The sequence below is a fragment of the Synergistaceae bacterium genome, assembly GCA_012521675.1.
In the GTDB taxonomy this organism is placed as follows: domain Bacteria; phylum Synergistota; class Synergistia; order Synergistales; family Aminobacteriaceae; genus JAAYLU01.
In genome coordinates, this window is the sequence record JAAYLU010000015.1 from 1 (window position 1) to 57,671 (window position 57,671).

At 57.7% G+C, this 57,671-nt stretch carries 56 protein-coding genes and 1 other RNA gene (1 of these 57 running past the window's edge); 22 read left to right on the forward strand and 35 right to left on the reverse strand.

Translation table 11 applies throughout. The features are described from left to right. From GX181_01365 to GX181_01400, 8 genes are all read left to right on the forward strand, one after another. The coding region (locus GX181_01365) for an S-adenosylmethionine:tRNA ribosyltransferase-isomerase (protein NLM70595.1) at positions 1–323 on the forward strand (323 nt) is incomplete at its 5' end. 22 nt (positions 324–345) lie between these two features. Continuing rightward, entirely contained in the window at positions 346–1,662 is a 1,317-nt protein-coding gene (amrA, locus tag GX181_01370; GenBank protein ID NLM70596.1) for an AmmeMemoRadiSam system protein A, read from the forward strand. Further along, positions 1,653–2,672: an AmmeMemoRadiSam system radical SAM enzyme gene (gene amrS / locus GX181_01375; protein NLM70597.1), complete on the forward strand. Its 1,020-nt coding sequence runs from the start codon at positions 1,653–1,655 to the stop codon at positions 2,670–2,672. The genes amrA and amrS overlap by 10 nt, the downstream gene beginning before the upstream one ends. Positions 2,673–2,694: 22 nt before the next feature. Further along, the gene (gene mltG, locus GX181_01380; GenBank protein ID NLM70598.1) at positions 2,695–3,717 is read left to right on the forward strand and encodes an endolytic transglycosylase MltG; all 1,023 of its coding nucleotides are present in this window, start codon (positions 2,695–2,697) and stop codon (positions 3,715–3,717) included. After that, a complete protein-coding gene (locus GX181_01385; GenBank protein ID NLM70599.1) occupies positions 3,714–4,064 on the forward strand; it encodes a DUF4911 domain-containing protein in 351 nt (116 codons plus the stop codon). The genes mltG and GX181_01385 overlap by 4 nt, the downstream gene beginning before the upstream one ends. After that, positions 4,061–5,422, forward strand: coding sequence for a TldD/PmbA family protein (locus tag GX181_01390; protein NLM70600.1), 1,362 nt, complete (start codon positions 4,061–4,063; stop codon positions 5,420–5,422). Before GX181_01385 ends, GX181_01390 begins: the two co-directional genes overlap by 4 nt. A 370-nt stretch (positions 5,423–5,792) precedes the next feature. Beyond that, complete coding sequence (locus GX181_01395; protein ID NLM70601.1) at positions 5,793–7,976, forward strand: DNA translocase FtsK; 2,184 nt, start codon at positions 5,793–5,795, stop codon at positions 7,974–7,976. A 2-nt stretch (positions 7,977–7,978) separates the two neighbouring features. Further along, positions 7,979–8,689 (forward strand): thiamine diphosphokinase, encoded by a 711-nt coding sequence (locus tag GX181_01400; GenBank protein ID NLM70602.1) that lies wholly within the window; start codon positions 7,979–7,981, stop codon positions 8,687–8,689. 14 nt (positions 8,690–8,703) lie between these two features. Here GX181_01400 and GX181_01405 read toward each other — a convergent pair whose 3' ends face one another. Further along, complete coding sequence (locus GX181_01405; GenBank protein ID NLM70603.1) at positions 8,704–8,898, reverse strand: 50S ribosomal protein L28; 195 nt, start codon at positions 8,896–8,898, stop codon at positions 8,704–8,706. Between the two features lie 105 nt (positions 8,899–9,003). On the opposite strand from GX181_01405, the gene xseB reads away from it, so the two are divergent. The 13 genes from xseB to rsfS all read left to right on the forward strand — a co-directional run bounded on the left by xseB (position 9,004) and on the right by rsfS (position 20,323). After that, positions 9,004–9,234 carry an exodeoxyribonuclease VII small subunit gene (xseB, locus tag GX181_01410; GenBank protein NLM70604.1) on the forward strand — a complete coding sequence of 77 codons (231 nt, stop codon included), beginning with the start codon at positions 9,004–9,006 and terminating at the stop codon, positions 9,232–9,234. Then, the gene (locus GX181_01415) at positions 9,231–10,145 is read left to right on the forward strand and encodes a polyprenyl synthetase family protein (protein NLM70605.1); all 915 of its coding nucleotides are present in this window, start codon (positions 9,231–9,233) and stop codon (positions 10,143–10,145) included. Before xseB ends, GX181_01415 begins: the two co-directional genes overlap by 4 nt. 2 nt (positions 10,146–10,147) lie before the next feature. Then, complete coding sequence (locus tag GX181_01420; GenBank protein ID NLM70606.1) at positions 10,148–12,058, forward strand: 1-deoxy-D-xylulose-5-phosphate synthase; 1,911 nt, start codon at positions 10,148–10,150, stop codon at positions 12,056–12,058. Next, on the forward strand, positions 12,000–12,839 hold the full coding sequence (locus GX181_01425; GenBank protein NLM70607.1) for a TlyA family RNA methyltransferase: 840 nt from the start codon (positions 12,000–12,002) through the stop codon (positions 12,837–12,839). Before GX181_01420 ends, GX181_01425 begins: the two co-directional genes overlap by 59 nt. After that, the gene (locus tag GX181_01430; GenBank protein NLM70608.1) at positions 12,836–13,717 is read left to right on the forward strand and encodes an NAD(+)/NADH kinase; all 882 of its coding nucleotides are present in this window, start codon (positions 12,836–12,838) and stop codon (positions 13,715–13,717) included. Before GX181_01425 ends, GX181_01430 begins: the two co-directional genes overlap by 4 nt. A 5-nt stretch (positions 13,718–13,722) precedes the next feature. Then, positions 13,723–15,366 (forward strand): AAA family ATPase, encoded by a 1,644-nt coding sequence (locus tag GX181_01435; GenBank protein ID NLM70609.1) that lies wholly within the window; start codon positions 13,723–13,725, stop codon positions 15,364–15,366. Positions 15,367–15,534: 168 nt separating this feature from the next. Next, a complete protein-coding gene (gene rplU / locus GX181_01440; GenBank protein ID NLM70610.1) occupies positions 15,535–15,852 on the forward strand; it encodes a 50S ribosomal protein L21 in 318 nt (105 codons plus the stop codon). 2 nt (positions 15,853–15,854) lie between these two features. Continuing rightward, positions 15,855–16,196, forward strand: a complete 342-nt coding sequence (locus tag GX181_01445) for a ribosomal-processing cysteine protease Prp (protein NLM70611.1) — start codon at positions 15,855–15,857, stop codon at positions 16,194–16,196. After that, positions 16,180–16,467 carry a 50S ribosomal protein L27 gene (gene rpmA / locus GX181_01450; protein ID NLM70612.1) on the forward strand — a complete coding sequence of 96 codons (288 nt, stop codon included), beginning with the start codon at positions 16,180–16,182 and terminating at the stop codon, positions 16,465–16,467. The genes GX181_01445 and rpmA overlap by 17 nt, the downstream gene beginning before the upstream one ends. 148 nt (positions 16,468–16,615) lie before the next feature. After that, on the forward strand, positions 16,616–17,986 hold the full coding sequence (gene obgE, locus GX181_01455; protein ID NLM70613.1) for a GTPase ObgE: 1,371 nt from the start codon (positions 16,616–16,618) through the stop codon (positions 17,984–17,986). Positions 17,987–18,062: 76 nt separating this feature from the next. Further along, positions 18,063–18,665, forward strand: a complete 603-nt coding sequence (locus GX181_01460; GenBank protein NLM70614.1) for a nicotinate-nucleotide adenylyltransferase — start codon at positions 18,063–18,065, stop codon at positions 18,663–18,665. Next, on the forward strand, positions 18,662–19,933 hold the full coding sequence (locus GX181_01465) for an LCP family protein (GenBank protein NLM70615.1): 1,272 nt from the start codon (positions 18,662–18,664) through the stop codon (positions 19,931–19,933). Before GX181_01460 ends, GX181_01465 begins: the two co-directional genes overlap by 4 nt. Before the next feature lie 30 nt (positions 19,934–19,963). Continuing rightward, on the forward strand, positions 19,964–20,323 hold the full coding sequence (gene rsfS, locus GX181_01470; protein NLM70616.1) for a ribosome silencing factor: 360 nt from the start codon (positions 19,964–19,966) through the stop codon (positions 20,321–20,323). Between the two features lie 402 nt (positions 20,324–20,725). On the opposite strand, the gene GX181_01475 is transcribed toward rsfS, so the two are convergent. The 26 genes from GX181_01475 to rnpB form a co-directional block, all read right to left on the reverse strand. Continuing rightward, positions 20,726–21,532 carry a triose-phosphate isomerase gene (locus GX181_01475; GenBank protein NLM70617.1) on the reverse strand — a complete coding sequence of 269 codons (807 nt, stop codon included), beginning with the start codon at positions 21,530–21,532 and terminating at the stop codon, positions 20,726–20,728. A gap of 20 nt (positions 21,533–21,552) precedes the next feature. After that, positions 21,553–22,743: a phosphoglycerate kinase gene (locus tag GX181_01480; GenBank protein ID NLM70618.1), complete on the reverse strand. Its 1,191-nt coding sequence runs from the start codon at positions 22,741–22,743 to the stop codon at positions 21,553–21,555. Between the two features lie 29 nt (positions 22,744–22,772). Then, entirely contained in the window at positions 22,773–23,504 is a 732-nt protein-coding gene (gene whiA, locus GX181_01485) for a DNA-binding protein WhiA (GenBank protein ID NLM70619.1), read from the reverse strand. Between the two features lie 222 nt (positions 23,505–23,726). After that, positions 23,727–24,842 (reverse strand): uridine diphosphate-N-acetylglucosamine-binding protein YvcK, encoded by a 1,116-nt coding sequence (yvcK, locus tag GX181_01490; protein ID NLM70620.1) that lies wholly within the window; start codon positions 24,840–24,842, stop codon positions 23,727–23,729. 11 nt (positions 24,843–24,853) lie between these two features. Continuing rightward, positions 24,854–25,741: an RNase adapter RapZ gene (gene rapZ / locus GX181_01495; GenBank protein ID NLM70621.1), complete on the reverse strand. Its 888-nt coding sequence runs from the start codon at positions 25,739–25,741 to the stop codon at positions 24,854–24,856. Positions 25,742–25,781: 40 nt separating this feature from the next. After that, positions 25,782–26,408, reverse strand: a complete 627-nt coding sequence (locus GX181_01500; GenBank protein NLM70622.1) for a MogA/MoaB family molybdenum cofactor biosynthesis protein — start codon at positions 26,406–26,408, stop codon at positions 25,782–25,784. 188 nt (positions 26,409–26,596) lie between these two features. Next, complete coding sequence (moaC, locus tag GX181_01505) at positions 26,597–27,067, reverse strand: cyclic pyranopterin monophosphate synthase MoaC (protein ID NLM70623.1); 471 nt, start codon at positions 27,065–27,067, stop codon at positions 26,597–26,599. Positions 27,068–27,137: 70 nt separating this feature from the next. Next, positions 27,138–28,220 carry a GTP 3',8-cyclase MoaA gene (gene moaA / locus GX181_01510; GenBank protein NLM70624.1) on the reverse strand — a complete coding sequence of 361 codons (1,083 nt, stop codon included), beginning with the start codon at positions 28,218–28,220 and terminating at the stop codon, positions 27,138–27,140. Then, positions 28,211–30,106 (reverse strand): molybdopterin biosynthesis protein MoeA, encoded by a 1,896-nt coding sequence (locus tag GX181_01515; protein ID NLM70625.1) that lies wholly within the window; start codon positions 30,104–30,106, stop codon positions 28,211–28,213. Before GX181_01515 ends, moaA begins: the two co-directional genes overlap by 10 nt. A gap of 8 nt (positions 30,107–30,114) precedes the next feature. After that, positions 30,115–31,347, reverse strand: coding sequence for a molybdopterin molybdotransferase MoeA (locus GX181_01520; protein ID NLM70626.1), 1,233 nt, complete (start codon positions 31,345–31,347; stop codon positions 30,115–30,117). Between the two features lie 57 nt (positions 31,348–31,404). Next, the gene (locus GX181_01525; protein NLM70627.1) at positions 31,405–32,076 is read right to left on the reverse strand and encodes an SPOR domain-containing protein; all 672 of its coding nucleotides are present in this window, start codon (positions 32,074–32,076) and stop codon (positions 31,405–31,407) included. A gap of 289 nt (positions 32,077–32,365) precedes the next feature. Further along, the gene (gene ftsZ, locus GX181_01530) at positions 32,366–33,520 is read right to left on the reverse strand and encodes a cell division protein FtsZ (GenBank protein NLM70628.1); all 1,155 of its coding nucleotides are present in this window, start codon (positions 33,518–33,520) and stop codon (positions 32,366–32,368) included. A 34-nt stretch (positions 33,521–33,554) separates the two neighbouring features. After that, positions 33,555–34,868: a cell division protein FtsA gene (ftsA, locus tag GX181_01535; GenBank protein ID NLM70629.1), complete on the reverse strand. Its 1,314-nt coding sequence runs from the start codon at positions 34,866–34,868 to the stop codon at positions 33,555–33,557. Then, the gene (locus GX181_01540; protein NLM70630.1) at positions 34,869–35,573 is read right to left on the reverse strand and encodes a hypothetical protein; all 705 of its coding nucleotides are present in this window, start codon (positions 35,571–35,573) and stop codon (positions 34,869–34,871) included. 162 nt (positions 35,574–35,735) lie between these two features. Continuing rightward, positions 35,736–37,145 carry a UDP-N-acetylmuramate--L-alanine ligase gene (gene murC, locus GX181_01545; protein ID NLM70631.1) on the reverse strand — a complete coding sequence of 470 codons (1,410 nt, stop codon included), beginning with the start codon at positions 37,143–37,145 and terminating at the stop codon, positions 35,736–35,738. Between the two features lie 48 nt (positions 37,146–37,193). Next, positions 37,194–38,279 carry a UDP-N-acetylglucosamine--N-acetylmuramyl-(pentapeptide) pyrophosphoryl-undecaprenol N-acetylglucosamine transferase gene (locus GX181_01550; GenBank protein NLM70632.1) on the reverse strand — a complete coding sequence of 362 codons (1,086 nt, stop codon included), beginning with the start codon at positions 38,277–38,279 and terminating at the stop codon, positions 37,194–37,196. Beyond that, positions 38,276–39,412, reverse strand: a complete 1,137-nt coding sequence (locus GX181_01555) for an FtsW/RodA/SpoVE family cell cycle protein (GenBank protein NLM70633.1) — start codon at positions 39,410–39,412, stop codon at positions 38,276–38,278. The genes GX181_01550 and GX181_01555 overlap by 4 nt, the downstream gene beginning before the upstream one ends. After that, on the reverse strand, positions 39,409–40,767 hold the full coding sequence (murD, locus tag GX181_01560) for a UDP-N-acetylmuramoyl-L-alanine--D-glutamate ligase (GenBank protein ID NLM70634.1): 1,359 nt from the start codon (positions 40,765–40,767) through the stop codon (positions 39,409–39,411). Before murD ends, GX181_01555 begins: the two co-directional genes overlap by 4 nt. A 26-nt stretch (positions 40,768–40,793) precedes the next feature. Continuing rightward, a complete protein-coding gene (locus GX181_01565; protein NLM70635.1) occupies positions 40,794–41,762 on the reverse strand; it encodes a phospho-N-acetylmuramoyl-pentapeptide-transferase in 969 nt (322 codons plus the stop codon). After that, entirely contained in the window at positions 41,759–43,138 is a 1,380-nt protein-coding gene (locus tag GX181_01570; protein NLM70636.1) for a UDP-N-acetylmuramoyl-tripeptide--D-alanyl-D-alanine ligase, read from the reverse strand. The genes GX181_01565 and GX181_01570 overlap by 4 nt, the downstream gene beginning before the upstream one ends. Next, positions 43,135–44,553 carry a UDP-N-acetylmuramoyl-L-alanyl-D-glutamate--2,6-diaminopimelate ligase gene (locus tag GX181_01575; GenBank protein NLM70637.1) on the reverse strand — a complete coding sequence of 473 codons (1,419 nt, stop codon included), beginning with the start codon at positions 44,551–44,553 and terminating at the stop codon, positions 43,135–43,137. Before GX181_01575 ends, GX181_01570 begins: the two co-directional genes overlap by 4 nt. A gap of 95 nt (positions 44,554–44,648) precedes the next feature. Beyond that, on the reverse strand, positions 44,649–46,010 hold the full coding sequence (locus tag GX181_01580) for a penicillin-binding protein 2 (GenBank protein NLM70638.1): 1,362 nt from the start codon (positions 46,008–46,010) through the stop codon (positions 44,649–44,651). 361 nt (positions 46,011–46,371) lie between these two features. Continuing rightward, positions 46,372–46,692, reverse strand: coding sequence for a hypothetical protein (locus GX181_01585; protein ID NLM70639.1), 321 nt, complete (start codon positions 46,690–46,692; stop codon positions 46,372–46,374). A gap of 117 nt (positions 46,693–46,809) precedes the next feature. After that, positions 46,810–47,706, reverse strand: coding sequence for a 16S rRNA (cytosine(1402)-N(4))-methyltransferase RsmH (rsmH, locus tag GX181_01590; GenBank protein NLM70640.1), 897 nt, complete (start codon positions 47,704–47,706; stop codon positions 46,810–46,812). Next, the gene (gene mraZ, locus GX181_01595; GenBank protein ID NLM70641.1) at positions 47,706–48,131 is read right to left on the reverse strand and encodes a division/cell wall cluster transcriptional repressor MraZ; all 426 of its coding nucleotides are present in this window, start codon (positions 48,129–48,131) and stop codon (positions 47,706–47,708) included. Before mraZ ends, rsmH begins: the two co-directional genes overlap by 1 nt. Before the next feature lie 198 nt (positions 48,132–48,329). Then, positions 48,330–48,665: RNase P RNA component class A (rnpB, locus tag GX181_01600), an RNA gene on the reverse strand. A 127-nt stretch (positions 48,666–48,792) separates the two neighbouring features. Between rnpB and GX181_01605 the strand changes: the two genes are divergently transcribed. Continuing rightward, the gene (locus tag GX181_01605; GenBank protein NLM70642.1) at positions 48,793–49,596 is read left to right on the forward strand and encodes a protein-glutamate O-methyltransferase CheR; all 804 of its coding nucleotides are present in this window, start codon (positions 48,793–48,795) and stop codon (positions 49,594–49,596) included. 66 nt (positions 49,597–49,662) lie between these two features. On the opposite strand, the gene GX181_01610 is transcribed toward GX181_01605, so the two are convergent. The 8 genes from GX181_01610 to GX181_01645 all read right to left on the reverse strand — a co-directional run. Continuing rightward, positions 49,663–50,286, reverse strand: coding sequence for a V-type ATP synthase subunit D (locus GX181_01610; protein ID NLM70643.1), 624 nt, complete (start codon positions 50,284–50,286; stop codon positions 49,663–49,665). A 12-nt stretch (positions 50,287–50,298) separates the two neighbouring features. Beyond that, positions 50,299–51,717 (reverse strand): V-type ATP synthase subunit B, encoded by a 1,419-nt coding sequence (locus tag GX181_01615; protein NLM70644.1) that lies wholly within the window; start codon positions 51,715–51,717, stop codon positions 50,299–50,301. Continuing rightward, positions 51,707–53,500 carry a V-type ATP synthase subunit A gene (locus GX181_01620; protein ID NLM70645.1) on the reverse strand — a complete coding sequence of 598 codons (1,794 nt, stop codon included), beginning with the start codon at positions 53,498–53,500 and terminating at the stop codon, positions 51,707–51,709. Before GX181_01620 ends, GX181_01615 begins: the two co-directional genes overlap by 11 nt. A 27-nt stretch (positions 53,501–53,527) precedes the next feature. After that, complete coding sequence (locus tag GX181_01625; GenBank protein NLM70646.1) at positions 53,528–53,869, reverse strand: V-type ATP synthase subunit F; 342 nt, start codon at positions 53,867–53,869, stop codon at positions 53,528–53,530. After that, a complete protein-coding gene (locus GX181_01630; protein ID NLM70647.1) occupies positions 53,859–54,872 on the reverse strand; it encodes a V-type ATPase subunit in 1,014 nt (337 codons plus the stop codon). The genes GX181_01625 and GX181_01630 overlap by 11 nt, the downstream gene beginning before the upstream one ends. A gap of 16 nt (positions 54,873–54,888) precedes the next feature. Then, positions 54,889–55,470, reverse strand: a complete 582-nt coding sequence (locus tag GX181_01635; protein NLM70648.1) for a hypothetical protein — start codon at positions 55,468–55,470, stop codon at positions 54,889–54,891. A gap of 21 nt (positions 55,471–55,491) precedes the next feature. Then, positions 55,492–55,968 carry a V-type ATP synthase subunit K gene (locus GX181_01640; GenBank protein NLM70649.1) on the reverse strand — a complete coding sequence of 159 codons (477 nt, stop codon included), beginning with the start codon at positions 55,966–55,968 and terminating at the stop codon, positions 55,492–55,494. 130 nt (positions 55,969–56,098) lie between these two features. After that, positions 56,099–57,671: the 3' portion of a V-type ATP synthase subunit I gene (locus tag GX181_01645; protein NLM70650.1), read on the reverse strand. The gene runs 440 nt beyond the window's last position; the window shows 1,573 of its 2,013 coding nt (coding positions 441–2,013); the start codon falls outside the window, past its right edge; the stop codon is at positions 56,099–56,101.

Consider the following 57,671-nt stretch of genomic DNA (forward strand, 5'->3'; position numbering starts at 1 on the left):
CGGCGGAACTGGTCCGCGAGACGAAGAGGCGGGGCGGAAGGGTGATCGCATCCGGCACGACGGTGGCGCGCACGCTGGAATCGATGGCAATCCCCGGGGACGTAATCCGGTCCGGGAAGATGGAGACAGGGCTCTTTATCTATCCGGGCTACGAGTTCGTCCTCACGGACTGCCTGCTGACCAACTTCCATCTTCCCAGAAGCTCCCTGCTGATGCTGGTCTCGGCGTTCGCGGGCCGCGATGTCATCAAGAGAGCCTATGAGACGGCGGTCGATATGAGATATCGTTTCTTCTCTTTCGGCGACGCCATGTTCATCCATTGATCCGGACCAGGAGGTGTATGAGATGTGGTACTGGGAGTGCTTCACACCCCACCCCCCGATCATCATTCCCCAGGTGGGCGGAGGTAGGGAGCAGGAGGCCTCGGACACGATCGAGGGCATGAAAAAGCTCTCCGAGCTGACCGGCCGAAATGCTCCGGACAACCTGCTTGTCCTTTCCCCTCACGCGGACTTCGCAGGTGGACTGACCCTGTCGCTCGCGGAGCGATATTCAGGCGACTTCTCCAGGTTTATGGCCCCCTCGGTTCGGCTGAGTTACGATGGTGCCCCGGAGGAGGGGGAGCAGATGGCCGACTTCCTTAACGACGACTTTCACATAGTCGCGAGGAGATACGGAGAGTGCCCGCTCGACCACGGCAGCCTGGTGCCTCTTTTCTTTCTAAAGGGCTCGCCAAGGCTGGTCGTGGCGAATCCGATAGGGCTTTCGCCGGCGGAGGCCTTCAGCCTGGGACAGGCGCTGGCGGAGACGAGACCCGGTGGGAGCTGGGGGCTCCTTGCGAGCGGCGACCTGTCGCACAGGGTGATCCCAGGCGCCCCGGCGGGCTACTCTCCGTTCGGTGAAAAGTTCGACGGGATGATAGTCGAGGCATTCGAGAACAACGACCCAGGCGACCTGCTCTCATTGGGAATGCGCGAGATAGGCGAGGCGGGGGAGTGCGGTCTTCGCTCGGCCCTTGTTTTTCTCGGGCTTGGAGCGAACAGGAGTATAAGAAACCTGTCTTACGAGGCGCCCTTCGGCGTGGGTTATGCCACGGCTTTCGCGTCCTTGCACGCCGCGCCATCCCTGGCACGCACCGTGATCGAGGAGGGGGTGCGTTTCGGCCGAAAGAACGCCCTCGACGCGGCCTCGAAGTTCGCCTCTTTCCCGGAGCTTAAAGAGGAGGCCGCCTGTTTCGTCACTCTGAAAACACATTCCGATGCGGATGTCGATGGCAGCCTGAGGGGCTGCATCGGCACCATCCTTCCGTCCTGCGCCACCCTGCTGGAGGAGATAGCGGAGAACGCCCTCTCCGCCGCGACGCGAGACCCCAGGTTTCCCCCTGTAAGAGTCGAAGAGCTGGATAGTATAAGCGTCTCAGTGGACATACTCTCCCGCCCTGAGAGGGTCGCCGGAACGGAATCGCTGGACCCGGGGATATTTGGAGTGGTCGTGGAGAAGGACGGGCTCAGAGGGGTGTTGCTGCCGAACCTCGACGGCGTGGACAGAGTGGAGCAGCAGCTTTCGATAGCCGCACAAAAAGCCGGTATCCACTCCCTCGACGACGCGAGGATATCCAGGTTTTCCGTGCACAGAATTGCGGAGGAGGAGAGATGGCGTTAGCCGGTCCGTTGCATCTACACCAGGGGCATGACGCGAGGTGGTGGCGCTTTGAAGGAGAGTCCGCCCGATGCGTTCTGTGTCCGCACGCCTGCCTGCTCTCGCCCGGAGAGAACGGGCGCTGCGGCGTCCGAATCCACCTGGAGGGCAGGGGCCTGGTCTCCACCAACTACGGAAAGCTCGCCTCCCTCGCGGTGGATCCTATAGAAAAAAAACCACTGTACCACTGGAAACCGGGCACTTCGACACTCTCCCTCGGCTCCGTGGGCTGTAACATGAGGTGCCCCTTCTGCCAGAACTGGACACTCGCCGAATGCTCCCCGTCGGTCTCTCTTCACGAGACGGCCCCCGACGCCCCCGCGGAGCTGGCGGCAATGCACCGCGCCTCGTCCGTCGCTTTCACCTACAACGAGCCGCTCACCTGGCTCGAGTTCATCCTGGACACCTGTCTCCACCTCGAGGAAAGGGAGATCCCGGCTGTGCTTGTCAGCAACGGGATGATAAACGGCGCGCCCCTGAAGGAGCTCCTACCGTACCTGTCGGCGGCGAACATCGACCTAAAGGCCTTCACTTCAGACGCCTACCGTTTCATGGGCGGTGAGCTGGAGGGCGTCAAAAATACGATAAAAGCCCTGTCGGAGGCGGGGACGCACCTGGAGGTCACATTCCTGCTCGTACCCGGGATCAATGACGACATCGAGGCCTTCGAACGGATGACATGCTGGCTTTCGTCCCTTGATCCCGTCCCGGTGCTGCACATCTCGCGCTACTTTCCGAACCGTGAGTGGACGGCCGGAGCCACGCCCATCGACCGGCTTTTCGAGTTCGTCGGGCTGGCATCCGAGAGATTGCCCTGGGTCTACACCGGGAACGTCGATGACGAGGCCGTCACAAAGTGTTCTTCGTGCGGAAAGACGCTCATTCGAAGGCGAAGGTACGCCATTGTTGAGAATAATTTAGACGAAGAGGGGAGATGTTCCTTCTGTTCATCGAAAACCCCGATCATAGTGTGAGGAACGCCGGAAGGGACGCGCAATGAGGACAAGGACAATCCTCTGCTTCATATCCTTTACGCTCCTGCTGGGGCTCCTTGCAGGTCTCGTGCTCCTCTTCCCGGAGCATGTCCCGTTCACGCTGCCCGAGGGGAGGGGAGAGAGGCTCCCCGTCTCTATAAGGCAGGGAATGAGTGCCAGGCAGGCGGCCGAGGAGTTCGTCGGGGCCGGGATCATAGGAGAGAAGAGCGCTAAATCCTTCTCAAGGTGGATGAGCTGGTTTTCCATCGACAGAAACCTCAGGCCAGGGCTCTACCACATCAGGAAGGGTTCGTCATGGGAGGCCGCCCGCCAAATGAGGGAAGCACAGCCCGAGGTATTCTCCGTGACTCTCCTGCCGGGTACGGATGTCCTCAACTTTGGAGAACTCCTCTCCAGAGTCCTTATGACGGATAAGGATCTAGAAGAGTTGATGGCCGACGAGTATCTATTCCCGCAGGAGTTACGGCCTCTGCTGCCCGACACGGCGGAGGGGCGCCTGGCCTTCCTCTTCCCCGAGACCTACCGCCTCTCCTTCCCGGACGCGAGAGAGCTTGTGCAGGCATCGGCCTCCCTGTGGTGGAGGCAGGTGGGGTCCACGATACCAAGCAACAGGAGGGACAAAAAGACATTCGAAGAGCTGGCGATATGCGCGTCCCTCGTCGAGCGGGAGGGCAGGAACGATACGGAGCGGCCCCGCATAGCCGGCGTGATAGAGAACAGGATCAGAGACGGGATGCAGCTCCAGATCGATGCCACGGTGGTGTACGCCTGGAAGAAGGAGGGGAGGGAGATCACAAGGGTGCTGTTCAAGGACCTGGAGATAGACTCCCCATACAACACGTACAGGGTGAACGGACTCCCGCCAGCTCCCATCTGCCTACCCTCCGGAGCCTCGTGGAGCGCGGTGCTGAACCCGGAGGGGCACGACTACCTCTACTACGTGGCCAAGCCCGACGGAGAGCACCTGTTCGCCAGGGACTACGCCGAACACCAGAGGAACATCAAGGCGGCCCGCTCAAAATGACGGACATGGTCTCCGAACGATCTTTCGCCCCGGACATGGGGCATATCTCGGTTCGCCTTCCTGCGGAGCAAATAGTGTTGCTGAGCTGGATAGTCTCCGAATACGACGGGATCGGCTACGTCAAGACGGAGTCCGTGGCATTGAACTATGCTACCAAGAACGCCGTTGGACTTGAAGCGTTGAAAAACGGGAAGGTTTCTCTCTTTTTTCCCGATGAGAAGCGAAGTGACGTGATAGAATTGATTTGCGCACTGCAAAATGAGGGCTTCGATCTGACCGTCCTCCCGGAGAGGGCGGGCGCCGAATCCGCGACACATGAACTGCTGGAGGCATCCGATCTTCAATGAGTATAAACGCAAAGCTTGGGGATGTTTTAAAAACCGTTGTACAAAGTGGGGCCGACTTCGCCGATATCTACTTCGAGATCTCGGCTTCCCACTCCTATTCCTTCGAGAGCGGCGCAATGGAGGAGATATCATCATCGTCCTCCGAGGGGGCGGGCGCAAGGATCATCCGCGGCGAGGAGACGTCGCACGCCCATTCGCCAGGAGTGAACCTGTCGTCAGGCTTCCTTTGTCTAAGGGACGCCGCTCTTGGCAGCGGACTCGCACTTGAAGACCGGAGGTTCCCCTCCATCCGGGTCATGGAACCCGAATCGCGCTTTTCCCCGCCCGAACACTCGTTTTTTCACGAGATAAACAGGCGCCTGCAGGACAGCTCCATTTGGATACGACAGATATCAATGAGCCTGAACACCGCCTCCAAGAGGTTCAACGTCTTCAACAGCGAAGGGGTCGTCGCGGGGGATGAAAGACGTTATACTATCTTCTCCGCCGAGGTCGTCGTCGAAAAAAACGGGGTTATGCAGACTGGTTATGAATCGGAGGCCTACTCGGTCGACAGCGTCGAGTTCTTCAAGTCCTCGTCTCCATTGAAGATCGCGGAGACCGCCCTTGCAAGAGCCCTTATGATGCTCGACGCCCCGATGTGTCCGGCGGGCATGATGCCCGTGCTTCTGTCGGGAGAGGCCGGGGGCACCATGATTCACGAGGCCTGCGGGCACGGCTTCGAGGCGGATATCATTCAGAAGGAATTCTCGGTATACCGCGACAAGATCGGCAAGACGGTAGCGAGTCCGCTGATCAGCCTGATCGACGACGGGACCATACCGGGATACCTTGGAAGCGGCGTCTGCGACGATGAAGGGACTCCATGCAGACGCAACGTTCTGATTGAAAACGGGGTGGCGAAGGCCTATATAAGCGATGTCACCACTTCAAGAAGGAGCGGTATCCCCTTGACTGGCAACGGGCGCAGAAGCTCGTACAGGGCGACGCCGCAGCCGAGAATGACTAACACCTTCATAAGCCCGGGGAAATCATCGCCGAAGGAAATGCTCCGCTCCATCGAAAGAGGGCTTTTGGTCAGAAAAATGGGAGGCGGTGAGGTCAACCCGACCTCCGGTGATTTCGTCTTCCACGTCACGGAGGGGTATCTCGTCGAAGACGGCAAGATTGTGCATCCCGTTCGAGGCGCCGTTCTCGCCGGGAACGGGCCGGATGTCCTGATGGATATCGATGCCGTCGGCGACGATCTTCACTTCCTTCCCGGCATATGCGGAAAGTCCGGACAGAACGTGCCGGTAACGGATGGTCAGCCCTCTCTGCTGATCCGGAAAATTACCGTTGGAGGTGCTCAGGCCTGAGATGAAACGGTCCAGCGGCAAAAGAAGCAGGTCCTCGAGGTCAAAAAAAAGGTACGTCCACACGAAGACCCCTAAAAGAGAAAAGGCGAGCGCTCTGACCCTCTGGGCCGAGGTGCTGGTCTTCCTATTCTTCTCGTTCATCCTGTACTGCCTCGCCTCCCTCTTCTCCATAAAGACCGGCTCGTGGGGGGAGTCAATCCGCTTCTCCCTCCTGAGGAACTGGGGAGGCGCCATCATAATTCCCATTCTCTTCTGCGGACATATCTGCGTGTCCTTCTTTTTAAAGACCGGGTTCAAGGGGCTGCTGTCCCAGGTTGCCGGTACCTTCTCTCTTTTTATATGCACTGCGTTGCTCTTCGGCCTTTTCGAGATGGCGGGGCTCTTTCAGAATTTCTCCATATTCACGCCCGGCTACCTGGGTAAGGGGCTAGCCATCTTCTTCACCAGGCATATCGGACTTATCGGGGCCATGCTTTTGGCCGCCGCCTTTCTTCTGCTCTCGGCGACACTTTACGGACTTATTCGACCCGCCTCCATAATCGGCAGGATCTCCGGCGCGGCAGGCTTCATACGCTCCCTGGTTCCGTCGCGCGCAAAGGAGCAGAACCGTCGCTACATCGACCCTCGATTCCCCGATGACGATATGGAGGATATCCTTTCGCAGCCTTCCCGCTTCGTCCTGACAAAGCCAAAGCCCTACGGGTCAAGGTATGACTCCCGGGACGAGGCAATGGACAGAGAAATCTCGGAGGAGCGGGACCATCCCCTGTACTCGCCCGAAATACCTGCCCAACGGCCAGAGGTTCCGCCGCTCCAGGACGAGCCTTTGCACGAGGAACCGGCCGAAAGGGAGGAGTCCCAGCCTGACTACCTTGACGAAATCCTCAAGACCGACGGAATCGGCAGGCCGCAGGAGGATATGGGCACAAGCCCGGAGATGAGCGACGAGACGGAGGACCTCTTCATACTGAGGGGCCCGGACGAGTTCACGGACGAAGGATTGCCCGTTCACGACGCAGGCTTTGATTCCGAACAGGGCGAGTCCGACGACCCGCACGCCCTGCCGGATATCGAGTTCAACGAGATGGAGGCGAAAAAGCGGTTGATGCCAGGCACCTTCCCTCCGCCGCTGGACCTCTTCGGCCCGAGGCAGGAGCTGGGGGCTGCAGAGGATCACGAGGTTGTGAGGGAGCAGGCCGTCTCGATAATCGCCACTCTATCGGACTTCGGAGTGGGGGCGGAGATGGCGGATATCGTGGTCGGGCCGACCGTAATCCAGTTCCAGCTCCAGCTGGCGCCGGGAATAAAGGTAAGCAAGGTCTCAGGACTGAGCAACGACCTCGCGGTCGCCCTCACGGTTCCCACGTTGAGGGTCGAGGCACCCATCCCCGGCAAGCCGTACGTAGGGGTCGAAATACCAAACCCCAAGCGCAAGGGAATAGTCCTCCGCACTATCCTGGAGTCGAGGGCATTCCAGGAGTCAGAGAACGACCTTCCTCTTGCCATGGGCATGCGTGTAGACTCCCGTACGCTGGTGGTCGGCCTCGAGGATCTGCCTCACCTTTTAGTGGCCGGAACGACCGGATCGGGCAAGAGCGTGTTCATCAACAGCTGCATCACCGGGCTTTGCACCCATCGAAACCCTGAGGAGCTCAGACTGATACTGATCGACCCAAAACGGGTGGAGCTGAATATCTACGAGCATCTTCCCCATGTGCTCTCAAAACCCGTGGTCTCGTCGAAGAAGGCCGTTCAGGCCCTTGCGTGGGCGGTTCGCGAGATGGAGAACCGTTACGAGCTGTTCGCACGCTCCCGCGTCCGCAACCTGAAGTCGTACAACCAAAAAGTCCTTCCCAAGGCGAAGCTTCCCAACATAGTCATAGTGGTGGACGAACTGGCCGACCTGATGTTCACCGCGCAGAAAGACGTGGAGGACTACATCTGCAGGCTGGCGCAGATGGCAAGGGCGACCGGCATTCACCTGATCCTCGCCACGCAGCGGCCCTCCGTGAACGTGATAACCGGACTGATCAAGGCGAATATCCCCGCCAGGGTGGCCTTCACCCTGCCCTCCCAGACCGACTCGAGAACCATCATAGACGTGGCGGGCGCCGAGCGGCTCCTGGGCAAGGGAGACATGCTCTTCGTCAGCTCCAGGTACCCGCGTCCGCTTCGCCTGCAGGCACCCTACATAGAGGACGGCAAAAGCATAGAGATAGTGGAGTACCTGGAGAACATCTTCGGATCACCGGAGTATGTCGACATAGAAGCGCAGGGGCCTGGAGAGAGCACGGCGGGCGGGGAGGCGGTCTTCGCTGACGATCCTCTGCTTGAGGAGGCCGTGAACATCATAATGGACACGGGCATCGCATCCGCAAGCCGTCTCCAGAGACAGCTTCGCATAGGGTTCACAAGAGCTGCGAGGATGGTGGACTCCATGGAGAGGATCGGGATCGTCGGACCTCCTGACGGGTCCAAACCGCGGGAGATTCTCGTCGACGAGGAGACGGCGAAAGAGATGCTCTCAAGGGTTCTGTCGGGGGATTTCGAGTAGACGTGTTTTCCCTGGGCCTGCCTCGGATCGAGGCCCTCTTCGACGTAGATCTCCCGGAGCCCATACTCCTCGTGGCCGGAGGCAGAAAACCCGACGCCGATTGGCTGGCGGAAGCCTCGTCCGGGTTCCGGGTTCGCTGGAGCGCGGATTCCGGCGTCCTTGCCTGCATGGAGGCCGGGTTTCTTCCGCAAAGGCTTGTCGGGGACGCCGACAGCACCCCGGAGGACGTCTGGACCCATGCGGTATTGTCTGGGGTCTCGGTGACGAAGCACCCCGAGGACAAGGGCCTGACCGATCTGCAGCTGGCCCTTTTAGCGGCCTCGGAGGAGTCGGCGGGGACGCCTGTCCTGGTAACGGGTTGCTGGGGAGGGAGGTTCGATCATCTCTTCTCAAATGTCTTTTCTGTTCTCTGGGCTTTGGAACGGGGCACGCGCGTGGTGGCGCTGGCGGACGAGGTCGAGTTGATGCTGATTCTGACGGGAGGGGAGAGCGCGCTGATCAGGTTCACGGACGAAGTGCCCGATGTCTTCTCGCTCCTTCCGCTGACGTCGGAGTGCTCCGGCGTCTCTTTGAAGAACACCAGGTGGGAGTTGGAGGATTCCCTTCTGCTTCAAAAACATCCTTATTCAATAAGCAACAGAACCGAGGAGAAAGAAGTTCCAGTACGGTTGCAGAAGGGAATCCTTGGTGTATACTGCGGATGGTTCCGGTGATCGGCGAGGATTCCTTAAAGTGCTCTCTTGACTTTTCCTGAACGGAGACACCGGGTGCAAACTCTCATCCTGAGAGACTCACCGCCGCCGACGTCGGCCTTTACGCTTTTAAGGTTTATCAACCAGCGTCTTCGCGTATGACGGTTGGAGTGGCTCACGGCGTTTCCGGTCGCAGGACCTCTGCCGCAGCATTCACAAACTTTTGCCAATGATTTCGCCCCCTTGCTGCGATTAGTTTCTTTCAAACAGAGGAATATTAGCACAGAGACGTGACGGAGGCAACTTTTTTTCTTCCGGGGGAGGTTTCGATAGAGTTGAGTTTCAGCAAAAAAATGGAGGAACTGGATAGCATAGTTGCCCGCATCGAGAAAGGCCCGATGCCTCTGGAGGATGCTCTCGCCCTTTTTGAAAAGGGCGTGAAGCTGGTGAAAGAGTGCAGAGAGTACCTTTTGGAGGCAAAGGGAAGGGTCAGGGCTCTGACCGAGGAGGGAGAGCTGGTCCCCCTGTCGCAGCCCCTGGATTATGACGGGGAGGGCTCCCGATGAGAAAAAGACGATCCGACATCCCGTTTTCCGAGCAGATCGCCGAGGCTGGACAGTTCATAGAGGCGCGGATAGAGGACCTCTCAAGGGCCTTGCCACATCCGGCACCGGCAAGGCTGAGGGAGTCCATGCTGTATTCGTTGACGGCAGGGGGCAAGAGGCTGCGTCCTATACTCTGCATCAAGGCCGCGGAGGTCTTCGGTATGCCCTGGGAGAAGAGCTTCCCCCTCGCTCTGGGGTTCGAGATGATTCATACAGGGTCGCTGATCCAGGACGACCTGCCCTCTATGGACAACGACGAGCTCAGGCGAGGCAAGCCGACGAACCACGTGATCTTCGGCGAGTCGCTGGCGATACTGGCGGGAGACTCGCTGCTCGCGTGGGCCTTCGAATACCCTATAGCCAGGATGGTAAAGGCGAAGATCCCCTATTCGCGGATCTGCAGGGCCACGGAGATACTGGCCAAGGCGCTTGGTCCGTTCGGGTTATGCGGCGGGCAGGTGCTGGACACGGACCCGGCGAGCATGGAGGACGGGGATGACTTCCCCTTCAGGGTTGCGGCTCAGAAGACCGGCGTGCTGATAGCGGCCTGCCTGGAGGGGGGCGCCGTAATAGGAGGTGCGAGGCGCAGGGCTGCGTCCGCCTTCAGGAGTTACGGCATGCACCTCGGGATCGCCTTCCAGATTGTGGATGACATTCTGGACGTCACGTCGTCGGCAGAGGAACTGGGCAAGACCCCAGGTAAGGACGCCGTCCTCGACAGGAAGACGTTCGTGTCGGTCTACGGGGTGGAGGAGGCAGGACGACTCGCGCTTTCCGAGAGCAAAAAAGCGGTCGACGCTCTCAAGATTGTGGGAGGGGACACGGCCTTCTTCTCCGAGATGGCCGACCACCTGGTGGAAAGGACGCGATAATGATGACGGTTCTCAATCGGATAAAACACTACTCCGAGCTGAAGGGCTTCTCAACGGACGAGCTGAGGACCTTGGCCTCGGAGATCAGAGAGTACATAGTCTCGGTCGTATCGAAGACCGGAGGGCACATGGCGTCCTCGCTCGGGGCCGTTGAACTGACCCTCGCCCTGCTGCGAGCCTTCGACCCGGGAGAGGACAGGATCGTATTCGACGTCGGACATCAGACATACGCGTATAAAATTCTGACGGGAAGAAGGGACAGGTTCCCGACACTCAGGCAGTGGGGAGGCATCAGCGGCTTTCCCAAGCGATCCGAAAGCCCCTACGACCACTTCGACACAGGTCACAGCAGCACATCCCTGTCGGCAGCACTCGGGTACGCCAAGGCCAGGGACGTCCTCGGCGAGGACAACCACGTCGTGGCCGTGATAGGAGACGCGTCCCTGCTTAACGGACTGGCCTTTGAGGCCCTTAACTACACGAAGGACTCGAACACCAAGGTGATCTACATCCTGAACGACAATACCATGTCCATAAGCCCCAGGGTCGGAGGTTTCGCTACTCACCTCGCCAGGCTAAGCTCGAGCACCGCCTACAACTCCCTGAAAAAGGCCATAAAGGAGTCATGCTCCTCCCTTCCGAAGGGGCAGGCGCTCGAGAACGCGCTGGGAAAGCTCAAGGACCATATCAAATCCATCGTCAAGCCGATCAACGTCTTCGACGAGATGGACATCAACTACTGGGGACCGTTCGACGGACACAATGTCGAGGAGATCGAGTACGTGCTGGAGCTGGCCAAGAAGTACGATAAGCCGGTGCTCGTCCACCTGGTCACGGTGAAGGGCAAGGGCCTCGAGGAGGCGGAGAGGGAGCCCACGAAGTACCACGGAGTCCCTCCTCACGCCCCCAGGCCGGCCGAGCCTGGCTCGGTGCGCTCATGGAGCGAGGCGGCCTCGAGCGCAGTACTCGAACTCGCCGAACGAGACAGGCGTATCGTATGTCTGACGGCGGCCATGAAGTGCGGCAGCAAGCTCGAGGCCTTCGCGTCACGCTTCCCCGAGCGCTTCTTCGACGTGGGGATAGCCGAGAGCCACATGCTGACCATGGCGGCCGGAATGGCCGCGGGCGGACTGAGGCCGGTCGTGTTCGTCTATTCCACCTTCCTGCAGAGGGCGATGGACCAGCTCGTCCACGACATAGCGATGCAGAATCTCCCGGTGACCCTGGCGATAGACCGGTCCGGCCTGATAGGCGACGACGGGGAGACGCACCAGGGGCTGCTCGACATCTCCTGGCTGAGGCCCATACCCAACCTCGTTGTGACCGCCCCGAGGGACGAGGTCGGCCTGCAGTCCCTTTTCGAAATGGCCGTGCGCTACGACGGACCGGTCGCAATACGATATCCGAGAGGAACGGTCATCCCCTCGCTCAGGCGAACCAGGGACGACTCTTTCATCGACGGCCTTCCGGTCCCGGAGGTCCTAGAACCGGGAGAAAAGCTCGCCCTGGTAGGCTACGGCAAGACAGTTGATCTGATGCTGGAGGCGCACGAAATGATTGTGAAAGCCGGTGGTGTCCCTCCGACCGTCGTTGATCTGAAATGCGTAAAACCCCTTCCGGGATCGGCGATCGAGAGCCTGTTGCACGAGCACGAACTGCTCGTGGTGGCCGAGGACGGATACAAGGCGGGAGGAGTCGGAGAGGCGATAGCGACCCTGTCGAAGTCGCTGCAACCGGTCGGCCGTACGACCTCGGTCGTCGCCCTGGGCATTCCCGACCTGTTCGTCTCACAGGGCACCATGGCGCAGCAGGCTGAGTTCTGCGGGCTCACGCCGACCAGAGTGGTGAGAATGATTGAAGAGCACCAAAAAAGAGCGCATAGACAGGGTCATAGCGTCAAGAGGGCTCGCTGAATCCAGGACGGCCGCCCGAGGCCTTGTCATGGCCGGGAAGGTCTTTGTCTCCGGAGTACGGGTGGACAAAGCCGGCACGCTCGTAGCAGAGGACTCCTTGATAGAGATAAAAAGGGAGTCCGTCGAGTGGGTGAGCCGCGGCGCCCTCAAGCTGGTAAAAGCGCTGGACGTCTTCCGCGTGGACCCGAAGAACAGAATATGCGTCGATATCGGAGCGTCCACCGGAGGCTTTACGCAGGTCCTGCTTGCGAGGGGCGCCTCCAGGGTCTATTCGGTCGACGTGGGATACGGCCAGCTCGCATGGTCCCTCAGGAACGACGAGAGAGTAGTGGTGATGGAGAGGAAAAACGCCAGGGACCTTCGCCCATCGGACTTTGACGGCACGCCCGAAATCGCCGTGGTGGACGCGTCCTTCATCTCTCTCCGCCTGCTTCTTCCCGTGATGAACTCCTTCCTCCCGAGCGCCGGTGAAGCGGTGGCGCTTGTAAAACCTCAGTTCGAGATTGGCAGGGGAAGGGTGGGCAAGGGGGGAAGAGTGCGCTCGAAGGAGGACCACGTCGAAGTTCTGGACGGTATGACATCCTTCTGCGACAAGAAGCTAGCGCTAAAGCCCTCGGGGCTCGCCTTCTCACCCATAACCGGCGCGAAGGGGAATATCGAATACCTGCTTTATCTAAGAAAGACCGGCGATAGCGTCCCTACCACCCTCTCGTCAAGAGAGGTGGTGGAGGAGGCGCACGCCTTCTTTTCCGAAGAACGCGAAGAACGGAGAGAGCCATGAAGCACCCTTGCATTGGAATGCTCGTCAACACAAGGAAGCCCGGCGCGTTGAAGATGGCGAACACGCTCCTTCACTGGGGCAACGAGAACGGCGTCCAATTCCTGCTTCCTCCGCACGAGGCCTCGGTAATAGGAGTTCAAGGGCTGAGCGACGAGGAGTGGAAAGAGAGGGTCGACATCGCCCTTGTCATAGGCGGCGACGGGACCTTCCTGCGCGCGGCGCGATACGTGCTTGGGTCGCCGGTGCTTCTCTACGGAATAAACCTGGGACACCTGGGTTTTCTTGCATCGGGCAAAGCAGAGGAGGCGATCGACGACATCGAGTGCATCCTCAAGGAAGAGTACTCGGTTCAGACGCATAAAGTCCTCGATGGAACCGTCTCGAGGGACGGTCACGAGACCTACTCCCTGTACGCCCTGAACGACCTGGTACTGGCAAAAGGGGCTCTCGCAAGGGTAATGCATATAGAGGTCCATATCGGCGACAAGCTTTTGAGCACGATCCCGGCGGACGGTCTGATCGTCGCCACGCCGACCGGCTCAACGGCATACGCCCTCTCCGCGGGCGGCCCCATAATCCCTCCCCACGTACCTTGTATGCTGATAGTGCCGATATGTGCCCACACCCTCTATTCACGGCCAGTCGTAGCGGGGGAGGACGACACGATAACCTTGATACCGCGCGGAAACCACAGGGACCTCCTGCTGACTCAGGACGGACAGCTCGGGTATGAAATCTTGCCTGGAGACCGCATTGATATCTCTCTTAGCCGATCTCACAAGATCGACGTGATCATCCTGCCTTCCCGTAATTACTTCGACCTGCTGCAGGAGAAACTGCGCTGGGGCCAGGGCATCGTCACCTTCGAGAAGGAGTGACGAGCTTGTTAGAAGAGGTCTCGATAAAAAATGTAGGAGGCATCTCCCGTGCCTGCATGTCCTTCGAGCCGGGCTTCACGGCGATCACGGGCGAGAGCGGCGCGGGAAAGAGCAGCCTGGTCAGGGCCCTGGAGCTCATCGGGGGCGGCAGGAGCCAGGCCGTATTCATACGATCCGGGGAGAACGAGGCATCGGTGGAGGGCGTCTTCATCGAAAAAGAGAATGATCAAAACGAGGCGTTGACGACGGCTCGCAGGATCCTGTCAAAGACCGGCCGAAACCGCTGTTACTACCAGCAGGAGAGAGTGCCTTTCTCCGCCTTCTCCAAGCTGATGAACGACAGGATGAGAATACAGAGCCAGTTCGCGCAGATGGAGCTGCTGAATCCCAAGAGACAGCTGGACATAGTGGACTTCTGCGGAGGCGAAGAGATCGAGCGGATACGGCTCGCCCTCAAGGACTCATTCGATGAAGCCCTTCAGTGCGACAGGGAACTGAGGACGTTGAAAGCAAAGGAGAATGAGCAGAAACTGCGGTTTCAAGACGCGGAGGCGATAGTGGACGCGATCCGGCCGCTCGACATCTTCCCCGGCTGCGATATCCTGTGGGAGAAGGAGCTTGAGGAAAAGAGCCACTCCGCCCTGCAAGCTGCGAAGGTAAGAGGAATACTCCTGGAGCTGACGGGAGGCGCCGCAGGCGAAGGATTGCTCGCGAGGCTGGAGTCCCTCGGCCTTGAACTGATCCGGCGCCTCTCCCTGAACAGGACGGATGACGACGCTCGCTTCAACGAGGGAATTTCCTCCTTCCACTCCTTTTTCGATTCCATCCGGTCAAAGGTATCCGACTTGTCGCCCGAGGCGATCGAACTGGAACTGGGAGCGCTGGAGAAAAAGCTAGGCATCCTGAGAAAGGCCAAGCGAGCCGCAGGGACTAGAACCGCCGAGGAGCTGATCTCATGGACCTCGGAGGCCGAGAATGCGATCCTATGGCTAAGAGAGGCCTCCACCCTATCCTCTGCCCTCGTGGACCGGGCTAAAAGGCTTAGGCGCCAAACGAGTTCTTTGGCCATGGAACTCAGGGGGCTTCGCCAGAGCGCGGCCGGTCTGCTCGAATCATCGGTGAACAGGCACTTGAAGGACTTGGGCATGGCGGAAAGCATCTTTTTCGCCCGGGTCATACCCCTGAACAGGATCAGGAGCGACGGGGCCGACGATGTGTCCTTCACTCTGTCGTCAAGCGGCGCCCCGGAGACCCCGGTCGACAAGTCCGCCTCGGGAGGAGAGTTGAGCCGGATCCTGCTGGCTCTGCAACTCTCCCTTCCGGAGGAGACTCTTCCCCCTACGCTGGTCTTCGACGAAGTGGAGGCCGGTCTCGGGGGGAGAGCGGCTCTGCTCGCCGGCTACAAGCTTCTTGCCCTGTCGAAAAAAACCCAGGTCCTCCTGGTAACCCACGAGGCGACGATCGCGGCCCTTGCGGACTGTCATTATCACGTGCACAAGGGTAAAGAGGAGATCGAGATCAAAAGACTGGAAAAGGAAGAGCGAATTATCGAGCTCGCCCGGATGCTTTCAGGGGACTCCGACCTTCCGGAGGCGCGCGAACATGCGGAGCGACTTCTGCTGTCGGCTCGCATCGAAACACCCTTCTGACCGATCCGGAACGCCGATGAGACCGGCTTTCTACTGCTCATGGTCGCCGAGGTCATATTTGACAATCCCTGTCCTGCTTCGTATAATGCTTCGGTTGGAAGGAATAATCGCTCGGAGCGGGTAAAAGCGGAATCTCCGCACCTGAGGTCCGGCGGGAGGAGGAAAAGCATGTACATGATAGTTGAAACCTGCGGCAAGCAGTACAAAGTCCAGGAGGGCGACCTGCTCAAGGTCGAATCGCTTGGACTCGAGGAGGGCGCCAATGTAGTCTTCGACAAGGTGCTGCTGGTAGGTAAGGATGACGCGACCGTTGTAGGCGCTCCTTACGTGGAGGGGGCATCCGTGAGCGCGTCGGTAAAGCAGAACGGCAGAGATCCGAAGATTATAGTCTTCAAATACAAGAGCAAGAAAAACTACAGGCGTAAAAAGGGTCACAGGCAGCATTTCTCCGAGATTCGCATCGATTCCCTCAACTTCGGAGGATAGTCTTGACGGAGATCACCGTCGTTTACGACGGAAGGCGGCCGATTGCCCTTGATGCGAAGGGGCACTCGGGTTACGCCGAAAAGGGTGGAGACATAGTATGCGCCGGCGTCTCCGTTCTGTTGCAGACCCTTCTTTACGGCTTCGAACAGGTTCTGACATCGAATAGCTTCAAGTCGTTCGTGGATAAGAGAGAGACCGTCATGTCAATGGACTGGAGGTTTACTCCATTGAATGAATCGAGCCTGCTCGTGGAGGCTATAATCGGTTCGCTGAAGAATATCGCCCGGGATTATCCGGAGCATGTCCGAATTTTGGAGGTACAAGTGAATGAACAGGACTTTTGACCTGCAGTTCTTCGCCCACAAAAAGGGTCAGGGCAGCAGCGCAAACGGCAGAGACAGCGATGGGAAGAGGCTCGGAATAAAGATCTACGCGGGCCAGACGGTCAGGGCAGGCAATATCCTTGTGCGCCAGAGAGGCACTAGGATCCACCCGGGGAAAAATGTAGGACTCGGGAGGGACTACACGATCTTCGCCAAATGCCCGGGAAGAGTGCTGTACGAGACCAAGGGAAGAAAGAAAGTCGTTTCGGTCGTAATGGATGCGGCTGAATAGGCCGTTCCGAGTTTTTTTTCAACAAGGACCATCCAAGGGCCTTACCATCTCCTTAAGATCGGACCGTCTGTTTTCACATCGGTGCCCGCCCTTGGGGGGATTAAAAGGGTCCTTGATTTTTTAAGGGCGCTGATGCGCTGGTGATGTCATGAAATTTGTGGACTTTGCTAAAATTTCCGTCCGTGGAGGACGAGGAGGCGACGGATGCCTCAGCTTCCGACGGGAGAAGTTCGTCCCCAAGGGGGGGCCTGACGGCGGCGACGGGGGAAGAGGCGGCGACGTTGTTCTTCTGGCGACCGCGGGTTCCCTCACACTCGCCGATTTCGACTACAAAAAGCTCTTCCAGGGGGGCAACGGGGAGTCCGGCAAGGGCAGTATGAAGACGGGGAAGGCGGGCAAGGATACCATCGTGAATGTCCCCTGCGGCACGATCGTCTACGACGAGGATACCGGTGAAATGACAGCGGACCTCGTCGAGCCTGGAGACAGGGTGATTGTGGCCAAGGGAGGGCGCCCCGGAAGGGGAAACGCTCATTTCGCGAACTCCGTCAGAAAGGCGCCCCGTTTCGCGGAGAGAGGCGACGATGGCGAGGAATTTTCCCTGCTCCTGGAGCTGAAGCTGATAGCCGACGTCGCCCTGGTCGGCATTCCCAACGCCGGGAAATCCAGCCTTCTCTCGGCAATATCTTCCGCGCGCCCCAAGATCGCCGGGTACCCCTTCACGACCCTGTCGCCCAATCTCGGCGTTCTTTCCGTGGACGACCAAAAGATCGTGATCGCGGACGTTCCCGGGCTGATAGAGGGAGCTCACCAGAATCGGGGACTGGGCATTCTATTTCTCAGGCACGTCGAGCGAACTCGTTTTCTCGTGCACGTCCTTGACCTCGCCTCCGGCACGCCCGACGAGATAATAGAGCAGTGGCGGGTGATAAGAAAGGAATTCGAGGAATACTCCGATCTGGAAAAAGATGAAAACACCGACCTGCTGTTTCGAGACGACCTCCGGGAACGGCCGTATATAGTGCTTGGGAACAAGCTGGATCTGGATGCAGCCCGAGAGAACGATGCCAAGGTCAGATCATTTTTTGCCGGAGAGAATCTTCCATACTACTCGGCAAGCGCCCTGACCGGAGAGAATATCCAGGAGTTCATACAGGTCATAGCCGATTTCGCCAGGGAGACCGCGCGACACGAGGGACCGACCAGGCTAGTACCGTTGAAGACCGAGACGAGGGATCTGCCCGTAAAGAGAGGACGCCTGCGTCCCGTGTCCATAATCAGGCTTGAGGACGGCTCCGGATTCCGCGTGGTGCACTCAAACCTTGAAAAAACAGTCTCCCGTTACAACTTCGACCATGAAGACGCGCTGCCGAGGTTCGCCCGGCTGGTGAAAAAGTTCCAGATAGAGGAGAAACTTGAGGAAATGGGCGCCGTAAAAGGTGATAAAGTCTATATAGGTGACATAGAATTCGATTTCGAACCCGACATGGCTTTCGCGACCAAGTCGGGCAATAGGTGAAGTTTGTAGAGTTCAACCCGGAGGAGCCATCACCGTGTCAAACAAAAACAAGAATGTCCCAAGGAATATCGGAATCATGGGGGGCACTTTTGATCCAATCCACTTCGGGCATCTCCTCGCGGCGGAGGAGAGCAGGACGATGGTGGGGTTGGACGAGGTGATCTTTGTCCCGGCGGGAGATCCGGCTCACAAGAGGCTTCGCAGGGTCGCACCCAGCGAGAGCAGGTTTGTGATGACACTCTTGGCGACTCTCGGAAATCCGGATTTCACCCCGTCAAGAATCGAGATCGACAGGCACGAACCCAGTCATACGGTGGACACTCTTCGTGAGATGCAACACTGGTACTCTCCCGACGAGGTGGTCTTCTATTTCATCACGGGACTGGACGCAGTGATCAACATAACCACTTGGAAAGAATATGCCGAGCTCCCTGAACTGTGCAAAATCGTGGCGGTGAACAGGCCGGGTTATGCGAAAAAGGAGTTGGACGCACTTCCCCAAGAGCTGAAAAATGCGATCATCCCTCTGGAGATTCCTCTACTGTCCATCTCGAGCACGGAGATACGAAGGCGAGTAGAGGAGGGGAGAAGCGTAAAATACCTCCTCCCTGAAGCGGTGGAGCAGTACATCTTGAAAAACGGGCTCTACCGGAAGAACAGCAGGAGGACCGGGAGATGAAGATACTACGAATCGCCGCGATCGTACTCGTGATCATCGGGTCCGCACTTGCCGGAGCGGCGTTCAAGGTCAAAACGTTCGTCGAGCCGAAGCCTCAGACAATAAAGGAATCGATCTCCTTCGCCGAGGAGTCAGGAACGATAAACATTCTGCTCATCGGAATCGACGAGGTAGACGGAGGAAGACGAGCCGACGCCATCGCCTTCACCACAATCGACATAGATGGAAAGATCACGCGCTTCATGTCAATACCCCGCGACACACGAGTGCAGCTTCCCAGGAAGGGCTGGGACAAGATTGCGCATGCATACGCTTACGGAGGGGTGGACCTCCTTCGTGAAACGGTCGTCAACTACCTGGGTCTGCCGATAAATTACTACATCCTGGTAAACTACGACACCTTTCCGGCCATAGTGAACCTGATAGGCGGAGTAGAGATGGACGTGGCCACCAACATGGTCTACAACGACTATTCTGGAAAATTATTTATCAATATAAAAAAAGGGCGACAGCTGCTTGACGGGAAGAACGCCCTTCATTACGTTCGATTCAGACATGACGCGCAGGGAGACATTGGGCGAGTGAAGCGTCAGCAGGATTTCGTAAAAGCCGTGCTGGAGAAGCTGCAAAGCCCGTCTATGATTCCCAAGATTCCTGAGCTTGCCGCCAAGGTGATAGAGATGATCAACTCCGACATGACCCCCGCGCAAGGCCTTCAGCTCGCATCCTACATGGTATCGATGCCCAGTGAAAATTTTCACTTTTTTACTCTGCCGGGAAAAGCGGCATACATATCCAACCTTAGCTACTGGGTGGGGGACACGATGGCGGCGTCCAAACTCCTGACGGACATCCTCGAGGAGCATGACGATCCCGAGCCCGGCGAGGGAGAGGAGGGCATCCTGGCCGATACGGACAAGGTCGACATCGAGGCGATGGTCTCATCCATAAGCACTCCGGTCGCCGTACTTAACGGGGCCGGGACGGCAGGTCTCGGGAAGACCGTGGCCACGGCGTTGCAGAAGATAGGCATCGACGTGCAACACATCGGCAACGCGCGCCACTTCGACTATCGCTCGACCTCGATACATCTGCCCTCGAACCCGGCGGAAGAGGTGGTGGATACGGGCAAAACCCTGGCGACCCTGCTGGGCATAAGCTCCGCCCTTGTCTCCCGGACGCCGAATGTCACTCATGCCACTATTGTGATCGGCAAGGACAACTCTACGGTTTTAGGTCGTCTTGAGAAGCTTGCCAGCCGGAAATAGCGGCCGCAAAGACCTGAAGGAGGATGACTATTGAATAACCAGGAAACCGGGTTGAAGAAGTTCGAGTTTCTTTACGAGGCGCTCGCTGACAAAAGAGGATTTGATATCGTGGCACTGGACTTGGGGAACACCTCCGCGGTCTCCGACATATTCGTCCTCGTCACGGCCAACTCCGACCTGCACATGGACACTCTGAGAGACACCGCGCTCGAGACCCTTCGCCTTCACGGCTACAGCACGAAAACCGAGGGAAATGACAGCGCAAGGTGGAGGCTGATCGACGCTGACGAACTGGCAGTGCATATCTTCAACAAGAGCGGGAGAAGCTTCTACAACCTTGAGAAGATCTGGGGAGACGCTGATACCTACCGTTACGAGTACCAGGACTGACTAGTGAAGCCTCTTCCTGTCATCCCTACGACCGAACGGGCGGTTCTCCCGTTCGTGTCGATCCCTATCCAGAGGAGCCATAGGCGACTAAGAGAGATCTCATCTTGACAGCCGAGGTAAAACAAGAGATCCCTCCGTCGCTGCGCTCCGTTCGGGATGACAAAAAGGCAAGCGCTTCGATCGGGATGGCAAAAAGGCAAGCGCTTCGTTCGGCACGAAAAAATGGCGAGCTGCCGCTCAGAATGACATAAAAAGGGCGCCGCTCTGTCCGGGATGATAAATGCCGAACATCGCTCCTTTCGGTACGAAAGATGGGCGAGGTACCGTTCGGGATAACGGAAGAGCGGCGCTTCGTTCGAAAAAATGTCCTGAGAAATGTCCTATAATATATCTTATGTTACATTATGCCTCTGAATCGGCCTTCTTTCTGTAGTTCTCGTATATGGCCAAGAACGGCCCCACTTTCAGGGAGGCTCCTCCCACTAGCGCTCCGTCTATGTCGGGCTGAGAAAGCAGCTCCGCGGAGTTCGTCTCCTTGACGCTGCCTCCGTAAAGCACCGGGCAGTTCGACGTCCCTCCGAATCTTTCCTTGAAAACCTCCCTTGAAAAGGCGCAGGCCTCCTGTGCGTCCCCGGGCTCGGCGTTGCGCCCTGTCCCTATGGCCCATACCGGCTCGTAGGCCAGCAGCATGGCGGGGGCTCCTCCTTCGCCCGCGACCTCCTCTGGGAGTATGTCCTTGAAGGCCTCGCTCAGCTGGTGCTTTATCACGTCGAAGGTCCGCCCCGCCTCTCTCTGTTCGAGCGTCTCTCCGAAGCATAGGACGGGGACGAGTCCGCAATTCAGGGCGTATTTCAGCTTGAGAGCCACGGCATCATCCGTCTCTCCGAATATGCTCCTGCGCTCGCTGTGTCCTACCAGTATGTGAGTACAGCCGATAGCCAGTATCATGTCCATCGACACGGCCCCGGTGAACGCTCCCTTTTCCTCGGGCCATCCATCCTGCGCGCCCGCCCTGAAGAGTTCCCCTCCCGCAAGGGAAGCGACCACCGGCGCTATGGATATGAAGGGCGGGAATATGCCTATTTCAATCCTTTTCTCCCCGTAAAGGGGGCCCTTTGCGCCGGACAGAATCTCCTTGCAGAAGTCCTCTGCATCGGCAGGCAGGTGGTTCATCTTCCAATTTCCGTAGAGGTAGATCTTTTTCTCCATTATGAGTCACTCCTTCCGTCCTAATCGACCACTAGAGGTGCAATCCCCGGAAGGCTCTTGCCCTCGCAGAACTCGAGGCTGGCCCCGCCCCCCGTGGAGACATGCGACACTCCATCCTTGAAGCCGAGCTTCCTGGCGGCGGCGGCCGTGTCCCCTCCGCCCACTATCGACACTCCTCCGCCGGAGGTGCGCTTCACGACCTCCCGGGCTACTCCTTCGGTACCGGCGGAGAAAAGCGGGTTCTCGAAGACGCCCATGGGCCCGTTCCAGAGTATCGTGCTGGCAGAGGCTATCTTCTCGTTGAAGAGGGAGACCGTCCGCGGTCCGATGTCGAGCCCCATCAGGCCGTCGGGGATCTCGTCGGCCGGCGTCGGCCCCTCCGTCCGCTCGGCATCCGGGGAGGTGCCCGCCAAGACGTCCACAGGCAGAATTATGTCGGCTCCGAGGGACTTGGCCCTTTCAAGCATTTCGCGAGCGAAGTCCATCCTATCCTCCTCCAGCAGGGAGTTTCCTATCGAGCCTCCCATGGCCTTTATAAAGGTGAAGGCCATCCCCCCGCCTATCAGGATCGAGTTCGCCTTGTCCATCAGGTTCTCTATGACTCCGATCTTGTCCGACACCTTTGCCCCACCCAGGATGAGGACGAAGGGTCGCTTCGGATCGTGGCTCACCGCCGACAGCATCTCGACCTCCCTTTGAAGAAGAGAGCCGGAGAATGAGGGCAGTATCCCCATTATCGCGCTTGTCGAGGCGTCGGCCCTGTGAGAGGCGCTGAACGCGTCCATGACGAAGACTTCGAAGGGCTCGGCCAGTTTCCTGGCGAAGTCCACGTCGTTCTCCTGCTCCTCCTTGTAGAAGCGAAGGTTCTCCAGCAGAAGCAGCTCGCCCTGTCCAAGGCCGTCAAGGGAAGCGGTCACGGAGGGGCCTATGCAGTCGTCGCAGAACTTCACCGGGACCTCGTACACTCTCTCCGTCTCCTCTCTTGCAAGCGAGAGGGACATCTCGGGGACCCTCTTCCCCTTGGGACGGCCAAGATGGGAACAGAGGGCCACTCTTGCTCCCCCCTTCAAAAGGTCAGACACTGTCTCCTTATGCGCCAGGATGCGTGTTGAATCGGCGACCGAACCGTCCTTCAGGGGAACGTTGAAATCAACTCGTACAAGGACTTTCTTGCCGCTGATATCGTCCTTTGTAAAGCTTCTCAGTTTCATCCCATTTCACCTCCGTAATGTTGAGAAGATCATGATTTAGAAAAAACACGCTTGCCATGGCCCCGGGCCCCCGGTCTCGCCCGGTCGCGCCCTCCGTACGGGGAAGCTCCCACATGCTCCGCCATCTTCTTCCAACGATATTTTACCGTGCTCTTCGAGACCGGCGGGGACTGCATCCTTCCCAGCTCCCCCAATGTCGCGCTGGGATTGGAGAGGCGGGAGGAGACGAGGTCCTTCCACACGGCCGGAAAGAATTCGTACTCCGGGTGCTCAAGGGCGCACTTGGAGATCTCGATCTGGTTCGAAGAGGCCTCGAGGCTCTTCCTTATATTGGATGCATCGCAGTTGACAAGCTTGTTCGCCTGGTTTCTGAGAGAGCGGAAGATCGCGCGCTCCTCGAGGAAAAGAGTTGTCTTCATCATGTTGAAACCGGCCAGCATGTCTACGATGTTCTGCTGATCCCTGAGCATTATCTCGAATGCCCCCTGGAAGCGCCTCCTTCCCGCCTTGATACTTTTCGTCTTCAAAGCCCTGACGGCCCTCTCCTCTATCGAGGCGTCGCGCACTCTGAAACTAAGGTAATAGCCGGTCTTGGGCAGGTAGAGAGAGCCGCAGGCACCCCAAAGACCCTTCAACCAGCTCAGGCTCAAGGTCGTGCCAGTCCGCTCGTGAAGGTCTTCAAACAGGCGCGGCGGCATATGTAAAAAAACACGCCCCTTCATCGATCGGGGGATGCTGAGAAGAGACGCGAAGTCATACATATTTGACAAATCCGATTCCGGCCATAAAGTTCGCAGCCTTTTGAACACCCATAGTCGACCGCTAGAGCAGACTATGTCGCCTGATTTCGAAGTCCTTGCAAGTCCGTCGACAATCCCTCCTATCTCATCGACCGCCGCAGAAGGCGCAAAGGGTGCGCCCGTCCAATCATCCCATATGTTCGCAGTCGGAGAAATGCCGCTGGCCATGCCGCGCCACCTCCCTTACTCTTCATCCAGTTCCCTGCACAGACGGATGATTATTTCCGAAAGTGCCTGGCCGTTGTGACGAACGACATTTTCATCCATTATCCTGATAAAGTCACCGCTGATGATGCGGCATCCCATTCTCTCCAGCTCCCACTCTTCCTCCTCGTTCAGGTAAAGGGGCTCCGCGCCGTCCTGGCGATATCTTTCGACAAGGGGTTCGGGGATGTCCCCGTCGTTTACGAGAATATAGTCGGGCGTGGATCCCATCGCCGCGCTGACCCACCTGACGTGATCCAGAATTGAGAACCCTTGGGTCTCAAGCGGCTGGGTCATCAAGTTTGCAATATACACCTTCGGGACGTCGCTGTCGCGGAGTTTCTCCGCCACTTTGCGGATCAGCAGGTTGGGGATGATGCTGGTAAACAGGCTGCCCGGGCCAAGGGTGATTATATCGGCCTCGTCCAACGCGATCAGGACCTCCTTCAATGGTTTCGCGTCCTTTGGCTCGAGCCATATCTTCTCGATCTCATGGCCGTGTTCGGAAATCGACAGCTCTCCTTTCACACGGGTGCCGTTCACCGTCTCCCCCACTATGCACACGGACTCGGTCGTCACGGGCAGGACCCTTCCTCTTATGGCCAGAAGGTAGTTCATCTCCTCTACCGCCCGGCGGAAATCACCGAACTGCTCGGTTATCGCAAGAAGCATCAGGTTTCCCAAGCTGTGCCCTGCCAGCCCTCCCCTGTCGAAACGAAAGTCCAGCAGGCGTTTCAGAGCATTGTCGTTCTCCGCCAGAGCCACTATGCAGTTGCGCACGTCTCCGGGAGGCAGCACTCCCCATTCGTCGCGAAGTCTTCCTGAGCTGCCCCCCTCATCGGTCACGGCTACGACCGCGACGATATTCCGCGTAAAGCTCTTCAGCCCCTTCAGAAAGGTGGACAGCCCCGTACCGCCCCCGATGGCAGCCACGAAAGGTCCCATTGAAAGCCGGTACTCTATGGCTTTCGTCAGGGGCGTCTTTCTCTCCTTTGGCCCCCGTTGAAGCATCTCCCGCACCCGTCCCGAACTTCTTATCCTGAAACAAACGACCAGGAGTCCGGCAGTGAGCAGACCCAGTGTATAACTAACCATGAGGTCCAAGGTCACCACCCCTGCTCCTTGTCTATATCCCTGTGCCTAAGGATGCAGCGGGCCGAGCTGCCTTCGAAGTGCGCCTTCAGCCTCTCCGCCACCGCTACGGAGCGATGCCTGCCGCCAGTGCACCCGATCCCTATGTGAAGCTGAGTCTTGCCGGAGCGAAGGTAAAGAGGAATTACGTAATCCAGAAAACCGGTAAGTCTCTCCCAGAACTGCGCAAACTCTTCCGACCCCCAGACGGCCTCCTGCACTGGCTTGTCCCTCCCCGAGAGAGGTTTCAAGACGGGATTGTAGAAGGGATTGTCCAGGAAACGGACGTCGAACATATAGTCACAGTCCGCCGGGGAACCGTGCTTGAACCCGAAGGATGAGACTACGAGGGGGACTCCCGTTGTATTTTCAAAAAAGCGGGTGACAAGCTCCCTTCGAAGCAGGGGGAGGGAGAGAGAAGATGTATCGATGACCGTATCGGTGTACTCCAGGACGGGCCTCAGTCTATCTCTTTCCTCCACTATGCCGTCCAGCAGGGAGCCCTCCGACTCCATCGGGTGACGCCTGCGGGTCGATTCAAACCGCCTCAGAAGGACATCGTCCTGGGCATCGAAAAAGATCGTATGCACGTTCTGGGTCTGTTTTTTTATTATCTCCAAGGCCGCAGGGAAGCCGTCCAAGAGGGAGTCCCCTCGCACATCGACTACCGCCGCAACTCCCCATCGGACCGCGGATCTGTGTTTTTCCAACAGAAACAGCAGCTGGGAGAGTAACGCGGGTGGAATATTGTCGATCGCGAACATTCCCTGGTCTTCGAGTATCTTCAAGGCCGTGGATTTTCCTGCGCCGGACATCCCGGTGATTATCACGCATCTGTTGACTCCCACGCTCTCCATCTCCACTTCGCGTCTCCTGAACTCGTTTATTTGTCGCCGGCCCGGTTTAGTCGGGCCTGGACCCACATTCGCCGTCCCATCCGCATAGTATCTCGATCCCGTGGCGCAGCGCCGGTGCAATGACCGCGAAACACTCCAGCACGGCCTTTTCGCTGCCCGGCATGCCCACGATAAGGGTCTTGTTCCTGGTGACGGCGCAGAGTCTGCTCAGCATGGCATTCGGCGTTATCCTCAATGACGCGCTTCTCATCGCCTCTCCGATCCCGGGCACATGCTTGTGCGCCACGGAGGACAGGGCCTCTGGAGTCACGTCTCGCTCGGAAAGACCTGTTCCGCCCGTTACCAGGACGAGGTTGAGGAGAAGAGAGTCGCTCCACTCTTTCAGGGTATCAGCAATCACGTCCATGTCGTCGGGTTTTATCGCTGTCGCCTCGACAACGGCTCCGAGCGGTACGACGGATCTCTCAAGAGCGGGGCCGGACAGGTCGATCCTCTGCCCGAGGCTTCCCTTGTCGCTCACGGTCAGGACTCCGACCGAAATCGGCCTCAGGACCTCGGCCCTTGCGGAGACTGGAAGGAAGCCGCACCTCTCTATATTCAAGGAAGAGAGAGGTTCGCCCTCGACTATCCTGAAGAGCAGGTCGTCCCCGATGGATAAAAAGTACGAGGGCATGACTGCTCCGGAAGAAAGAACTATTCCCACGCTTCCGATGGGGAGACTCTCTCGCTGCCCGGGCACCAGCAGGTAGATTGGCAGCTCGGAGCCGTTGAAAGAGCCCTTACCATATCGGTTGATGCTTATGTACGAGAGAGGGTGAGTGGTGATTCCATCGGCGCTTCTCTCCAAAACTTCCAGGACTCTCACTTCGGCACCTCGCTTCCGTTGATCCCCACGTCCTTGAATCTGTAGTCCCCGCTCTTCCCGCCGGTCTTCGAGAGGAGGCGCACTCCCTCTATCGTCATCCCCTTGGAGACCGCCTTGCACATGTCGTATATGGTGAGAGCGGCCACCGACACTCCCGTGAGCGCCTCCATCTCGACCCCTGTCGCATCCTTGGCGCCGACAAGGCATTTTATATGAATGCGTTCACTCTCGCTGATGAGCTCGCAGGAGACCTTAACCAAATCGATGCGGATAGGATGACAGAGAGGGATGAGCTCCCAGGTCCTTTTCACCGCCATTATTCCCGCCGTCTCGGCGATTCGCAGCACGTCCCCCTTTTTTGACAGGGCGCCCTCTCCGAGGACATCGCATATCGCCCGGTCCAGGAGAACCCAACCCTCGGCCTCTGCGGTCCGCTCGGTTATGGCTTTCCCTCCCACGTCCACCATGAGGGGGCGACCATGATCATCGAGATGAGACAGGGCGTCGGTCTTTCCGTCAGCCTTCAACAATTGGTCTTCACCCTCCGATCCGCGACATGTGCCGCTCCTTCGCCGTGCAGACTGCCTCCCTGCGAGGCAGTCCCTCCCGGTCCAGGAATTCACCGGCGGGAGTAACGTCCTCGCCTCTCGGGATCCCGGTCCCCCCCTCGCACGGCTTGCTCATCGCGGCCGAGATTATCCCGGAACGCACTCCCTCCGCGTCGCGACTCCTCAACACTTCGATCAGCCGAACGCCTTCATTGCTGAAGAGACAGGGCCTTATCTCCCCCGTCGAGGTGACCCTCAAACGATTGCAGGTACGGCAAAAATGATCGGAGACGGCCGTGATAAAGCCAACTCTCTGCCCCGAGTCCCTGTTGACCAGGTACCTCGAGGGCCCTCCGGGGGCCTTGGAGGAACTTTCCTTCCCCTCTTCGATCTCCGCTGCGGGCGACCAAAGGGATGAGTCCGGCAGGCGAGACTTGATCTCCGATGCAGGGACATACTGTTTCCTCATCCATACATCCCTGTCCAGGGGCATGAACTCAATAAAGCGCAGGATGATCCCCTTGCTCTTTGCGAACAGGACCAGGTCCGGCACCTCGTCAATATTAAAATCCCGCATCACGACCGTGTTCAGCTTGACCGAGGCGTCCTTGATCAGTGCCGCCGCCGAGTCGATGCCCCGGAGCACTTTTTGCAGACAGCCCGTCCTGGTCATTTCCCTGAACTTATCATCGTTCAAAGTGTCGAGGCTGATGCTCAAGGACTCGAGTCCAATTGAACCCAACATTCGGGCGTCGCGTTCGAGAAAGGCCCCGTTCGTCGTCACAGCGAGAGCCATTGAGGGGAACGAAGAGCGAATCTCCCGAAGAAACGGGACGAATCCCTTTCTTACAAAGGGCTCCCCTCCCGTGAAGCGAATTCGCTTCACCCCGAGATCAGCGAGGACAGACACGAGAAAACGTATCTCCTCGTAGGTCATTATCTCCTCGTGCGGTATCCACTCTATGCCCTCCTCCGGCATGCAGTAGAGGCAGCGATAGTTGCATCGGTCGGTGACAGAGATCCTGACGTAATCAAGAACTCTCCCGTACGAGTCTTTCAAGGCTATGCCCATCTGTACCCTCCCATTTTATCGACAACGGCGCGCCACTCGGGCAGGTCCATTGCCTCCAAAAGAGAGCGAATGCCCGTGTGGTCCTCAAAGTCCATTAAGTACACCAGTTCATACGGCTCCTCCGCCACGGGAATGAAATCAAGGTCGAGGGCGTCGGCCACCGCTTTTATTCCTAGAGCTACATCAGCAAACCCGAGAGCCACCCTGTTCGCCGACTCGAAATGAGTGGGACTCAGATTATCGTAACCTCTGATAGATTCCGGACCAATCCCGGCCCCGGCCATCATGGCGTCCAACAGGACCCTGGTCCCGGCCCCCCTCTGCCGGTTTATTATCGCAATATCGTCCCTGGCGAGGTCCTCCACTCCCCTCACCTTCTTTGGGTTGCCCTTGCCGACGATGAACCCCTGCTCTCTGAAAAACACCGTCCTGCGCGCAACCCTCACGGAGTCATCCGGGAAAAGGCCGTCGATAAATGGTGTATTGTAAACTCCGGACTCGGCGTGCAACAGGTGAGCGGCCGCCACGTGGCACTCCCTCCTCGACAGGGCCGCAAGCCCCGCCAGGCTCCCCACCGACCTCAGGACGAGGTCTCCGCCGCTCCTTCGCACAAAGGTCGGCAGGCGCTCCATGGCCGGGTCGTTCGAGCCCTGGAACAGGACTCTTCTGTCCCAGGGGACAGAGCGAGTCATCCAGGCGGAAACGGGGGCGCCTTTCGGAATCTCGGCGCTCTCCAAGCCAAGCAGCGCGACCGCGTCGACCTCCGCAAGCGACCAGATCGAGCTCGCGCCCGAGGGAAGAGGAAAGGCCTTTCTCTCTCCGTCGATCTCCACGCATTTCAGACGCAGCCAGTCCTCCCTGCCGGGTATGGAGGAGTAAGGCGATAAAAGACTCACAGTCTCCCCCCTCTCGGTGCCGAGAGCCTCGCGGATGACGGATTCATCGTCGAAATCGCCATTCATGAGCAGCTGCAGAACAGGGTATACCAACGACCATAGGACGACCGCGTTCGACATGGGAAAACCCGGCAGGTTCACCACGACGGAGTCGGACAGGATGGCCGCCGAGGCCGGCCTTCCCGGCTTCATGAGCAGCCATCGAAAGAGCGGCCGCCCCATTTCCTCCAATATTGAGAAAGTGTGGTCTCTCTCTCCCTTCGCCGAACCGGCACCGACCAGGACGAGGTCGTACTCCTTCGTCTTCTCCTCGAGGAACGAGGAGAGCAGCACTCGGTCGTCAGGAAGACAGGGGGAGACGTCCACGGGAAGTCCCCAGCTTTTGAAGTAGCCCTCTACGATAATTGAGTTGCTCTCTCCAATTCTGCCCGCCGGCGGAGAGGTCATGCTCAGCCACTCCTCCGTGGGTATGATCTCGTCGCCGGTGGGGACATACAGAGACCTGGGCAATGAATGCACTTTTACCCGCGGGACCCCGGCGATGGCCAACAGGGACGCGGTCGCAGGGGTGATCGTCTCTCCGGACCGGGCTATCAGCTGCCCGCGAAAGACATCCTCTCCCACGGGACGTACATTCTCACCGCTCACCAGCGATTTTACTACCGAGAGCATCTCCCCTTCGAGGAGAGAGGCGTCCTCGCTCATCAGGACGGAGTCGAAGCACGCGGGCAGCGCGTCTCCCGTGTTTACCCAGGAGAAGCCTCCCTGCTCGATTATCACCGGGGACGATGGTGACGCCCCGGCCGTGGATGAAGCGGTGAGCGAATACCCGTCCATTGCCGAGGCATTGTAGTGAGGCACGTTTCTTTTTGACGCGACATCCTCCGCCAAGATTCGTCCCGCACTGATGATGGTCTTGCACTCCTCGTCCGGAAGCGGCTTGATGTTTTCACGAAGGATGCTCCAAGCCCTAGTGCGGGATATATGCATGTTCTCGCCTACCAAAGCCACACCTCCACCTCCTCGCCCGGTCGCACCGTCTCTCGCGACGCGGGAAGTCGGATGAGGCCGTCCGCGTCTCGAAGAGCTCCGGAGAAGGAGGACTTTACAGGACGGGGAAGAGCCTTCCCATCCTCGATCGAACAGGGGAGAAACTCCTCGACTCCCGAATGGCCGTATACCGGCTCTGTCACCGTGAGGAAAATCACACTCTGAGGCACCCTAGGCCGCCCCGTGTGAATCGCGTGCATCAGCGGGAGAGCCACCGTGTATGCCGACAGGAAACAGGAGAAGGGATGGCCCGGAAGTCCAAAGACCAACTTTCTGTCATCTCTCGCACCGGCGATCAGGGTCGGCTTCCCGGGGGACATGAGGATGCCCCGCACCAGCATCCCGGGATCGGACAAAGACTCGAAAAGGCGCGAGGTCTGGTCTCTTGCGCTCACGGAGGACCCTCCGTTTACCAGAACCACATCGCACTCGTCGTAGGCGAGCTGGAACAGTCTCTCAAGCGAACCGATATCGTCCCCTGCTATTCCGTAGAATCGGGGCTCGTAACCTTGACTTCGCATCAAGGAGGACAGGATATGAGAGTTTACATCTCTTATCTGTCCCGAGGATAGAAAGGCCGTGTCGTATGGGACTATCTCGTCACCCGAGCTTATTATCCCCGCCTTGATGCGGAGGGCGCTTACCTCCGCCACTCCTGCGCAGGCAGGGATACCCAGAGTCCTGAAATCCAAAAGAGCGCCTTTCTCAAGCAGGACGGTACCTGCATCATATTCCTCCCCGGCGGAGACGGTATTTTCCTCTCTTTGCACGGAATCCCTGATCTCTATCCATTCTCCCGACTCTTCCGCGAACTCTGCCATGACGACGGCATCCGTCCCCATGGGCAGAGCGCCTCCGGTGTGTATGAGAGCGCATTCGCCCGGTTCCACGGAGAAACAGGGCATCCCTCCCATGGGGACCTCGCCCTTCAGGCGCAGGAACGCGGGGTTCAAGGCGGACGCCCCGAAACAGTCCAAGCTTGAAAGAGCAAAACCATCCCTGGTGCTCCTTGTAAAGGGCGGAGAGGGCTCGCGCGAAAAGACGGGCGAAGCTAAACGCCTCCCTTCGGCCTGGGAAAGAGGCAAAAGCTCCGAGCTCGCACTCCATGGAAAAGCAAGTGTATCCACGGTATATTTTATGGCAGAAGGCCTGTCCGTCAATTCTTGAACAAAACCGGCCATTGCAGTTTCTCCTTCCATGAGCGCGACATACCGGATGTCATATTTCAAGAAACGCGCTTACTTTATAGGAACTACGAACACGGGGAAACCCGACTGAGTCAGCCTGTGGGATAGACTGACCGCATCGGCCCTTGTGTTTCCGGCCGGCACGGTCACTCTGTGAAAGGTCTTTCCATGTACGATTCCCGTGGAGACGAAGGCTTTATACCCGGAGCTCTCGGCCTGTCGTCTCACCGTCTCAGCACTCCCCTTCTCCGTGAAAGAGCCTATCTGGACCCCCCAGCGCCCTTGAGCAGGCACGGGCTTGGGCGCAGGGGCCGGTTTGGGTGCAGGTTTGGGTGCAGGGGCCGGTTTGGGTGCGGGAGGCGGTGGAGCGGGTTTCGGCACCGGAAGGGCAATGCTGGCGGTTGGGGCGGGCGTAGGCTTGGCCGCATTCTCCTTGTCATCTTGCGTCACCGGGGAAGCGATGGGTGCATCGCCGGCATGCGGGGCCGGCTGCCACCGTTCGGTAGCAGGCGCGTCTATTACGGGCTCGGCTGTCCGAGAACCATCACTCTGTTCTATGGGCAAGGGCGTGTAGGGGGTATGCTTTGCACCGGAGAAGAAAAAGAGTTTTATGCCAACGACAAGAAGCCCGACGGCAACAAGCCCGATTACGGGAAGCATTATTTCGCCGAACGGGATTACAGTTTTCTTCTCTCTATGCCTTCTGCTTTCTCTTACGGACACTGTCGACCCTCCCGGTCCGTTCCTCTCTTTGAAGCGCTGTAATGTATGACTTGCAGCGGTGAGTATATAACTGCGGAATCTCTGTGATGCCCCGAATAATCTCACATACGAGCATGCGCTGCCTCGGCGATACTCTGCTATCGTGCCGGCGAGCAACGCTATATTACTAGAGAGGAAACATACGCTTCTTGAGGAGCGCCTGAACGAACCTGCCCAAGAACTCCTAAAACCGTGCGAACGCCCGTTAAATCAGGATACTCGGGCAACTGGTCATAAGACCTCCCCCGGTCTATCCCTGCTTCTTGTTCCTTCGAATAATCGAGGGGATGTCATACGGGTTTTTTGGCACTCCGCTTATCGAAAACATATCCTCGTCCTGAATGGGAAGCACCTCCGCCTCCTCCAGGATCACTCCCGGCGACTTTTGCTTCGCGGCGGAAAACTTTGCGGCGAAGTTCGTGACTGTCTTCCTCTCTCTTTCAGAGCTGAAGCCGGTCGCTATGACGGTGATCTGGATTTTCTCCGCCATATCCTCGGCCACTGTGTGTCCCCATATGACAATTGCGTCCTCGTCCGCCGTCTCGGTGATAATCGCCGCAGCTTTTCTGATCTCGTGGATCCCGAGGTCCGGCCCGCCGGTGATATTGAATAGTATTCCCTTGGCGCCTTTCATGGGAATGGACATAAGAGGCGACTTGATCGCCGTCTTCGCAGCCGTCTCCGCGCGGTTTTCCCCGTCGCCCGAGCCGATTCCCATAATGGCGGAACCCGCGTTCTGCATTACCGTCCTCACGTCGGCAAAGTCAACGTTGATCAGGCTGGGCTTGAGGATGAGATCCGTAACTCCCTGAACAGCCTGGCGCAGAACCTCGTCCGCAAGTTTATATGCCTCGGAGTGTTTTGTCTTCTCATCTGTAAGCTCCAGGAGGCGATCGTTTTCCACCACCAGAAGAGCGTCGACCTTTTCCCTCAGGACTGTGATGCCTTCCGCGGCCTGCTTCCTTCTCCTGTTCATCTCGAACGAGAAGGGGAAGGTGACGACCGCGACGACCAGGGCACCGGCCTCTTTTGCGACCTCGGCAATGATCGGGGATGCTCCGGTTCCCGTCCCTCCGCCCATGCCGGCAGTTATAAAGACCATATCGGCACCCGATACGACCTCTCGAATCTTGTCAATGGACTCCTTGGCGCTGTTCATGCCGACCGTTGGATCGGAGCCGGCGCCCAACCCCTTGGTCAGTTTTTCTCCTAATGTCACTTTGGAATTCGCCTGGGAGAGGTTCAAAGAGCCGACATCGGTATTTGCAGCGATAAAATGAACGCCTGTCACACCGCTTCTGATGATATGATTCAGGGCGTTTCCGCCGCCTCCGCCGACGCCGACGACCTTGATCTCCTCCCTGTGGGGCCTTGGGGTTTCATTGACTTGGAAAACCTGCTCCATCTTCTTTTCCTCCCCGAATGCGGAACGGAGGCACCTAAAAAAGTTCCTTAACGGACTTTTTCAGATACTCCATGAAACCGCGGATACCATCCGTCCGGTCCGCCGTGCTCTTTCTCTGATGCTTGACAGCTACACCGGTCGTATACTGGGAAACACCGGAGCGAAGCTCGGCGACGGACGTCTCTATATATCTGTAAGGATTCCGGTCCCTGCTCGTCATGTACCTCACGACGCCCGCGACGGTCGTGTACTCGCAGTCGTTTCTTCCCGGGGGCATCTGGTAGACGTCAAGCGGTTCCGCAATCCGAACTGGCAGATTCAATAACTCCGAGGCGAAGAGCTCTATCCCCCGGGTCTTTGCCACTCCTCCCGACAGCACGATACCGGCCGGGAACATATGCATGCTGAACTCGGCAAGCTGCTGTTTGACATGCTCGCTGAACAGCTCTTCAAGTCGGCAGTTGACGACCTCCGCCGCTTCCGTCGTGCTGAACGTCTTCAGGCGGCCCCTAACGTCAACGTCGAGCTCCTGCTGCTCGTCCTCCTCGGAGTTCAACGAGACGAGCTTTTTTACCTCCTCGGCCTTGCTTATCGGTATCTTCATCACGTAGGCCAGGTCGTTTGTTATATGGTCGCCCCCTATCGGAACTATCGAGAGCTTTATAGGGCGGCCGTCGGTGTAGAGGGCCACTCCGGTGGTGCCGCCCCCGATGCATAGGGAGATCACGCCGGCCCTTGTCTCCTCGTCGGTCAACGATCCCAGGGCGCATGCGAGGGATTTTATGACAAGCCCGTTGACCTGGATCCCCGCGCTCTCGACGCAGTTGATTATATTCTGCACCACTGTCGTCGGGACGATCACGGACTGCAGCTCCATCTCGAGACGGATGCCCGTCATTCCGAGAGGGTCGTCTATGCCCGAGTTTCCGTCTATCGAGTACTTCACCGGTATCGTGTGGAGAGTCACCCGGTTGGGGGGGATGGAGAGCTCGCTCTGCGCCGCCTCTATGACTCTTTCAACGTCGGAGATCGAGACCTGGCGAGGCGCCCTGCCGAGCGAGACCATGCCTCGCGAGGTGATCGACGAGACCTCCATGCCGCTGAAAGAGACCGTGGCCTCCTCTATGGGGAACCCCACCATATTCTCCGCGTCCCTGACCGCCTGGCGGACGGATCTGACCGCCTGTTCGAGATTGATTATAAGGCCTTTGCGTATGCCCTGGGATGGAGCGTATCCCACGCCGATTATTTGAGCCTCCTGGAAACGGGAATCCCTCTCCGCAATCACCACGGATATCTTACTAGTACCAAGATCCAGCCCAACTAATATTTCCGGCTCTTTGTACATTTATTTCCCGCTCCCTTCCTGATCGCCGCTGTTCATGCTCCGGACGATAATTCTGTCGGTGTATGTAGTGTCTATTATAATATTGTCTCCGAGAAAATGTAACTGCTCCATTACCTGAGCGAGGGCGGGGGCGATCTCGTCCCACTGAAGGAGCTCTCCCCGGAGGAGGAGCCTCGACCCCTCCTTCAACGAGAGGCTTAGAAGATATCGTCCTTCCCGCCGCGAGATATTTATTCGCTCAACCTGTGTTATCCATCTATTTTTCGCAAGGCCCGCAATCCAACCCTCAAGAAGATCCATCGGGAATACAATTTTCGCGGCGACGATCGTCTCATCCTCCCCGTGAGGCGGAGGGAACTCGTCGGAAAAGTCAAAAGGCGGTCCTTCAGGAGGTTTGATGCCTTTCAGAACCTCGTTCAACTCATGTTCACTCTCCCAAGCGACTCCCTCTTTTGAGACGAAATAATCCTTTTCACCCCACCTCGCCGAAATCCACGGGATCAACGGGTCTACGCCGACGGAGGCGCCTGTGATTCCCCTTCGAGAAATGAGGCACACCAACGGCGCCGCCCGCTCTATCCTGTTCTGCAATGCCTCTCTTTCGTAGAAAAACACCGGCCAATACCGCAAGGCCTCGGGGCTGACGCTTTCCCAAAACAGCAACTCCGCTATCGGGTCCGAGGTTTCGACCCACAGGTTGCTCATGGATAAGAACTGGAAGTATGACTCGCATCCGGAGACCATACCCAGAATTAGAGAGACGATTAGGGTTAAATTGCGCCATCTGCCCATTATACATCACAAAGTAAAAACCGAATAAAATCCAAGTCACGCTTTAACGCTTTGCACAAACCCACACAGTTCCGCCTAAAGTTCGCCGGCAAAGACCGGCGACCCTATCTGTCTCCGGGCGCGAGAGTCCGCATTCGCCCTTGCCAGGAGGCTTTCGCCGATGATCGAGACGTCGCCCGCGCCGATGGTAAGGACAATATCGCCGCTCTCGCACATTCCCTCCAGCGCCGACACGGCGTCCTCGAGAGAAGAGCACATGGTGCAAGCTGTCTTCATCTTCTTCGGCAGGTTGTCCGCTATCAGAAGGGAGGATATCCCGGGAATGGGATCCTCGTCCGCCTGGTATACCGGCAGGAGGAGCAGCCTGTCCGCCATCGACAGCACCTGGGCGAACTCCTTGTACAGGGCTCTCGTCCTGGTGTACCTATGAGGTTGAAACGCCACTATCAAGCGCCTGTCCGGATACATCCTCTCCAGGGTGCTCAGGGTGGCCATGATCTCCCTCGGATGGTGACCGTAATCGTCGTACAGGTCGACGCCCTTTACATTTCCGATATGCTGCAATCTGCGCTTGGTACCACGGAAGGCCCTCAGGGTGCGCTTGATCACTGCGACAGGCACGCCAAGCCTGTGGGATACGGCGCAGGCGGCCAATGAATTGAGGATGTTATGCTCGCCTGATATCGACAGTTCGATCTCATCCAGGAACTCTCCTTTATGCGAAAGAGAGAATCTCACCCCTCCGCCGGGCTTGTGAAGGACGGCACCCGCCCCCCAATCCCATGCCCCTCCCCAGCCGTATGAGACTGCGCCCGCGGGGATGACGCCCATGGACTTCAGCCTGGAAAGGCCTGGGTCCTCCGCGCAATATACGAGGAAACCCCCGTCTTTCAAGTTTCCTATGAAGCGGGCGAAGGCCTCGAGGACGCTCTCGTATGTCGGGAAATAGTTTACGTGGTCCCAGTCGACATTTGTGATGACGGAGATCTCGGGATGGAATTTCTCGAACGAGCCATCGCTCTCATCGAGCTCGGCGACCATGTACTTGCCGTTTCCAAGCTTGGCGTTCACCCCTATATCGCACAGCTCTCCCCCGATCGCCAGGGTGGGATTCATGCCGGCCTGCTCCAGGATGAGGGAGATCATTGAAGAGGTGGTCGTCTTTCCATGGGTGCCGGCAACGCCTATCCCGCAGCGAGAATCGAAGATCCAGCTCAAAACCTCTCCTCTTTTGGCGACGGCCACTCCGCTCGCCCTGGCCGCAAGGATCTCCTCGTTGTCCTCCGCTATTGCACTGCTGTATATCAGGAGGTCGGGGAAGAACTTCTCCATGTGGGCGCGACCATGGCCAAGAACCACTGCAACACCCTCTTTTAAGACCTTGTCGATGTAGGAGGTGTGAATCATGTCACAGCCGCTCACCTCGAAGCCTAGTTCCGCAAGTAAAAGCGCAAGCCCGCTCATGCCGGCCCCGCCGATACCCATCAGGTGAATTCTACGGATGCCGTCGAAATGCGATAAAGTAGTCTCCAATTAAATAATCTCCCTTCCAATACTGGACGAGATCAGCCGCCATAAAGATTCTGACTCATCTCCCTCTATATAAGGCCGCCAGGATGCTCGTTCACCCTGCAGAATCCTGAACAGGCTTTCTTTCAACGACTCCGGCGCTTCATCTTCCCGCCAGATTTCACCGATATTACTCTCGAGGAAGCAGCGGGCATTCATTTCCTGATGATCATCCGAAGCGCCCGCCCACGGTATCACCACGGACGGAATGCCCAAGGCACCCAACTCGGCCAGAGTAGAAGCTCCTCCTCGAGTCAACGCGGCGTCGATCAAAGAATAAAATCCTGACATATCCCGCTGCTTTTCGGTAACATACACGTTGCATCCGCCGTCCTCTTTTCTTCCCGGAGGGCGACCTTTCTCGACTCCTCCAAGGATTATAAAAGAAACACGGTCAAAAACGGGGTCATTTACAACGAACCCTGATAATTGTATCAGTCGTTGGCTTATAAGTGAACCACCAAGGACCCCGACGATCTTCCCTTTTGGAAAAGGCACTCTGAAACCCAATGACGACCAGGCCTTCTCGGGCGGTCCAAGATTAAACCTTCTTACAGGAATCCCGGTCCTGTGAAAGTCACATGGTGAAAAGGGCGAACAGACCTCCCACCCGGAGGCGATCTTCTTTCCAAGGAAGCGCGCCAGGCGCGTGGTCTTCCCCGCTGTTGCGTTCTGTTCGTGAGCTATGACCGGTATGCCGTAAAAATGACAGAGAAGGAGGGGTATGAGCGAAACGTAGCCCCCGAAGAGGACGCATGCGTCGAAAGAGTGCCGCCTTATCAGCCTTCTGAACTCGAAGATCGACCTGTAAAGCCCGAGCAGGCGGCTTGCTTTGTCTTTGATCCCATCGGCACCCAGAGGAGACCCGCTGATTGGAAGAGTGATCGGGTCGAAGCCCAGGCCACTGTATATCTCCCTCTCCATGGGACGGGTGCCGCAGACGAAAAAAACATTCACCTCCTTATGGTTTTCTCTTATCCACTCTCCGAAGGCGATCGCCGGGACTATGTGCCCTCCCGTTCCTCCGGCCACGATGCAGAGGCGTTTCATTGGATGATCGCCTCCTTGCAGACCCTCATGATCAACCCTACCCTTACCCACATGAAAAGAAGCGAGCTGCCCCCGTAGCTGATGAAGGGAAGCGGGATACCCGTGAGAGGCATGAGCTTGAGCACGCCGCCGAGGTTGATGAAGAGAGGGATCAACAGGGAGGCCGAGACGGCCCATGTAAGAGCCGTGTGGAAAGGATCCTTCATGCTCCTGTACAGTAGATAGGCTCTGATAGTCCAGATGAAGAAAAGGAGCAGGATCATGAAGGAGCCCACAAACCCGAACTCCTCCCCTATGGTGGCGAAGATATAGTCGGTCCGGGCCGCCGGAAGATAGTTCAGTTTTTGAAGACCCTTCCCGATGCCGACTCCCAGGAGTCCTCCGTTGGCGAAGGCCACCATGCCCTGGATCACCTGGAAGCCGCTTTTAAGCGGCTCCTCCCATGGATCGACGAAGGCCATGTATCTTCTGAGGCGATACCCCGCTTGAATGATGATGAAGAAGAAAAATGCGAATCCTGCTCCACCGAACAGGATCGGCCAACTCCATCCCCTAGTCTCGACGTGTATCGCCATCGTCAGGGCAAATATCAGGATGATTCCGCCCATGTTGGGCTGGAAAATAAGCGGAACTGCGGAGAAACCCAAAACAGGCGCTGTCAGGGAGAAGAATGCCTTCATTCCCCCTTTTGGCGACTTGGTAAGAATTTTGGAGAGGTGAACGGCCACGGCCAGCGATAGGAGCTCTATCGGCTGGAAGCGGAGTCCTCCCAGCCCGATCCAGCGCCTGGCACCTCCCGCCTTTATCCCCAGTCCCGGGATCAGAGTCAATACGAGCAGCACCAGAGAGACGACCCACAGAACGCCGCTGTACTCCCTCCATTTGGAGATGGGAATCAGATAGACGGCGATCATCGACAGGATGGACAGTAATAGCCACTGCACCTGGCGCATTCCAAGGGCGAATGGTGATCCGAACTCCTCGAGGGCCGTGTGTGACGTCAGCGAGAAGATCATCAGTATGCCAAAGGCGTTCAGTACCAGCGGGATGATCCAAAGCACGGGATCAACTCCCACAGTCCGCCTTCTCTTTTCATACCTGAATTCCAGTGTCTGTTCAAGATTGACTTTCATCTCTCGCCCTCGCCCTTCATCTCCAGCACGAGACTTTTGAAATGATCGCCTCTCGCCTGGTAGTCGGGGTACATATCCCAACTGGTGCAGGCCGGGGATAGCAGCACCAGGCCCTTCGACGGAGCGATCCGAGACGCGGTCGCGACTGCCTCCTCCATCGAGGCCACTCTGTAAAAGTCCTCGAAACCGGCCTCCTGCAGGGCGGCGACGATCTTCTCTCTCTCCGCTCCCATGACCACTGCGGCGACGGCCTCCTTTTTTACCGCCTCGGCCAGCTGTCCATACTCCTCTCCCTTGCCCTGCCCTCCCAGTATGACGACTTTGGGCCCCGGCAAAGATGAGAGGGCCGTGGAGCTGGCTGCGACGTTGGTCCCCTTCGAGTCGTCCACGTATCGCACGCCTCGCACCGTGGCGACGTGCTCGCACCTGTGCGGCAGGCCGCGGAAGCCTGAGAAGAGAGTGCTTCCGTAGCTCTCCTTGCCGGCCAGAAGTCGGACGGCCGCGGCGGCGAAGGCGGCGTTTTCGATGTTGTGCCTGCCCATGAGAGGAACGTCGTCGAACGAGAAGAGGGTCTCCGGATCGCCGCCCTGCCCGTTGATAAGCACCCTGCGGGATCCCTCGTCCGCGGAGATCGATCGGGGCGAGGGAGGCGCGCCTTCGCTCCATGAAAAGGCATATACGTCGCGATCCGAATGATCTCCCTCCAGCAGCAGGGCCCGGTCGGATTCCTGGACGAGAGCATAACCTCCGGCCTTTCCGGTCTGAATAATCCTAGCCTTGGCCCTGGCATACTCCTCGAAGCTGCCGTGCCAGTCTATGTGGTCCGGGGCGATGTTGGTCACAACGGCGAGATCGCAGGCGAAACGCATGTTCCAATGAAGCTGGAAACTGCTCAGCTCGGCTACGATGAACTCGCTGTCCTTGAGCGCAGAGTCGGCTATCGACCTTCCGATATTTCCAGTCACCTCGACCGAGAAGCCCGCCCTTGTCAGAAGGTGCCCCGCCAGCGCCGTGACGGTGCTCTTGCCATTGCTTCCCGTCACGCCGATCATCCTGCCTCTAAGGTAAGGAGCGACGAAATCCAGCTCGCCCATCACCTCGACTCCTCGTCTCAAGCCCTCCAGCACCGGCTGCGATCTTGGAGAGATTCCTGACCCCACGAGGATCAGATCGGCCTCGTAAAGATTAGGAGTGTGCCCCCTCTCCTCCCACTCCACGCCATGCCTTTTGAACTGATCGATGACTGACTCGAGCATCCCCTTCGCCTCCGAGACGAAGACCCTGGCCCCGAGGGCATTTGCCAGCAGCGCGAGCCCTACCCCGCTGACTCCCGCCCCTATGACCGATATCCTCATGCTCGAAAGGTTCTTTTCACCGTGCTTCACTTCCACACCCCCAGTACGAGGGTCTGTTGGACCAGGACGGCACCCAGCGCGACTCCGACGGCATGTATTATCCAAAATCGGATGACTATCCGGGTCTCGCTCCAGCCGGAGAGTTCGAAATGATGATGCACCGGGCTCATCTTGAAGACCTTCCTATTGAACTTGCGAATGGCGACTATCTGTATCGCCACCGAGACTATCTCAAGGCCGAACAGAAATCCCAACGGGAAAAGGGCGATCAGAAAATCGCAGTGTACGCAGAGTGCGACCAGCAATCCCGCCAGAAAATGGGATCCGACATCCCCCATGAAGACCTGCGCAGGATGAGCGTTGTGCCATAGAAAGCCGGCGCACATGGCCGACCCTGCAAGAGCAAGGCTCATGGCGGCGCCATCCGGCCTGATCCACAACAAAACTCCTGCAAACGAGACAAGAGATGCGCCCGCCGCCAATCCGTCCAACCCGTCCGTGACATTCACCGCGTTCATCATTCCGATCGCGAACAGGAAGAGAAGTGGGACCGCTATGACCGGATGTATCTCCAACCCCGGACACAGGCTCACTCCCTCGCCAAAGGCGACCCAGGCGCTCCATGGAAGAGTCAGTCCTATCTGCGCGTACAGCTTGTAAAGACTGGGGAAGCCCTCGCTGGACCTCCTGCTGAACTTTATCCAGTCGTCCGCAAACCCTATCCCGGCCGCTCCCAGGGGCAACAGCAGAAACAGGGCGGCGCGGAGCGAGCCCCCGTCGGCGAGGAAGAAGGCGGCCGGGATCCCCGCGAGCCCGACCGCAATGAATACCACACCGCCCATGGAGGGAGTCGTCGACTTCGTCTCTATATGGCTCTTCAGGCCGTAGCTCTTCTGCACCTGGACTACGCGCCACCTGTTCAACCGCTTTATCCAGTATTCCGAGGCCAATATCTGAAGGAAGAACAGCCCAAGCCATATGCAGGCGTATTTCATACCGCTCCCCCCTCCAGGACCGCATCGACGAGCCTGTCCAGCAAATTACCGCGCGAACCCTTCACTACCAGAAGGTCGCCCTCGCGGAGCCCCGGCTTCAATGAGTTCCCCAACGATACCGGATCATCGAAGAACTCCGCATTCGCAGGAAGAGCGGACCTTGAACATGCCAGCCTCCACAACTTACCAGTGAGAAAGACCTTCGTGAATCCCCCGAGAAGGGGGAGAAGCTCCTCGTGATGAGCCAGGGCGTTATCTCCGAGCTCGCGCATCTCTCCAAGAGCCGCGATCTTGCGCCGCTCCTTCAAGAGCAGCGCTTCGCTCAAAGAGGCCCTCATCGACGCCGGGTTGGCGTTGTACGAGTCGTCCAACAGGACCGCGCCAGACTCGAGCCTGTAGAACCGTCCCCTGCCATTAAGCGGATCCACGGAGCGAATGCCCGCCGCGGCACCCTCGGTCGAGCCCCCCAGGAAGATCGCCGAGGCCATTCCAAATGCCGCCGCCGGCGCGGAGTGTCGACCGAACAGCGACGACTCGACTAGGTACGTTTTTCCATTATGTACGAGGTCGAAGGAGAGACAGGGAATTCCCTCTTTCAGCACGAAGTGGACGTTTCTCAAAGCGAAGGCGCAGTCTCCGAATCCTACGCCCAGCCGAAGGACCTCTTCGGGCAGGGATGCGCATCTGCGCGATATGAGAGTATTGTCGCCAAAGAATAGCAAGGCCTTCAGATCCGGCGACTGAACTATCTCGAACTTGGCCTCCAGCACTCCCTCCTCGGATCCAAGCCCCTCGAGGTGTGCCGCTGTCACCTCCGTGATCACCGAGACGGTCGGAGGGAATGACTCGACCATCTCCTTGATCTCCCCCGGGTGATTCGTCCCCATTTCAAGGATAAGCACATCGATACCAGGCGGCATCGCAAGGATCGACAGGGAGCAGCCGATCAGGGTGTTGTAGCTGTGCTCAGCGGAGTGGACCCGGAAGGAGGGGGAGAGGGCCGCTCGGATCATCTCCCTGGTGGTAGTCTTGCCGACGCTTCCGGTAACTGCGATTATCTCGAGGTCTCCGAAGGAGGCGAGATACCTCCTGGCCATCTCGGGCACTGCGGAGAAAGAGTCGGGCACGACGATCGAGGATACGCCAGGAGGCACTTTCGCTCCGTCCTCGCAGATAATCAGCGAGGCACCGCGAGAGACCGCATCGTCGATGAAGTCGTGCCCATCCGCCTTTTCTCCCCTGAACGCCACGAAAGCGTCCCCCTTGCCCACAAGCCTGCTGTCCGCATAGTAGCGGGAAGGGGCGAGTCCATCCGGCCCGTTCAACTTGGCGCCTATTAGAGAAGCTACGGAGGAGATCCTGCGCTCGACTCTCACAGCACCCCGACCCCTCTTTCCAAAGCCCAGCTATTGATAGCCCCGACGTCCGAGTAGGGGAAGGACTCGTCGCCGATGCAGAGGTATTTCTCGGGCCCCTTGCCGGTGACCGCGACCACGTCCCCCGGCTTCGCCGAATCCAGGGCCTCGTAGACTGCCGCCTTTCTGTCCAATATGGTCCTGTGGGAGGTCTTCCTTTCGGAAGCGGCGATTCCCTCGACTATCTGGGCCGCTATCTGCTCAGGAGGCTCGTTTCGAGGGTTGTCCATCGTGACTATTATCTCGTCGGCCAGGTCGGAGGCGATTTTTCCCAACGAGAACCTGTTCGGCTGGAAGCGCTCCCCTCCATGTCCGAAGACCGAGATTACCCTGCCGTCGCAGAGCCTGCGAAGCTCCGTCAGCACGTTCCTCAAGGCCTCCGGGGTGTGGGCGAAATCGACGATGCACCTGACACCGTTCTCAAGGGAGATCTTCTCCATCCTCCCCGGCACCTGCACCATTCCGCTCAAAGCCCCCGCAAGAGCCTTGCCGTCGTATGAGTATGGCAACACGGCTGCCAGAGCCGCCAAAGCGTTATACACGTTGAAAACCCCGGGAAGAGGGATAAATGAGCTGAAAGGACTGGCGATGCTCTTCAGCGTCAGAGTGAACCGTGTCCCGTCAAGAGAGCAGGCAGGATCCTCTCCGTGCACGTCGACGCTGTTGCCGTTACCTAGACCAAAGGAGAGAAATCTCTCGGGATAAAGGTCCATCAGCCGCCTCGCATACCGGTCGTCCATGTTCGCGGCACCGGCCCATGTCTCCTTCATGTAGCCGGCGAAGAGGCGCGCTTTCGCAGAGAAGTATCCCTCAAGTGTCTCATGATAGTCCAAGTGCTCCTCGCTCAAGTTGGTGAACACGGCGGAGTCGAAGAGGCAGCCCTCCACCCTTCCGAGATCAAGGCCGTGCGAAGAGGTCTCCATGACACACGAATCACATCCGTTTCGAACCATAGAGGCGAGCAATCTCTGAATATCGCAACTCTCCGGTGTCGTCCGGCCCGCGTCCACCTCCTCAACGCCGTCGTTGTAGACAACCGTCCCGATAAGGCCCGGTCGCATGTCAAGGGACTCCAACAAATGCCTCATGATCCATGTAGTGGTGCTCTTTCCGTTTGTGCCGGTCACTGCGAACATCCTCAACCTGCTGCTCGGCTCCCCGTGGATTATCGACGAAAGACGCCCCATGTCACGCCTGACATCGGAGGACAGTATCTGGGGGATGTCAAGGTCCAGAGGTCGCTGCGTCAGAAGGGCCGACGCGCCCTTTTCGAGGGCCTCCGGGGCGAAATCATGACCGTCGGTCCGCTCGCCCGCGATGCAGCAGAACAGCCAGTCCTTGGCGACTGTCTCGCTATTGTATCCCGCATCGATCACGACAGGGTCGGCCTCTTGCTTAGCGCTCCCCGTTTTTAGAGCGAGGTGGGCTGAATATTTATCCGCATACTCTTGCATGACCTTGGAAAGAAGCATCATAGAACCATCCTTCTCTTCGCGTCGGAGGCAAACAGCTCGATCTGCATCATATCCTCCAGGATGCGCTTGAATGCAGGCGCTGCTACGTCACCTCCGTAATACTTGCCCTTCGAAGGCTCTCCTATCACCACAAGAAGCACATACTTGGGGTCCGAGGAGGGCCAGAATCCCGCAAAAGACGAGACCCACTTCCCCTTCAGATACTGCCCCTTCTCCGCGACCTGGGCCGTGCCGGTCTTCGCGGCTATGGACATGCCCGGGACGGCGGCGCCCTGCCCCGTCCCGCTCAAGACGGTTTCATCCATCGCTTTATGAAGCCATTCCGCTATCTTCGGGGATAGCACGTCTCTCAACTGCTCCTTCTTTTCACCATACACGACGGTGCCGGATGCATCCAACACCTTTGAGATAATATGAGGCCTTACCAGGTGGCCGCCGTTTGCGATCGCGGAGATAGCGGTGGCCAGCTGAAGCGGGGTGACCGCCAGCCCCTGCCCTATTGCTATATTCGACGGAACGACTCCCCTCCACTGTTCGGGTGAGGCTAGCAAACCATCTTCGGCACCGGGAAGCTCTATTCCCGACGGCTTTCCAAAACCCCACTCGCGGAGAGAATGGTACATATCAAAAGGCTTTATCCGCCTGCCTATCTGTGCCATCCCGGTGTTCGAGGACTTGGATATTATTTCGGAGACGGAAAGCCTTCCAAATCCGGAGTTTCCCGCCTCGGTGACGTGTCCGTCCGCCACCTTTATCCTGTACGGGCAGTTTAGCGACTCGTTCGGGCCGACTAGGCCGCGCTCCAGCCCGATGCCGATGACGAACGGCTTGAACGTCGAGCCCGGCTCATACGTACGACCGATACTATTATTCAGTATATTGTCGCTTTTATTTAGATCATCCCTGTTGTTCGGGTTGAAAACGGGCCAGCTTGCCATCGATATGATCTCGCCGTTGCGCGGATTCATGCATATCACACTTCCCCAACGGGCGCCGTGCTCCCGGATCGCCTCGTCGAGCCTGTGCTCGACCACATACTGGATTCTCGAGTCCACCGTAAGGAAAACGCTCCCTCCCTCGGTCGGGGATGGAGCATGGTCGCGGTTAATTCTGCTGACATCGAGCATCTGGCCGGAGGAGTCCTTTGCAAACACGCGAATCCCCGGCGGAGAGAAGAGCTCCTTGTCCCACATGAGCTCCGTGCCGGAGAGGCCCTTGTCGTCGATATCGCAAAATCCGAGGACATGCGCGAGCATAGTGCCGCCAGGATAAAGCCTCTTCTTCTCCTCTATCTCGAATACTCCCTTGATATTCAGCTCCCTGATCCTGTCGGCGATCTCGGGTTCCGTTTTTCTCAATAACCAAAGAAATCTGCCGGATATCGGCTTTGAGAGGGTCTCAACCAGTGAATCGGGGACATATCCCTTTAAACGATGGGCGGACGAGGTGTCCCAAAAGGCGGGATCCACAAAGAAACTACTCGTAGGGACGGAGACCGCCATGGCGTTGCCCTCCCTGTCATAGATAATGCCCCTGTTTGTGCTTACCGGGATATGGCTCCAATACTGACGGCGCGACTGACTTTCGACTCTCGGGTCCGGAAAGAGCTGCAGGACGGCCAGCCTGTACATGACGACACCGAAAAAGATGAAGATAATATGCCACGGAGAAAACAAACGCCGTTTCACTGAACACACCCCCCGTCAAGAAGGAGTCGCCCTATTCCCCGGCCATTGCTTTTTCAAGAAAAAAATAGAACCATCCCTCTTCCTCGCGATCGGCCTTGATAAGGGAGGGCTCCTGCTGCTGCGGGGCGTTGGCGTAGTATTCGCCCTCGACCTTCAAGACTCTGACGTTCGAGGCAAACGTCATCCCCATCTCCTCTTTTGAAAATCCGAAGATCCTCACAGGAGACTTGAGCGTGGAGAGCTCGTGCTTCAGCAGGACCTGGTGGTTGTTGTACGACTCTATCTGCCGGTTCACCGCGTTAAGCCTGCATTCCAACCTGAAAGAGTAAAGACGCAACACTCCGAGTCCCATGAACAACAAAAAAACACAGAGAGTAACCGCGATGACATAGGGACATATCCTACGAATAGAATTCGCAACGTTTCTCTCCGTTGCCTCCAAGCTGTATCGCATCAGACCACCCCTTTTTCATAACACTGCGCCGGTAATCTTGAAAACTCTCATCTTCGCGCTTCTGGACTTGCGGTTTTCAACAACCTCCTGCGGTGTGGGGGTTATCGGTCTTTTAGTCAGGATAACTCCCCTGTTTTGCTCGTTCCAATCCTTGAAACAGGTCTTTACGATCCTATCCTCGAGAGAGTGATAACTTACGACTATGACAAGCGCCCCGGGCGCGACAACGGGCAGAGTTGCCGCCAGTCCCTCCCGCAATGCCAGGAGTTCCTCGTTGACCGCGATCCTCAGTGCTTGAAACACCCTCCTTGCCGGATGTCCCCGCCCTTTACGCTGCACTGCGGCGGGCATTGAACCACGGATTATCTCTACAAGAGTCGACGTATGCAGAATCGGGCCCGATCTTTCTCTGTGGCGCACGATCCTGCCCGCTATCTGTCTTGAATACCGCTCCTCTCCGTACTTCTTGAACAGGATTGCAAGATCCGTCGCAGAATAACTGTTGACTATATCGGCGGCCGACAAAACAGCCCTGCTGTCCATTCTCATGTCCAGGGGGCCGTCGTCCTGGAAAGAGAAGCCCCTGGACTTGTCGACAAGCTGAAGATTCGATACCCCGAGATCGAACAGAACCGCGTCGAAAGGACCCTGCACCGCCTCGTGGCTCAATAGAGATCGAAAGTTTACGTTGACGAAAGAGACTCGTTCCTTAAAAGGCAAAAGCCTCTCCTTGGCGATCGAGATGGCCTGCCCGTCCTGGTCGATTCCCACCAGCTCCACATCGGGAAACGAGGACAAGACCGCCTCCGCATATCCTCCTAGCCCCAAGGTGCAGTCCAGGACCCTTTTCAACGGGGGATGCTCCTTCAAGAACTCCGTGATCTCCGCGAGGAGCACAGGGATGTGCTCCATCAGAATCCCTCTACTCCCTCGGCTATCTCGGGGAGATCGTCCAGGACCAGCTGCCTGTAGTCACTCCATCTTTGCCTGTCCCACATCTCCACGTGGTCCCCTACGCCCACGAAAACCACTTCCTGGATGAACTCGGCGTACTCTCTTAAAACAGGAGGCAGCAAGATCCTGCCGGCACCGTCCACGACCAGCTCATGAGCGCTTGAGAGCATCAGGCGCAAAAACCCCCTGCTCTTGCTCTTGGAAAAGGAAAGCTCCTGCAGGCGCTCGAGGACCCTGTTCCATTCCTCGGGAGAATAAAGGGAGACACATTTATCGATGCCAATCGTCCCGAAGACGCTTTCCCCGAGCTCTTCTCTGAACTTGGACGGAAGAACAATCCTAGCTTTACTGTCAATTTTATGTTCATACGTCCCCATCAGCATGACAGTGCCTCCCACTTTACGACACATTTTCCCACCTAAACCCACACTACCATCTATTCCAAATGTGGCATGGGTCTTTCGCCCTCTTTTTTGAGGAAATTACCGGGACTTATAGTCTATTAGGAGGCGTTCGATTTAGAAGGGCAGATAGTGAAAGGAATAACCAGGGGGTTGATATCGCGGCCTTCTCAGGAATGAAAACGGGAGCATCCAGTAAGCCGGGTTCTGTCGTGGATGATCATTTATCTGAAGAGCGCCTTGCGGCGGTCTTTATGCGACCGTACCCGAGGGTCGGCGGGCAGCCTCGTCCCCTCCTATTCGGTCTTGCTCCGGGCGGGGTTTTCCTGGCGTGAGGATCGCTCCTCATCCGGTGGGCTCTTACCCCACCTTTTCACCCTTGCCCCTGGGGGCGGTATGTTTCTGTGGCACTCTCCTTTGGCTTGCGCCAACTGGGCGTTACCCAGCGCCCTGCCCTGCGGAGCCCGGACTTTCCTCCCCGCCGAAAAGGGCGGAGCGATCACCAAGGATACTCCCTGAACATAATTATATCACTCTTGTCATATATGCTGATCCCCCCTGTATTCTTTTTTTTACGTATAAGCTAAAATAGGTTGCAGAGAGATTAGCGCAGGACATTATCAAGAGAAGGAGTCGTTGGAATGTGACCGAAAAAACAAGTTATGATTCGCCTGAATACGATGTGTTCAAGACCAATGTAAAAAGAATTACCGGTTTGGATCTCAATTCGTACAAAAACCAAATTCATCGTAGGGTCCATATGCTCATGCAGCGTTGGAACATCAGCTCTTACGATGATTATTTCAAGACAATAAAGGACAATGAACAGAAGCTACGCGAGTTTCTGGACTACCTTACGATAAACGTGTCGGAGTTCTTCAGAAACCCCAACAAGTGGACCGAGCTGAGGGATATAGTAATCCCGGAGCTGATCAAGACGAGGGGCAGAAAACAGCTGAAAATCTGGAGCGCGGGCTCCGCTACAGGCGAGGAGCCGTATTCGCTCGCCATCCTCTCGCTGGAGGCCAGGCTGTCCCCTCAGACCCCGGTGCTGGCAAGCGATATCGACCAGGGAGCGATTGCCATCGCAAAGCGCGGGCGCTACTTGAAACGACAGCTGGTAAACATGCCCAAAGAGCTGATTTCACGGTATTTCACCACCCAGGACAACGGGGAGACATACCTGGTAAACTCCGAGGTCAAGTCGCGCGTGTCCTTTCAGAGGCTCAACCTCATAGAGGAGAGGTTCGCCGAAGACTTCGACCTCATCCTATGCAGAAATGTGGTCATCTACTTCAGCGCGGAGACGAAGACCGCCCTCTATCACAAATTCCTCAAGGCCCTGCGACCGGGCGGCTACCTGCTCGTTGGCTCGACCGAGCAGATTTTCGACTACAGGAAGATAGGGTTCGAGTCCGCCGGGGCATTTCTATACAAGAGACCATAGCAAGAGAGGGGGGCGTAGACGCCCCCCTCTTCTCATCCCTGGCTCTATTCCCGTTCCGCTGACGCGTCAGTGGGAGCGGACTATCTCCTTGATCTTCATCAGCCTGCTGAGCGTAGAGCGCTCCTGCTCGTCCAGCTTCATCGAAATATAGCGTATCGTCTCGACGAAGTCGGGGATAAGCACGTGCTCGAGGGCGTTGACACGCCTTCTCGTCTTCTCTATCTCGACGGCCATTAGGCGTATCGCCTTCTCCTTGGCCGCCAGCTCTATCAGCTTGGGGACCAGCCGGGCGAATCGCTCGAGCGCGAGGTCCAGGCTGGCCGAGGATGTCGCCAGTCCGTAGTTGTGCGGGGATCCGCGCTGCTCCACTTGGTATACGGGCACCAGCACGCTCATGACGTTCTGAAGGCTGACCGTCAGGTCGCACTTTGCACCAGAGATCATGAGCGCCTGTTCGAGCATCGCCGGGAGCGTCTGCGCGCGAGCCAGAAGGAAACTCTTGTAGCACGCCGCAAGCTCAGCCTCGAGCTCCTCGCGAAGGGCCTTGCCCTCTCTCGCCCTCTCCAGGAACGCCTTTATCAGGGCGTCCTGCTTGTCCTTCAGGAGCTTGTGACCTCTTTGGGCCACCACGAGGCGTTTCTTCAGCCTCGAAAGCTCCATCCTGTTGGGGTTGACATTCAAACGGGCCACGACGACCCCCCCTTACGCCTTCACTGATACGGCATCGGCCTTTTCTTTGCTTTTCAGCCTCGGCTCCAGGTACTTCGTGATATAGGCATCCCGAATTCGCTTAAGCTCCCTGACCGGTATTACGGTCAGCAGATCCCAGCCCAGCTCGAGCGTCTCCTCGTAGGGCCTGTTCTGGTACTCGCCCTGGCGAACGTACTGGTCCTCGAACATGTCCGAGAACTTGGCGAACGCCTTGTCTTCCTCCGTCAGGGCACCCTCGCCGAGGATGACGGCAAGCTCCTTCGCTTCCTTTCCGCGGGCGTACGCGGCGAAGAGCTGGTTCATCAGGTCCGCGTGATCCTCGCGAGTCTTGCCCTCGCCGATTCCCTTGTCCTTTAGCCTGGAGAGTGAAGGCATGACGTCGACCGGCGGGTATATTCCCCTCCTGTGGAGGGTGCGGCTCAGGATGATCTGCCCCTCGGTGATATAGCCTGTCAGGTCCGGTATGGGGTGGGTCTTGTCGTCCTCCGGCATGGTGAGGATCGGGATCTGGGTGATCGAGCCCTTCTTTCCCTTGAGCCTTCCGGCACGCTCGTACATCGTTGCGAGGTCTGTGTAGAGATAACCGGGGTAGCCTCGGCGCCCGGGGACTTCCTTTCTCGCCGCCGAGATCTCGCGAAGGGCCTCGCAGTAGTTCGTGAGGTCCGTGAGTATGACGACGACGTGCATGTCCTGCTCGAACGCGAGGTACTCGGCCGCAGTCAGGGCGATTCTCGGGGTTGTGATACGCTCGATCGCCGGGTCGTCCGCAAGGTTCACGAACATGACGGTTCTCTGGATGGCGCCCGTCTTTCTGAAGTCCTCCATGAAGAAGGAGGCCTCCTCGAATGTGATGCCCATTGCGGCGAACACCACGGCGAAGTCCTCCTGGCCGCTGATGACCGTCGCCTGGCGGGCGATCTGCGCAGCCATCCTGTTGTGCGGCAGTCCGCTGCCGGAGAAAATCGGGAGCTTCTGCCCTCTTACCATCGGGTTCATCCCGTCGATGGTCGATATTCCGGTCTGGATGAACTCAGACGGGTAGTCCCTTGAGAAGGGGTTCATCGGCATGCCGTTTATGTCCAGCTTCTTCTCCGGAAGTATCGGGGCGCCGTCGTCTATCGGCTCTCCCCTGCCGTTGAAGATGCGTCCCAAAAGGTCCCTGCTTACCGGGAACTCGAGGACTTTTCCGAGGAACAGCGCCTTCGTCGACTTTATGTCGATCCCGTCCGTTCCCTCGAACACCTGGACCAGGGCATGGTCCGAAGTTATCTCCAAAACCCTGCCCCTTCTCCTCTCGCCGCTGCCGAGCTCTATCTCGACGAGCTCGTCATAGCGTACGTTTTCCGTCTTGTTCACGAGGAGAAGCGGCCCGGAGAGCTCGCCTATGGTCTTATACTCCTTAGGCAGCATCGTTTTCACCTCCAACGGGAGTGATCCCGGCTACTTCAGTCTTAATCTGATTCTCGATCTCATCGATCCTGCCGATGTCCTTCTCCTCGAGATACCTCATCCTTGCTATCGCCTCTCTGACCGGAAGGTTGAACACATCGTTCATCGTTGCGCCCTTCCGCAAGGCGTCCATGGCTATGCTGTGGAAGAGCAGGATCGTCCTTAGCATCTTGTACTGCTTCTCCATGGAGGCGTATGTGTCGATCTCGTGGAATGCGTTCTGGTGGAGGAAGTCCTCGCGAAGGGACTTCGCTGTCTCAAGGACCAGCCTCTCCTCCTTGGAGAGGGCGTCGACTCCGACCAGGCGGACTATCTCTCGGAGGTTGTCCTCCTCCTCGAGCAGGGTCATCGCCTCGATCCGCAACGGGCTCCATTCGTCGTCGAACTTCATATCCCAGAACTCGTCCAGCTTCTCCGTGTACAGCGAGTAGCTCATAAGCCAGTCGATCGCGGGGAAGTGGCGCTGGTACGCCAGGGTCGCGTCAAGCCCCCAGAAGACCTTGGCGACCCGGAGAGTGTTCTGACTCACCGGCTCGGACAGGTCTCCGCCCGGAGGCGACACGGCACCTATGGCTGTAACGGACGCCTCCCTGCCGTCCTTGCCGAGCACGACCGCCCGGCCTGCCCTCTCGTAGAAGGAGGCCATGCGGGTTCCCAGGTAAGCGGGGTAGCCCTCCTCGCCGGGCATCTCCTCAAGTCGGCCCGACATCTCCCTCAGAGCCTCCGCCCAGCGGCTTGTGGAGTCGGCCATCAGGGCGACGGAATAACCCATGTCTCGGTAGTACTCCGCCATCGTGATACCGGTGTAGATGCTCGCTTCCCGGGCCGCCACCGGCATGTTGGACGTATTTGCTATCAGCACCGTGCGTTTCATAAGCGGATGCCCCGAGCGCGGGTCCTCAAGCTCCGGGAACTCCAGGAGGACGTCCGTCATCTCGTTGCCTCGCTCGCCGCAGCCGACATAGACGACTATCTCCGCCTCGGCCCACTTGGCGAGCTGGTGCTGCACCACTGTCTTGCCGGAGCCGAAAGGTCCGGGTACACAGGCGGTTCCGCCCATCGCTATCGGGAAGAAGGTGTCTATGACCCTCTGGCCCGTGGTCATCGGAGTTACGGGGGGAAGACGCCTGGCAACGGGGCGAGCCTTGCGGACCGGCCAGCGCTGAAGCATGGTCACGTTTTGCTTCTTCCCGTCGTTCTCCAGCACCGCTATGACATCCTCGACCTTGAACGACCCCTTCTCGATCTTGGCGACTTTTCCGCTCATTCCGATCGGGACCATCACCCTGTGCTCGACCAGGATGGACTCCTGCACTACTCCCAGTATGTCGCCCTGCCCCACATGGTCTCCAGCCTTGACCTTGGGGACGAAGTCCCATTTTTTCTCCCTGTCAATGGCCGGGACGTCGATTCCCCTCGAAATATAGTGGCTCTTCGCCACGTCCTCTATGAGGTTCAGCGGCCTCTGCACTCCGTCATAGAACTGCTCGATGAGCCCCGGACCGAGCTCCACGCTGAGCGGCTCTCCGGTGCTGACTACCACCTCGCCCGGCATCAATCCAGACGTCTCCTCGTAGGCCTGGATCGAGGCCGTGTCCCCTCTGAGCTCGATTATCTCGCCTACGAGGCCGAGGTCCCCTATCCTGACCACGTCGTACATTCCGGCGCCTAACATTCCTTTTGCCACAACCAGGGGGCCGGAGATCTTCTCAATAGTGCCCTTAATTATCTTTTCAGCGGCCACAATCTATCGCCTCCATACTTCTATTCATTACTTCACCGCGAAAATGTCCATTCCGACCGCACGCTCGACGCCCTTGCGGATCGATTCAATACCGACTCCCATGCTCCCCTTTAGACCGGGGATCGGGATGAAGCTGGTATCGTACTCGTCGTTCAGTTCATCGATTCGGCTTGAATGAGATACAAAAAAGGCCTCCTGGACGAAGACGACGGCATAACCCGACCTCGCAAGATCGAGAAGGACCGCGTCGACCCTGGAAGCGTCTTCCTGTTTTACAATGCAAGGCTTCACTCCGACGGCCTGGAAAGGAAGGACTGTCTCGTACTCGCCGACAGCGGCCATGGGAGCTCCTGATATTTTAGCGGCCATGACGAAGCAACCTCCTCGCTACGCTCCTGTCCGTGTCGTTCGCCACGGAGACCAGGGCGATCCGCAGATTCTTTGCCTCGAGCTCCTTCTGCCACAGGAAGGAAATCACATTCTCAGGCGCGAAGGCCTCGTACTTGGCTCTGCCCAATACGGCGCTCACGTACTCGTCCAGCACTTTTTCCATATCTACCAGCATGGCGCCGATATCGGACATATCCTGGACGTTCGCAAAGACACCGGACACATCGGAGTAAGAGAGGATACGGGGCCAGCTCTCGACCGGCTCGTTCAGTATAGGCAACAGCTTATCCGTCGACAGCCAGCCTCCCTCGTGCATGAAGGAAGCGACATATCCGGCCTCCGCGTCCATCCGCTTCAGACGCAGGAGGTTCCGTATGTTCTCCGCGTCGATCCTGCCCTTCACCCAGCGGACGGAGGACTCGAATCCCGTCTCCGCCGCCAGCTCCGCTAGAACGGAGAACAGCCCCGCATCGAGTATGTTCTCCACCTGCAGTATATCTTTGGTCTGTTCCCACTGGGTCAGACACTGGGGCACAAGTCGATGCAGCCCGAACGGCAGAAGCCTGTAGTCCTCGCTTTCGATGGCCATGATCAGGCTGTCCGTCGGGACGACTCCCAGAGAAGTCAAGAGGTCAAAACGCCTCTCTCCGCCATCTCTGACCAGGATCGCGCTCTTGACGAGAACCTTTACATTGTGAAAGTCGTAGGGTAGGCGGCACAGGTGAACCAGGCGAACGTCGGGGACGAACTTCTGCACCTCCTCGTAGGTGTGCAGAAGCTCGGCTTCGATCACCCTGTCAAAGTCCGTTCCACCCTTGAGCTCTGCGAGCCAAGATGAATATGTAGTCTCGGCAAGGACTTTAAGGGCCGAATCCAGATCCTCGCAGTCCAGCATTCGCTGGATCAGCCCATCCTCGAGAAGACGTCCGGACATCGCCCGGAGTCGCGCAACCGTATAGGCGAAACGCTCAGCCGGAGCCATGGAGCGTCACCTCCGATCACGCCGAAAACAGCCGCTTGACAACGTCTGCCTCGATCTCGTCTCTAACCCAACGGACAAGCATTTCAAAGGAGCAATCCGTCTCGATGTCATCCTGTTCGAGATAAAAACCGCCTGAAATATCCCGCTTCTCATCGCCGAGCTTCAACGACCAGCCATTGGCCTCATTGAGCTTCGCAAGCCAATCGGCCGTTATCCTCTTCTCGGACTTTGACACCAAGACCTGCTCAGTGCCGGACTGAACGGCCTTTTTCATCAGGTCGCCGATGAAGGCGAAATACTTGTCGTCGGGCAGGGTGGCAAGGATCTTCACCGCTCCCTCGAACGCATCTGTTATCGCCCTCTGCTTCACGCCGAGCTCCAGCTTTTTCACGTCAAGGGCGGCCACGATCTCCCTTCTTCGGAAGATCTCCGGCTGTTCACCCTTGAAGCGGGAGGCGTACCCGTCCTCCACGCTCTTTATCTCCAAGTCCGCGCTCTTCTTGATGGACTCGGCGTCCTCTCTTGCCTTAGCGAGGATCCTCTCGGCCTCTTCACGCGCATCGGATTCGATTTTTTTCTTTATATCTGCCAAGGACATCTTTGCATCCCCCCAGACGAACTACAGAGTAATTCCGTTGAGGAGGATTATGCTCATTAGAAGTGAAAGAACAGCGTAGGTCTCCACCATCGCGGGCAGAATGACTGCTTTTCCCGTCTCCTCCGGGCGTTTAGCTATCATCTGGATGCTGGCGGCCGAGGTCTTGCCCTGAGCTATTGCCGAGAAATATCCTCCAATGGCGATCGGAAGGCATGAGAAGAAGATACCCAGCCCCTGCCATACGTTGACTTCCACTGGCGAACCGCCGAGCAGTCCGACCTTGAGAATGGCGAAGAAGGCGATCAGAAGCCCGTAGATTCCCTGCGTGCCGGGAAGGGCCTGAAGCAGAAGGACGAGACCGAACTTGCCGGGATCCTCCGTCATGACGCCCGCGCCCGACTCGCCTGCAATTCCGACACCGATCGCCGAACCCGCTCCAGCCCAACCAGCGGCCATTGCCGCACCAAGGATTGCCAGCATTACACCAAGAAGTTCCATAATAAGAATTACACTCCTCTCGTTTTCAGGTAGCTCTGGAATAGTTTGATCTATATTCTAGCGAAGCCCCTAAGCCAGGGCTTGTATAACAAGTTCATCCCGCTTTTTCTCGCTTGCCGGGGAGAACAGCTCATTCCTCGGATTCGCTCTTTATCGACACGAAGGCGGTCTTGTAAGTCAGGGGCGAAAAGACCGTCCCTCCACCCGAGTAGAACTTGCTGAAGAACTCGACATATTGCAATCTGAGGGAGTGGACGAAGGCGCCGAGCAGATTGACCGCGAGGCTGAATATATGCCCGCCCACCACCAGCAGGATTGCTATGGCCCAGCCGATAAAGGGGATGTCCCCGGCCAGACCGGCCAGCATGTTTATTATTACCCCTACCGCGCCGGTTGCCAGCCCAAGAGCCAGAAGGCGACTGTAGCTTAGCACGTCTCCAAGGTACGAGGTAACGTCGTACAGGCTAAGCACTCCCGAGACGGCCTTTCCAAAAATGCCCTCCTTGGCCCTCCCCTGGGTTGCTACGAGAATCGCCGCTCCTATGAAGGAGACAATCTTCGCGACCAGACCCATCCCTTCGGACAGGAAGCCGCTGGCAACCCCACCCCACAGAAGCAGACCGACAAGCAGGACGATCCATCCTCCGACGTCAGCGAAGGCACCCATGTAGTCCTTCTTTCTCAGGGCGTCGTAAAACGCTATGAACAGACCGAAAAAGAGCTGGATCACTCCCAGCGCCAGTGATATGGCGAGGAAGCTCATCGGATTGTCCATCGGGTTGAGGATCAGGAAGAAGTCCTTCGCAGGGCGAAGGAACGACAGGAATGAGAATGCGTCCACCATATCGCCGAACCAGCTTCCCGTCAGAGCGCCTACGATGATCGTGGAGACCCCGGACAGTATGAACAGCTGGAAGAAGCCCTTGAAAGACACGGGCATGTCTTTGAACTTCTTGGTGAACCACATGAACAGACCGACCGTTATCACACCATACCCCGCATCCCCTAGGCACATTCCGAAGAAGATGAAGAAGAACGGGGCAAGAAGGGGTGTCGGATCTATCTCGCCGTACTTGGGCACTCCGTAGAGACGCGTGAGGTTCTCAAACGGCAACGACCAAGGGGCGTTCACCAGGAGTGAAGGAGGTGAGTCCTCCGGGGAGGGCTTGAACAGAAAGAGCTCCACCGAAGTTCCAAAAGGAGAGAGAGCCTTGGTAAGACGAGGGACCGCGGACTCCGGAACCCATCCGCGAAGCATTACCACCTGTTCGGTGGTGGCCCCCGATGAGAGAGCCTGGTACCTGTCTCGCGTGACCGTCCAATAGTCGCTCAGGGATCTGATATCCAGGACGTGCCCGGCTGCTATGTCGGCGATCTCTTTTAATATTTTCTCCTCCTCGGCCGTCAGAAACACCTTTCTCTCGGCCATGGCGGCACTCTCTTCTTCAACAGTTTTTTTCAAGGAAAGGGGAACTTCGACCCTGCTGAAGGAGTGCTTCGCAAGAGACTCCGCGACCTTCTCGGCGAGGGATTCTTCGTAGAAGACGGCCACCCAGCCCTCCTGCTCTTTTTCATCGGGGATGGAAGTGTACACCTCCCCCATCGAGGACAGTACGGCTTCAACCTCCGCCCTCCACGCCTCGATTTTGGACACGGGCATAGTGCCGAGAACTCCACGGACGCGTTCCGTCCCGTATGTCAAT

Excerpts from the sequence above, each read along its gene's own strand:
- GX181_01555 (NLM70633.1), bottom strand. The coding sequence starts at position 39,412 with ATGAAAGTCAATCTTGAACAGACACTGGAATTCAGGTATGAAAAGAGA.
- murD (NLM70634.1), bottom strand. The coding sequence starts at position 40,767 with ATGAGGATATCGGTCATAGGGGCGGGAGTCAGCGGGGTAGGGCTCGCG.
- ftsA (NLM70629.1), bottom strand. The coding sequence starts at position 34,868 with ATGTACAAAGAGCCGGAAATATTAGTTGGGCTGGATCTTGGTACTAGT.
- GX181_01395 (NLM70601.1), top strand. The coding sequence starts at position 5,793 with ATGGCGGGGCTCTTTCAGAATTTCTCCATATTCACGCCCGGCTACCTG.
- GX181_01385 (NLM70599.1), top strand. The coding sequence starts at position 3,714 with ATGACGGACATGGTCTCCGAACGATCTTTCGCCCCGGACATGGGGCAT.
- GX181_01520 (NLM70626.1), bottom strand. The coding sequence starts at position 31,347 with ATGGCCGGTTTTGTTCAAGAATTGACGGACAGGCCTTCTGCCATAAAA.
- GX181_01615 (NLM70644.1), bottom strand. The coding sequence starts at position 51,717 with ATGCTGCCTAAGGAGTATAAGACCATAGGCGAGCTCTCCGGGCCGCTT.
- GX181_01625 (NLM70646.1), bottom strand. The coding sequence starts at position 53,869 with ATGGCCGCTAAAATATCAGGAGCTCCCATGGCCGCTGTCGGCGAGTAC.
- GX181_01550 (NLM70632.1), bottom strand. The coding sequence starts at position 38,279 with ATGAAACGCCTCTGCATCGTGGCCGGAGGAACGGGAGGGCACATAGTC.
- GX181_01430 (NLM70608.1), top strand. The coding sequence starts at position 12,836 with ATGAAGCACCCTTGCATTGGAATGCTCGTCAACACAAGGAAGCCCGGC.
- GX181_01415 (NLM70605.1), top strand. The coding sequence starts at position 9,231 with ATGAGAAAAAGACGATCCGACATCCCGTTTTCCGAGCAGATCGCCGAG.
- murC (NLM70631.1), bottom strand. The coding sequence starts at position 37,145 with ATGGGTATCGGCGGGGCCGGCATGAGCGGGCTTGCGCTTTTACTTGCG.
- rplU (NLM70610.1), top strand. The coding sequence starts at position 15,535 with ATGTACATGATAGTTGAAACCTGCGGCAAGCAGTACAAAGTCCAGGAG.
- amrA (NLM70596.1), top strand. The coding sequence starts at position 346 with ATGTGGTACTGGGAGTGCTTCACACCCCACCCCCCGATCATCATTCCC.
- amrS (NLM70597.1), top strand. The coding sequence starts at position 1,653 with ATGGCGTTAGCCGGTCCGTTGCATCTACACCAGGGGCATGACGCGAGG.
- GX181_01565 (NLM70635.1), bottom strand. The coding sequence starts at position 41,762 with ATGAAATACGCCTGCATATGGCTTGGGCTGTTCTTCCTTCAGATATTG.
- ftsZ (NLM70628.1), bottom strand. The coding sequence starts at position 33,520 with ATGGAGCAGGTTTTCCAAGTCAATGAAACCCCAAGGCCCCACAGGGAG.
- obgE (NLM70613.1), top strand. The coding sequence starts at position 16,616 with ATGAAATTTGTGGACTTTGCTAAAATTTCCGTCCGTGGAGGACGAGGA.
- GX181_01480 (NLM70618.1), bottom strand. The coding sequence starts at position 22,743 with ATGAAACTGAGAAGCTTTACAAAGGACGATATCAGCGGCAAGAAAGTC.
- GX181_01465 (NLM70615.1), top strand. The coding sequence starts at position 18,662 with ATGAAGATACTACGAATCGCCGCGATCGTACTCGTGATCATCGGGTCC.
- GX181_01515 (NLM70625.1), bottom strand. The coding sequence starts at position 30,106 with ATGCATATATCCCGCACTAGGGCTTGGAGCATCCTTCGTGAAAACATC.
- GX181_01635 (NLM70648.1), bottom strand. The coding sequence starts at position 55,470 with ATGTCCTTGGCAGATATAAAGAAAAAAATCGAATCCGATGCGCGTGAA.
- whiA (NLM70619.1), bottom strand. The coding sequence starts at position 23,504 with ATGTATGACTTCGCGTCTCTTCTCAGCATCCCCCGATCGATGAAGGGG.
- GX181_01500 (NLM70622.1), bottom strand. The coding sequence starts at position 26,408 with ATGCCCTCGTACTTTTTATCCATCGGGGACGACCTGCTCTTCAGGATA.
- rsmH (NLM70640.1), bottom strand. The coding sequence starts at position 47,706 with ATGGAGCACATCCCTGTGCTCCTCGCGGAGATCACGGAGTTCTTGAAG.
- GX181_01460 (NLM70614.1), top strand. The coding sequence starts at position 18,063 with ATGGGGGGCACTTTTGATCCAATCCACTTCGGGCATCTCCTCGCGGCG.
- GX181_01540 (NLM70630.1), bottom strand. The coding sequence starts at position 35,573 with ATGAGCAACCTGTGGGTCGAAACCTCGGACCCGATAGCGGAGTTGCTG.
- mraZ (NLM70641.1), bottom strand. The coding sequence starts at position 48,131 with ATGCTGATGGGGACGTATGAACATAAAATTGACAGTAAAGCTAGGATT.
- GX181_01630 (NLM70647.1), bottom strand. The coding sequence starts at position 54,872 with ATGGCTCCGGCTGAGCGTTTCGCCTATACGGTTGCGCGACTCCGGGCG.
- mltG (NLM70598.1), top strand. The coding sequence starts at position 2,695 with ATGAGGACAAGGACAATCCTCTGCTTCATATCCTTTACGCTCCTGCTG.
- moaA (NLM70624.1), bottom strand. The coding sequence starts at position 28,220 with ATGGGCATAGCCTTGAAAGACTCGTACGGGAGAGTTCTTGATTACGTC.
- GX181_01585 (NLM70639.1), bottom strand. The coding sequence starts at position 46,692 with ATGGGACTCGGAGTGTTGCGTCTTTACTCTTTCAGGTTGGAATGCAGG.
- yvcK (NLM70620.1), bottom strand. The coding sequence starts at position 24,842 with ATGGTTAGTTATACACTGGGTCTGCTCACTGCCGGACTCCTGGTCGTT.
- rpmA (NLM70612.1), top strand. The coding sequence starts at position 16,180 with ATGAACAGGACTTTTGACCTGCAGTTCTTCGCCCACAAAAAGGGTCAG.
- GX181_01640 (NLM70649.1), bottom strand. The coding sequence starts at position 55,968 with ATGGAACTTCTTGGTGTAATGCTGGCAATCCTTGGTGCGGCAATGGCC.
- GX181_01475 (NLM70617.1), bottom strand. The coding sequence starts at position 21,532 with ATGGAGAAAAAGATCTACCTCTACGGAAATTGGAAGATGAACCACCTG.
- GX181_01420 (NLM70606.1), top strand. The coding sequence starts at position 10,148 with ATGACGGTTCTCAATCGGATAAAACACTACTCCGAGCTGAAGGGCTTC.
- moaC (NLM70623.1), bottom strand. The coding sequence starts at position 27,067 with ATGGTGGACGTGGGAGGGAAAGCCATAACCGAGCGGACCGCAGAGGCC.
- GX181_01390 (NLM70600.1), top strand. The coding sequence starts at position 4,061 with ATGAGTATAAACGCAAAGCTTGGGGATGTTTTAAAAACCGTTGTACAA.